This window comes from bacterium (assembly GCA_035559435.1).
Lineage (GTDB): Bacteria > Zixibacteria > MSB-5A5 > WJJR01 > WJJR01 > JACQFV01.
The window spans coordinates 1-43197 of sequence record DATMBC010000016.1; the positions used below are offsets into that span (position 1 = coordinate 1).

Annotated in this window: 34 protein-coding genes and 4 tRNA genes; 12 read left to right on the top strand and 26 right to left on the bottom strand. The window is 63.7% G+C overall.

What is annotated here, in order from left to right; genetic code table 11:
• Nucleotides 1-218 precede the first annotated feature (218 nt).
• Nucleotides 219-1211 carry a GNAT family N-acetyltransferase gene (locus VNN55_01040; GenBank protein HWO56131.1) on the top strand — a complete coding sequence of 331 codons (993 nt, stop codon included), beginning with the start codon at nt 219-221 and terminating at the stop codon, nt 1209-1211.
• A 289-nt stretch (nt 1212-1500) separates the two neighbouring features.
• Nucleotides 1501-1926, top strand: coding sequence for a prepilin-type N-terminal cleavage/methylation domain-containing protein (locus tag VNN55_01045; GenBank protein HWO56132.1), 426 nt, complete (start codon nt 1501-1503; stop codon nt 1924-1926).
• 594 nt (nt 1927-2520) lie between these two features.
• On the opposite strand, the gene leuS is transcribed toward VNN55_01045, so the two are convergent.
• The 4 genes from leuS to VNN55_01065 all read right to left on the bottom strand — a co-directional run bounded on the left by leuS (nt 2521) and on the right by VNN55_01065 (nt 7264).
• A complete protein-coding gene (gene leuS, locus VNN55_01050; protein ID HWO56133.1) occupies nt 2521-5025 on the bottom strand; it encodes a leucine--tRNA ligase in 2505 nt (834 codons plus the stop codon).
• A gap of 19 nt (nt 5026-5044) precedes the next feature.
• Entirely contained in the window at nt 5045-6346 is a 1302-nt protein-coding gene (asnS, locus tag VNN55_01055; GenBank protein ID HWO56134.1) for an asparagine--tRNA ligase, read from the bottom strand.
• Nucleotides 6347-6380: 34 nt separating this feature from the next.
• Nucleotides 6381-7136 (bottom strand): polysaccharide deacetylase family protein, encoded by a 756-nt coding sequence (locus VNN55_01060; GenBank protein HWO56135.1) that lies wholly within the window; start codon nt 7134-7136, stop codon nt 6381-6383.
• A 52-nt stretch (nt 7137-7188) separates the two neighbouring features.
• Nucleotides 7189-7264, bottom strand: a tRNA-Ala gene (locus tag VNN55_01065).
• A gap of 483 nt (nt 7265-7747) precedes the next feature.
• Here VNN55_01065 and VNN55_01070 point away from each other — a divergent pair.
• The 6 genes from VNN55_01070 (at nt 7748) to VNN55_01095 (ending at nt 19497) form a co-directional block, all read left to right on the top strand.
• Nucleotides 7748-10057, top strand: a complete 2310-nt coding sequence (locus VNN55_01070; protein HWO56136.1) for a tail fiber domain-containing protein — start codon at nt 7748-7750, stop codon at nt 10055-10057.
• 11 nt (nt 10058-10068) lie between these two features.
• Entirely contained in the window at nt 10069-10830 is a 762-nt protein-coding gene (locus VNN55_01075; GenBank protein HWO56137.1) for a hypothetical protein, read from the top strand.
• A gap of 79 nt (nt 10831-10909) precedes the next feature.
• Nucleotides 10910-12724, top strand: a complete 1815-nt coding sequence (locus VNN55_01080; protein HWO56138.1) for a hypothetical protein — start codon at nt 10910-10912, stop codon at nt 12722-12724.
• Nucleotides 12705-13928: a M23 family metallopeptidase gene (locus VNN55_01085; protein ID HWO56139.1), complete on the top strand. Its 1224-nt coding sequence runs from the start codon at nt 12705-12707 to the stop codon at nt 13926-13928. The genes VNN55_01080 and VNN55_01085 overlap by 20 nt, the downstream gene beginning before the upstream one ends.
• 104 nt (nt 13929-14032) lie before the next feature.
• Nucleotides 14033-14629, top strand: a complete 597-nt coding sequence (locus VNN55_01090) for a hypothetical protein (protein ID HWO56140.1) — start codon at nt 14033-14035, stop codon at nt 14627-14629.
• Between the two features lie 491 nt (nt 14630-15120).
• Nucleotides 15121-19497, top strand: coding sequence for a thrombospondin type 3 repeat-containing protein (locus tag VNN55_01095; protein HWO56141.1), 4377 nt, complete (start codon nt 15121-15123; stop codon nt 19495-19497).
• A 244-nt stretch (nt 19498-19741) separates the two neighbouring features.
• On the opposite strand, the gene VNN55_01100 is transcribed toward VNN55_01095, so the two are convergent.
• The 6 genes from VNN55_01100 to VNN55_01125 all read right to left on the bottom strand — a co-directional run bounded on the left by VNN55_01100 (nt 19742) and on the right by VNN55_01125 (nt 25677).
• Nucleotides 19742-20398 carry a hypothetical protein gene (locus VNN55_01100; GenBank protein HWO56142.1) on the bottom strand — a complete coding sequence of 219 codons (657 nt, stop codon included), beginning with the start codon at nt 20396-20398 and terminating at the stop codon, nt 19742-19744.
• A gap of 349 nt (nt 20399-20747) precedes the next feature.
• Entirely contained in the window at nt 20748-21566 is an 819-nt protein-coding gene (locus VNN55_01105) for a M48 family metallopeptidase (protein ID HWO56143.1), read from the bottom strand.
• Between the two features lie 134 nt (nt 21567-21700).
• A complete protein-coding gene (locus tag VNN55_01110; protein HWO56144.1) occupies nt 21701-22138 on the bottom strand; it encodes a hypothetical protein in 438 nt (145 codons plus the stop codon).
• 158 nt (nt 22139-22296) lie between these two features.
• A complete protein-coding gene (locus tag VNN55_01115; protein HWO56145.1) occupies nt 22297-22998 on the bottom strand; it encodes a tetratricopeptide repeat protein in 702 nt (233 codons plus the stop codon).
• A gap of 52 nt (nt 22999-23050) precedes the next feature.
• Entirely contained in the window at nt 23051-24136 is a 1086-nt protein-coding gene (locus VNN55_01120) for an aminoglycoside phosphotransferase family protein (protein ID HWO56146.1), read from the bottom strand.
• A gap of 8 nt (nt 24137-24144) precedes the next feature.
• Nucleotides 24145-25677 carry a hypothetical protein gene (locus tag VNN55_01125; protein HWO56147.1) on the bottom strand — a complete coding sequence of 511 codons (1533 nt, stop codon included), beginning with the start codon at nt 25675-25677 and terminating at the stop codon, nt 24145-24147.
• 368 nt (nt 25678-26045) lie between these two features.
• Here VNN55_01125 and VNN55_01130 point away from each other — a divergent pair, with 368 nt between their 5' ends.
• A complete protein-coding gene (locus VNN55_01130; GenBank protein ID HWO56148.1) occupies nt 26046-28067 on the top strand; it encodes a M6 family metalloprotease domain-containing protein in 2022 nt (673 codons plus the stop codon).
• Nucleotides 28068-28217: 150 nt separating this feature from the next.
• On the opposite strand, the gene VNN55_01135 is transcribed toward VNN55_01130, so the two are convergent.
• From VNN55_01135 to VNN55_01210, 16 genes are all read right to left on the bottom strand, one after another.
• Nucleotides 28218-28293 (bottom strand) — tRNA-Arg (locus VNN55_01135).
• A gap of 6 nt (nt 28294-28299) precedes the next feature.
• Entirely contained in the window at nt 28300-28830 is a 531-nt protein-coding gene (locus tag VNN55_01140; GenBank protein ID HWO56149.1) for an adenine phosphoribosyltransferase, read from the bottom strand.
• A gap of 15 nt (nt 28831-28845) precedes the next feature.
• Nucleotides 28846-29118: an acylphosphatase gene (locus tag VNN55_01145; GenBank protein ID HWO56150.1), complete on the bottom strand. Its 273-nt coding sequence runs from the start codon at nt 29116-29118 to the stop codon at nt 28846-28848.
• 11 nt (nt 29119-29129) lie between these two features.
• On the bottom strand, nt 29130-29579 hold the full coding sequence (locus VNN55_01150) for a TIGR00725 family protein (protein ID HWO56151.1): 450 nt from the start codon (nt 29577-29579) through the stop codon (nt 29130-29132).
• 156 nt (nt 29580-29735) lie between these two features.
• Nucleotides 29736-29812 (bottom strand) — tRNA-Pro (locus tag VNN55_01155).
• Between the two features lie 166 nt (nt 29813-29978).
• Entirely contained in the window at nt 29979-30572 is a 594-nt protein-coding gene (locus VNN55_01160; GenBank protein ID HWO56152.1) for a c-type cytochrome, read from the bottom strand.
• Between the two features lie 273 nt (nt 30573-30845).
• A complete protein-coding gene (locus VNN55_01165; GenBank protein ID HWO56153.1) occupies nt 30846-31409 on the bottom strand; it encodes a diheme cytochrome c-553 in 564 nt (187 codons plus the stop codon).
• A gap of 198 nt (nt 31410-31607) precedes the next feature.
• Complete coding sequence (surE, locus tag VNN55_01170) at nt 31608-32369, bottom strand: 5'/3'-nucleotidase SurE (protein HWO56154.1); 762 nt, start codon at nt 32367-32369, stop codon at nt 31608-31610.
• Between the two features lie 66 nt (nt 32370-32435).
• The gene (locus VNN55_01175; protein ID HWO56155.1) at nt 32436-33110 is read right to left on the bottom strand and encodes a glycosyltransferase family 2 protein; all 675 of its coding nucleotides are present in this window, start codon (nt 33108-33110) and stop codon (nt 32436-32438) included.
• An 80-nt stretch (nt 33111-33190) separates the two neighbouring features.
• Nucleotides 33191-33268, bottom strand: a tRNA-Pro gene (locus VNN55_01180).
• Between the two features lie 229 nt (nt 33269-33497).
• Complete coding sequence (locus VNN55_01185; protein ID HWO56156.1) at nt 33498-33893, bottom strand: MerR family transcriptional regulator; 396 nt, start codon at nt 33891-33893, stop codon at nt 33498-33500.
• A 90-nt stretch (nt 33894-33983) separates the two neighbouring features.
• Complete coding sequence (locus VNN55_01190) at nt 33984-34997, bottom strand: NAD(P)H-dependent glycerol-3-phosphate dehydrogenase (GenBank protein ID HWO56157.1); 1014 nt, start codon at nt 34995-34997, stop codon at nt 33984-33986.
• 32 nt (nt 34998-35029) lie between these two features.
• Nucleotides 35030-36172 (bottom strand): hypothetical protein, encoded by a 1143-nt coding sequence (locus tag VNN55_01195; GenBank protein HWO56158.1) that lies wholly within the window; start codon nt 36170-36172, stop codon nt 35030-35032.
• A gap of 116 nt (nt 36173-36288) precedes the next feature.
• Nucleotides 36289-37545: a hypothetical protein gene (locus tag VNN55_01200; GenBank protein ID HWO56159.1), complete on the bottom strand. Its 1257-nt coding sequence runs from the start codon at nt 37543-37545 to the stop codon at nt 36289-36291.
• Between the two features lie 75 nt (nt 37546-37620).
• Nucleotides 37621-38286 carry a glycerol-3-phosphate 1-O-acyltransferase PlsY gene (plsY, locus tag VNN55_01205; GenBank protein ID HWO56160.1) on the bottom strand — a complete coding sequence of 222 codons (666 nt, stop codon included), beginning with the start codon at nt 38284-38286 and terminating at the stop codon, nt 37621-37623.
• 273 nt (nt 38287-38559) lie between these two features.
• Nucleotides 38560-39009 (bottom strand): hypothetical protein, encoded by a 450-nt coding sequence (locus tag VNN55_01210; protein ID HWO56161.1) that lies wholly within the window; start codon nt 39007-39009, stop codon nt 38560-38562.
• Nucleotides 39010-39401: 392 nt separating this feature from the next.
• Here VNN55_01210 and VNN55_01215 point away from each other — a divergent pair, with 392 nt between their 5' ends.
• The 3 genes from VNN55_01215 to VNN55_01225 form a co-directional block, all read left to right on the top strand.
• Complete coding sequence (locus VNN55_01215) at nt 39402-40502, top strand: 4Fe-4S binding protein (protein ID HWO56162.1); 1101 nt, start codon at nt 39402-39404, stop codon at nt 40500-40502.
• A gap of 434 nt (nt 40503-40936) precedes the next feature.
• A complete protein-coding gene (locus VNN55_01220; GenBank protein ID HWO56163.1) occupies nt 40937-41842 on the top strand; it encodes an ABC transporter ATP-binding protein in 906 nt (301 codons plus the stop codon).
• Between the two features lie 5 nt (nt 41843-41847).
• On the top strand, nt 41848-43197 hold a 1350-nt coding region (locus tag VNN55_01225), incomplete at its 3' end, for a hypothetical protein (GenBank protein ID HWO56164.1).

A 43197-nucleotide genomic window follows, 5' to 3' on the forward strand; every position in this document is an offset into this window, starting at 1 on the left:
GTTGGTAATGACTAAGCGAGCCCGTATAGGCGCACCCGCCATGTGCGAATGTAGTTGACTTTCGGGGCGGGAGGCATTGAATTAGACATAGTCAGTTGCTCGGCCTGCAAGTGTCAGGGCAGACCCAACCAACGTCAATCAAGCTGTGTGACCGGGGCGTGACGGCAGTATTCTGTCACATGTGAAATCGGGAACAAGCAGGAGAAGAGTTCGATCCTATGGGACCAGTGGCTGAAAAGACCAGACGGCGCAAGACCACCGCCGAACCCAAAGCCAGACCGCAGAAGGCGCCGCGCGGCAGCGGCACCCCGCGGATCACCGCGTTGGCCGAAAGCGACCTGCTGACGGCCGCGCAACTCATGGCGCGCACCGTGGACTATGTCCGCGGCGAAGCCGGCCTGCCGCCGCTCGGATTGTCCTTCAAGACCACCCCTCCCCTGCTCCAGCACATCTACGAGCAGGAGCCGGATCTGTCCTGGGGGGCCTACGACGGCGACGAACTGGTCGGTTTTGCGGTGTCGCACATGCGCGACCGCCAGTGGCATTCGGCTTACCTGTTTGTCGACCCCGATTATCAGAACAAGGGGCTGGGGACGCAGTTGATGAAGACCGGCCTGGCCGAGGCGGAAAAGCGCGAGGCCTATATCACCTCCACCTGCACCTTCACTTACAACCCCAAGGCGATCGCGCTTTACACCCGTCTGGGGATGTTCCCGCGCAAGAACCTGATGCTGATGGAAGGCCCGCATTGCAAGGACATGGTCTGCCCGCCGCCTCCCGACACGGTCACGCCGAAGATCATTGCCTCGACCAGTCTGCTGGCCGACCTCAATCACATGGACCGCGAGATTCGCGGGATCAACCGTTCGGTCGACCACTGCTACTGGCTGGCCGATGACAGTTACACCGGCTATGTCTTCGAGGCGGGCGGCAATCTGGTCGGCTACGCCTACATCTCCCAGCAGGGATTCATCGCGCCGGTGCTGGCGGTGCGCGACACCTACCTGCCCGACATCATCGTCCATTGCATGCGGCTTTTGAAGGACAACTACGATGTCGCGCCGAAGCTGTGGCTGAACGGCAAAAACTTCGCTTCCCTGCAGCTGCTTTTGAATCACAACTTCCGGATCAAAGAGATCGGCCTGTTGATGACCAACCGGATGTTCTGCGACATGCGGCGCTATCTGCCTTCATCGCTGGCGGTCTTTTAGACCCGTCGACTTTTGCCTTGCCTGACGGGCGGACCTGTTGGTCCGCCCGTTTGCCTTTGCTCCGTTCGGGCGCTTGTAGACGTCCGCCCATAGTTTTGCCCGCCCTCCCTACTGTTGCGGCGGCGAGGCGTTGCTTGCCGTTTGGACAGACGCCTAACCGCCGGTCCCACTGCGATTAGCGTCACGGCGATTGATCTCTCATCGGGCATGGCGTTTGCACAGATACTATCCGCGCCGGCACGCAGGGCGTGACAGTCCGTTCAACTCAATCACAAAGGAGAAACCGCCGATGTTATCGAAACTCCATCGTTCGCAGAGGGGCTTCACCCTGATCGAGCTCATGATCGTGGTGGTCATCATCGGCATTCTGGCCGCGCTGGCGATCCCGCGCTTCATGGCCGCCTCGGCGAAGTCGAAGACCTCCGAGGCCAAGCAGATTCTCAAGCAGATCTATGTCATGCAACAGGCGTATCGCCAGGAGTATGACTCGTACTGGGGCAACGGCGTGACCGCGGACGCTGCCAACGGCAACAACTTCGCGCGCATCGGCGTCAACATCGGCTCGACCGCGCGCTACAGCTACGCGATGACCGCCGCCGCCAACACCTTCTCGTGCACCGCGACGGCCAACATCGACGACGATGCCACGGTCGATACCTGGACGATCGATCAGACCGGGACGTTGCTCAACACCGTGGACGACCCGACCTCGTAATTCGCGTTCAGGTTCCGCAATCAACGGCGCCCCGTGGCCACACGGGGCGCCGTTTGTGTCTTGCTCGCTGGGGTGACAAGGGACGGAAATCCCTCTCCTAGTTGGGGCAGGTCTCAGACCTGCCCCACAATTCCCAATTCTTCACCGCATCACCAAACACCAGACGGCCCAACACCGCCATCCCGAAACCCGGCGGGTCTCAGACTCGCCCCTACGGATTGGAAGTCGCTGAGGTCGAACGCGGGATACGTCCCAAATTGTCATGCCGAGCGCAGCGAAGCATCTGCTTTTGACCGCCTGAGAGAAAAGCTGACCCCCCTCCGCCTGTGGCGGATCGGGATGACAATGTTGGGCCTTGGAATAACGGAGAGGTGGCCGCTGTGAACGCACCCGCCACGGAGTGTCGTTCTCGCCGTAGTACCAGCCCCGGAGGGCCGACAGATCGTAGCCCAGGGCGCAAGCCCTGGGGTGGGACAGGCAAATGACACAAAGCCCCGGAGGGGCGACACAGACACGTTCCATAGCAACGGGGCGGTCCGATGGCCGGACCGCCCCGCGCACCCCAAGACAGCACTCCGTCGAAATCGTTGCGCCCTATCCGGGCTTGACCACGAAATTCAACAACTTCCCCGGCACGTAGATCTGTCGGACCCGCGTACCCGCCAAATGCCCGGCGATCCTGGGATCGGCTTCGGCGGCGCGAACCACATCGGCTTCCGCGGACCCGGTCGTGACCTCAATCTGTCCGCGCAGCTTGCCGTTGACTTGCACTGCAATTGACAGCGTGTCGGCCGGCAGCGCGCGCGGATCCAGCGCCGGCCAGCCGGCCTTGAAGATGCTCGGAGCGAATCCCAACGTTTCCCACCATTCCTCGGCCAGATGCGGCGCCAATGGCGCCAGCAACCGCACGATCGTCGAGGCGCAGGCAGCGCGCAACTCCGGACGCAATTGGTCCCCGGGCGCGGCGGCATTGGTCAACTCCATGACCGCCGAAACGCAGGTGTTCAATTGCATGATCTCAAAGTCGCGGTCATACCGTTGGATGGTCTCATGCAGTTTGCGGTACACGGCCCGCTCACCCTCGCCCAACGTGGCCGGGTCGAAGACCGCATCCACGGTGATCGGGCCGGCGACCGCGGCGCGGGTGTCGCGTACGAGCCGGTCGACTTTCATCAGGAACCGCTCTATGCCGACGATCCCCTCCCCCGACCAGAGCACTTCACGGTCGCCGGGAGTGGCGAAGAACATGGTCAGGCGCGTCGGATCGACCCCATGGCGCTCCATCACGTCGATCGGCGAGACCACATTTCCTTTCGACTTCGACATGACCTCGCCTTTGGCGTCAAGCACCATGCCGTGATTGAACATGATCGTGGCCGGCTCATCGACGGTCAGCCAGCCGATGTCCTTCAGGAATTTGGTGAAGAAGCGGAAGTAGATCAGGTGCCCGGTGGCGTGCGTGATCCCGCCCATGTAATAGTCGATCGGCAACCAGGCGGCCGCCTTGGCCTTGTCAAACGGCGCCTGATCGTTGTGCGGATCGATGTAGCGCAGGAAATACCACGACGAGCACATGAAGGTGTCCATCGTGTCGGGGTCGCGCTGCGCCGGGCGGCCGCACTTTGGGCATGTCACGTTCATAAAGGAAGGCACATCGGCCAGAGGCGAACGTCCCTTGGGCAGATAGTCAATGTCCCCCTGCGGCAACAGCACCGGCAGATCCGACTCCGGCACCGGCACAATGCCGTCCGTTTCGCAATGGATCATCGGGATCGGCGCGCCCCAGTAACGCTGGCGCGAGACCAGCCAGTCGGTCAGGTGGAACTGCACCTTGGCGCGGCCGATGCCTTCCGCTTCCAGCGTGGCGATGACCTTGGCGATCCCCGCCTCGCCGGCCAGGCCATCGAACCGTCCGGAATTGACCATGGTGCCGTAGCCCGGATCGGGCGCGGTCATGGAGGCGGGATCGGGGATCGAGTCCCCGGTGCGGATCACCGGTTTGATTGGCAGACCATAGCGGCGCGCGAAGGCGAAGTCGCGCTCGTCGTGGGCGGGCACACCCATCAGCGCGCCGGTGCCATAGCCGGCGAGCACATAATCGGCGACCCAGAGCGGGACTTGCTCGTGCGTCACCGGGTTGGTGATCTTCACGCCGGTGTCCACGCCCGACTTCTCCCCCGCCGCCATCCGGTCGACATTCAGCTGCGCCGACACCCGGCGGACAAACTCATCGACGGCGGCACGATGGCCGGACGGAATCGCCAGCGTCTTCAAAAGCGGCGCATCCGGCGCGATCGCCATGAAGGTCACGCCGCAGATCGTGTCCGGACGGGTGGTGAAGACCGTGAGCTTGGAGCCATCGGGCAGGCGGAAGTCGACCTCGGCGCCGGTGGACTTGCCGATCCAGTTGCGCTGGAGACTCTTCAGATGGTCCGGCCAGCCGGGCAGTTTATCGAGATCGGCCTGCAGGCGGTCAGCATAGTCGGTGATTTTGATGTACCATTGGGTCAGATCCTTCTTGGTGACCGGATTGCCGCAACGCCAGCAGACACCGCCCGCCGCCTGTTCATTGGCCAGCACGGTGTTGTCGTATTCGCAGTAGTTGACCTGCGAGGCCTTGCGGTAGACCAGGCCATGCTTGTGCAGTTGCAGGAACATCCACTGCGTCCACTTGTAGTAGTCGGGACGGCAGGAGAAGATTTCGCGCGACCAGTCGAAGGAGAGCCCGATTTTCTGCAAGGTCGCCTTCGACTGGGCGATGTTGCCGTAGGTCCACTTCTCCGGATGCAGCCCGCGCTTGATCGCCGCCTGCTCGGCGGGCAGACCGAAGGCGTCCCAGCCGATGGGGTGCAGGACATCGTATCCCTGCATCATGCGCCGGCGGGCGATCGCGTCGGTCATGGTGTAATTGCGGAAATGCCCCATGTGGATGTCGCCGGAGGGATAGGGCAACATCGGCATGACGAAGTATTTCTTGCCCGGACGCGGCAGTTCGGGGGCGCGGTATAGCGCCATCTCATCCCAGCGTTTCTGCCACTTGGCCGCCGGGTCGGCCAGACGGCGCACAGGGGAATCGGTGACGGGCTTGACGTCGCTCATATAGGTCCCATTGGTCCAATTACGGATACAGCCGTCCGAGCGTGCGCGCAAACGGAATGGTTTCGCGCACATGGTCCAGGCCGCAGATCCAGGCTACGGTGCGCTCGAGGCCCAGCCCAAATCCGGCATGCGGTACCGAACCATAGCGGCGCAAATCGAGGTACCACTCGTAGGACTCCTGTGGCAGCCCCTGCTCCTTGATGCGTTCCAGCAGGAGATTGAGGTCATCCTCGCGCTGGGAGCCGCCGATCAATTCGCCGTATCCTTCCGGCCCGAGCAGGTCGTCGCAGAGCACCACCTCGGGACGCTCGGGGTTGCGTTTCATGTAGAAGGCCTTGCACTCGGTCGGCCAGTTGTAGACAAACAGCGGCCGCTCGAAATCCTCCATCAGTTTCTCCTCGTCGGGCGCGCCGAAATCGTTGCCCCACTGGATGGTCATCCCGGCCGCCTGCAGCCGTGCAATCGCCTCGTCGTAGGAGATGCGCGGGAACGGCGCCTGGACTTTCTCCAGACGCGCCACATCGCGTCCCAGTGTTTTGAACTCCGCCTGGCACTTGTCCAGCACCCAGCGCACGATATGGCAGACCAGATCCTCTTGCAATTGCATGTTGGCGTTGGAGTCGTTGAAGGCGACCTCCGGCTCCAGCATCCAGAATTCGTTGAGGTGTTTGCGCGTCTTGGACTTTTCGGCGCGGAAGGTCGGGCCGAAGCAGTAGACCCGTCCGTGCGCCATCGCGGCCGCCTCGACGTACAACTGCCCGGTCTGCGCCAGGTAGGCCTTGCCGAGGTCGAAGTATTCGAGTTCGAACAACGACTGGGCGCTTTCCCCGATTGCGCCGGTCAGGATCGGCGTGTCGATGCAGATGAAACCGCGCTCGTAGAAGAACTGACGGATCGCCATGATAATCTCATTGCGCACGCGCATGATCGCATGCTGACGCGACGAGCGCAGCCAGAGGTGGCGGTTGTCCATCAGGAACGCGGGGCCATGCTCCTTGGGCGTGATCGGGTAGTCGGCGGCAATGGCGATTACCGACAGATCGGTCACGTTCATCTCGAAGCCGCCGGGGGCGCGTTTTTCCTCGCGGATGACGCCGGTCATGACAAACGAGGATTCCTGCGTCAGCTTTTCAAAGGCGGCAAACCCGCTCTCGGCGCATTCGCCCGCCACCAGCACCCCCTGGAGGTACCCGGTGCCGTCGCGCAGGATGGCGAATTTGATCTTGCCGCTGGAGCGTTTCTGGTAGAGCCAGCCGCGCACGGTGACCGTCTGGCCGACATAGTCCTTCAGATTGGCGATGTAGGTGATGGGTGTGGTCATATTCTCCGTCAAGAACGGCCGACACGGCCGCACGTTAGGGTGCCATGGACGGGACTGATGTTCCTCGCCAATTGCCCACCGTGGCCGCCCCGGCCGACAGCGACGCAAACAGACGGGTGCGCCACGACGGGGCGGCATCGGACATCAGGATACGGCGCAATTCGCGCATTGTCATCAGGGTGTGCACATTGACCCGCGGGATGGCGTACCGGTCCCCGGCCGGGCCATTGACCGCAAAGGCGGCGTCGTAGCCGGCCTCACGCGCGGCATCGCGGACCCGTTCATTGTGGCGGCCGAACGGATAGGCCAATTGACGCACCGGCGCGCCGCAGCGATCCTCGATCTCCGCGCGGGAATCGTGCAATTCGGCGCGCAACGCGCGTGGCGAAAGCATGGTCAAATCGCGGTGGCGGCATGTGTGCGAGCCCAGGGTCAACCCCGCCTCCGCCCAACGGCGGGCCTGCTCCCATGTCATCATTGGACGGCGTCGTCCGAGCAGGCGCACATCCCAATCGTCGCTTCGCCCCATCGCGCCGGAAATGATGAAGATGATGGCGTTCCAACCGCGCTCGCTCAACGCCGGGAGCGCCTCGTTACCAATGGAGGCATAGGCGTCGTCGAAGGTGAACAGCACTTCGGGCATCACCTGCAACGGGTCGCGTCCGGCGCGTCCGACAACCCGTCCGGTCTGCGCGACCAGATCGAGCACGCGCCGGAAACGCGCCGGCGAGAGCCGTGTGATCTCCAGCCCGGTGGGCGATTCGACGCGATGGAAATTGAGGACATTCATTGCCGGTGCCTAAGACGAAGCCCCGCTGGAATCAGCGGGGCCTGTCGAATCCTGGTGGAGCTGAGGGGAGTCGAACCCCTGACCTCTTGAATGCCATTCAAGCGCTCTCCCAACTGAGCTACAGCCCCGGGACGGCGCCGAATATAACCAATAACCCCAAGAAAGCAAACACGTTTGCACAAGCGACTTTGGACTTGTATACCGGAGCGTTTCGGTTATCTTTCCGGGCGAGGGCTTTATCCCGGCGAACGGGGCCGGATAATACCACAACTGCAATTCCTCGCCGCCTTCCATCCCGCTATTACCCCGCGCCCGTAGCGGCGAATACTTGATACCAACTGGGAGGGCGTCCGCGCGCTCGTGACCGAGGCCCTGCCTGCGCGTCGGCGCGCGCTTGAAGCGCTTTGTAGCTAGACCGTTGCTCCGCCCTTTCGAAGTCGGGCACGGCTTCCGTGTCGAGGCCATGATATGCACTCGGCAGTTATCGCCTCTGCACGTCCCGGCGCTGACGCAATCGGGCTCATGTCGCCGATCGGCGGGATCAGAGGCGGGGCGCCTCACGAGGTGCAACAATTACCATCCTCGAACACCACATCACCATGGAGGACTCCATGCTGAAACGCACGAACATCGTCATCGTCATGCTTCTGGGAATGTGGTCATCTGCCTTGGCGGCGACGCCCGCTTCGATAACGATTCAAGGGCAGCTGACCGATTCGAGCGGCGTGCCCCTCGCCGCGGGGCAGTACACTGTCGTGTTTCGGATCTTCGACTCGCAGGGCGGCAGCTCGCAAGTCTGGCCGGTCGGGCCAGGAGAAAGCCAGACAATCGTGGTTTTGGACGGCGGTCTGTGGACCGGGGCCCTCGGGGCCGTGTCGCCGTTGTCGGATGCCGTGTTTGCCGAGCCCATCCGTTGGCTGGAGGTGGAAATCGACGGGACGATTTTGCCACGGATTCCTCTCGTCACGGCGCCGTATGCCTTCCGCGTGGCGACCGTTGATGGAGCATCGGGCGGGACCATCACCTCGAAGTTGTCCGTCGGACCGGGGCATACAAACACCGGCGGACACGCGTTCACCGCCGGCGCCAACAACAACGTCTCTGGAATGTGGGCGACCGCTCCCGGAGGATCCGGTAATGATGCGACCGGCGAAGGGGCGGTTGTGGGAGGCGGAACCGACAACACGGCAAGCGCGACACGCGCAACGGTCGCCGGCGGCAGCCTCAACGAGGCGTCCGCCGATCAAAGTTTCATCGGCGGAGGCCAGGTCAATTTTGCCAGCGGCTACGGGGCGGTGGTCGCGGGCGGCATCGGGAATGTCGCCAGCGGCATCGGCGCATCCTCCGGCGGCGGGTCCTCCAACTTCTCCGCGGGGAATTACTCAACGGTCGCCGGCGGATTTGACAACGGGGCCGCCGACTCGGCCGCCATTGGCGGCGGCGCTCGCAACCTGGCCAACGGCATCGGATCGACGATCGGCGGCGGCGGCGGGCCGTTGCTTTCCGATTCCAACATTGCCATCGGAACGTGGGCGACGATCGGCGGCGGACGCGGACACATCGTCAACGGTGACGGTTCCACAATCGCCGGCGGAGAATACAATCAAGCCACCGATGAGGAAGTATTTGTCGGCGGTGGCGCCGATAACATCGCCGATGCCCCCAACGCGGCCATCGCGGGTGGGTCCCGGAACGTCGCGACCGGCACGTTGTCCTACGTCGGCGGCGGCGGATATAACAAAGCACGGGGGAGCCGATCGGTTGTCAGTGGCGGTGGCGGGACACAGCCGCTCGATTCCAATGCCGCCTCCGGGACTGTCGCGGTCATCTCCGGCGGTGCCCGCAACGCGGCGTCCGGAAATTTCAGTGTGATTGGAGGCGGATTCAATAACTCGGCGAATGGGAGCCAGTTTGCGACGATAGGCGGAGGATCCTCCAATGTCTCCGGTGGGCAGTACTCCACCGTCGGTGGCGGCGGTGACAATCGAGCAGTGGGCAGTCTGTCAACGGTTGGCGGTGGCGCATCCAATCGCGCCTATGGCGAAGGAGCGGTCGTGTCAGGGGGTGGAGGGTGGGCCTTTGCCGATTCCAACGTGGCCGGGGGAAATTTTGCCATGGTTCTCGGCGGCGTCCGCAACTACGCCATGGGAAATGGCTCGCTGGCCGCGGGGTACAATGCCCGCGCGCTCCATCATGGAAGTTTTGTCTGGGCGGACTCCAGCGACGGCGCAAGCTTCGCCTCGACCGACGACGACCAGTTCCTCATCCGCGCCGACGGTGGAGTCGGGATCGGCACCAATCAGCCGTATGCGGGGCTGACCATCGCGACCGACTTGGGATTCGAAAACGGCACTACGCCGATCATTTTCATGAATGAAACGGCCTCGGCGAACGCGCGGATGATCCTGTCGCACTCTCCCATCTTCTCTGGCTGGGGGCTGCAGTATCAGGACACGGACGACGAGTTCTTGTTCAAGAAGACAGATCTATTCGGCCAGATTACCACCGAAGTCTTCTCTGTCAACCTCGGAACTGAGCGCGTCGGCATCGGCGTGCAAAACCCGACCCATATACTGCAAGTGGAGCAGTCATCGCCGACCGATCCCATCGCCGATGCGTGGACCGTCTACTCCTCCCGCCGTTGGAAAACCGATGTCCATCCCCTGCCTCATCCGCTGGAAACCATAGCGAGACTCCGCGGAGTCGGTTATCGGTGGAAGACGACCGGGCAGAGCGACATTGGCCTGATTGCCGAGGAAGTCGGTGAAGTGATTCCCCAGATCGTGCAGTACGAAGCCAACGGCGTAGATGCGCAGTCGGTCGACTACGCGCGTCTCGTTGCGCTCCTGATTGAAGGCATCAAGGAGCAGCAGGCGCGAATCGACGCGCTCGAAGCCAAGCTGAACCAGTTGGCACCATAGCGGAGATCGCCGTGCGCCTCCTGATTGTTGCTTCTCTGATGTGGGCTGTCGCGGTGGTGGCCGGATCGGCCGCCGTTCCGGCCAGCATCACTGTGCAGGGTGTGTTGACCGATTCGCTCGGTTCTCCCCTGCCGCCGGGAGTCCGCGCCTTCACTTTTCGCATCTACGATGCGGCCGCAAATGGCAACGAGATCTGGCCGGGCGAGACCGGAGAAATCCAGAGTATCGCCAGCGATGCGAACGGCCGTTGGGTGGCCCTGGTCGGCGCCCTGTCGCCGTTGTCGGATACGGTCTTCGCTGATTCGACGCGCTGGCTCGATGTCACCGTGGACGGCGTCGTTCTTCCCCGTGTGCGCCTGACCACCGGCGCATATGCGTATCGTGTCGCCAGCATTGACGGCGCCCGCGGCGGCACGGTGCGTGGCTGGGTCGGCATCGAGCAGGTCAATCCGACCAGCATGCTTTCGGTCAATGGCTCGTTCGCCACGCGTGTGCGCCAGACGGCCACCAGCACGACGCTTGACGCGCAGGACCAATTCCTGATCGTCACCGCGGGCGGTATCACAATCACCCTCCCGCCGGCGGCCACCTGCCCCGGCCGTCACTACTACATCAAGAGCCGCGTCCCTGGCACCGGTTACCAGATTCCGATCGTGGTCTCGCCCGGGTCGGGGGACACGATTGACGGCGCGAGCGTGCTCAACCTGATCGGCGTCAATCATTCCTGGACGCTGGTCAGCGACGGCACATCGACCTGGCTGATCGTCGATTGAAGGCCCCGCAGGAGTTCAAATGTCGCCGCTCGCGTTGTTAGCGAGGGGAAGCAATCGGCATTCCAACGAGGAGGTTGCCATGCGCACTATGCCCGCACGTTTGGCCATGGCCTTGACGATGGCATTCGTCCTGGCTCAGCCCGCTTTGTCGGCGCCCCCGCAATTGGTGAATTACCAGGGCGAGGTGACCGATGGCGGTGTTCCCGTGGCGGACGGGAACTATTCCATGGAATTCCGCATCTATGCCCTCTCCGTCGGTGGCGTCGCCCTCTGGTCGGAGGCGGTGGCGAATGTGCCGGTGTCCAACGGGCGGTTCAATGTCCTGCTTGGCCAGGGGACCGCTCTTCCCGAAAACGTTTTTGACGGCACGGAGCGCTGGCTCGAGGCGGTCTTTAATGCCGAAGTGCTCGCGCCGCGGGTGCGGTTGGTGACTGTCCCCTACGCGCATCGCATCTCCACCGTCGATGGCGCGACCGGCGGGAGCATCACCGGCGGTGTCGAAATCACCTACACCGACATCGCCTGGGCGCTGGATGTCCAGAACAACGGAACCGGTGGCGGCGGGCATTTTGTCAACAACCTCCCTGCGAACAGCTCCGCCGCGGTCACCGGTGTGCACATCGGCGGCGCGCCGGGCGGATCGTTTGTCAGCGAAGGCGGCACCGGCGTGGAGGGCACCAGCAACGGCGGCGGCTACGGGGTCGCGGGCGTGAGTCTGTACGGCACCGGCGTCTATGGGCAAAGCATTGGCGCCGCTGACAGCGCCAGCGCCATCCATGGTGTCCTGACCAGCCCGACTCCGGGCACTTTCTCCGCCGCAGTCCGTGGCGAGAGCAACGGACTTTTCAGCACAGGCATCGGAGTCTGGGGATCGCATCCGGCGCTGGGGTGGGGTGTGTACGGGACTTCGAACACCGGGCGCGGTGTTTATGGCGAAGCGGTCAGCGGACAGGGGGTGCGCGGATTCAGCGCCTCTGGCACGGGTGTCCACGGCACGACCACGACGGGAACCGGCGTGGTCGGTGAGAACTTCAGTTCGGCAGGCGATGAGTACGGCGTCCATGGGATACTCAACAACGCCTCGGGCGGCGCGTTCTCGGCCGGGGTCCGCGGTGAAAACCGCAGCACCGGCGCGGGCGGGGTCGGTGTCTACGGCTCCCAGGATGGCTCCGGCTGGGGTGTCTACGGCTTCTCGGGCAGCAGCGGGCGCGGAGTCTACGGCAATTGCGCGTCGGGTACCGGGGTCTACGGGAACTCGTCAAGCGGCACTGGTGTCCGCGGTCACTCCGCCAATGGTGTGGCGGCACAATTCACCGGGACACGCGTGGAAGTGCTCGGGGGATCCGATGCCTCCAGCGCCAGCACCACCGACGGCTATTTAATCGTCGGCAACGGCGGCGGGATCAACATCGCCATCGACAACAACGAGATCATCGCGCGCGACAACGGGGCCACGTCGCTTCTGCATCTGCAGGCCGATGGAGGTCAGGTGGGGATCGGCCTGCAGGGGCTGACCGTGCCGGCGGGCTTCATCTTTGCCGTCGACGGCAAGGCGATGATGGAGGAGGTCGAAGTCCAATTGTCGGGGGATTGGCCCGATTACGTGTTCGAGCCGGACTACCACCTGATGCCGTTAGACGATCTGGCCGCACATGTGCGCGCGCTAAAACACCTGCCGGGGATTCCCCCGCAATCCGAAATGCAGTCCGCCCGTCTGCCTGTCGGCGAGATGCAGGTCAAGCTGCTCGAAAAGATCGAAGAACTGACGCTCTACATCCTGCAATTGAAGAATCGTCTCGATAACGCGGAAACTGAGAATATCGCGCTGCGCGAGCGAGTGGCGGCCATCGAGACCGGATACAAGGGAGGCGCCAATGACGACATCCGCCCTTAAGCGATGGTTTGTCGCTCTGACGGCGACGATCGTCGGTATGGCGGCCACCGTCGCGTTCGCCCAGGAGCCGCCGGACCTCGGCGACGATGAAGTTGTCGAGAACGTTATTGGTCGGATCAGCAAGAAACGGGCGCGACAGGGACAGACGCTGACCTTTGAAGTCGTCTCCCCGTCCGCGCCTGATCCCGGGATTCAGTTGATCGCCACGGACCTGCCGCCCGGCGCCTCGTTCACCGACCGCGGGAACGGCTATGGACTGTTCACGTGGACGCCGGTGACCGGTCAGGAGGGCGAGTATGCGCCGGTCATCAGCGAGCGTCCCGCCGGCAAAAGCATCCCGGCCGGAGGCGCGCCCGTCCCCGTCGTTGTCGGCGGTTACCCCCTCTCGCATGGCTGGTATCGCATTCCCTACGGCGACGGCGAACCGATCCGTGTCTCGCGCGACCATGTCACTCACTCGCCTCCCATCAAGGAGGACTGGGTCGCCGTGGGCGGCGGCCCCACGCAGCAGATACCCATCGTGGCCGCGGCCGATGGCCGCATCCGCAGCATCGTCGACGACAACACCAAATGCTGCGCCGACAATGCGAATGATATCAACTGCTCGGCCTGCAACAACTCCGTCTGGATCGAGCACAGCAACGGCGAGTGGACCAAGTATTCGCACTTCCAGACCGGCACCGTCACCAGCCCGTTCGTGGCCAACCTCGACACCAATGACTGCGTCGTGCAGGGGCAGTTGCTGGGTTACGAAGGGCAGATCGGCCACACCAGCGGCAACGACGCCCAGCAGACGATGTGCGCCGAGCCGCTGGTCGACACGACCAAACGCTGCGGCATCCACCTGCACTGGGAGGTGCGGTACAACCAGGATGAGAACTTTCTGCGGGTCCCGATTCTCTGCGGTGTGGATGGATGGATTGCCTTCGCCGGCGACACGATCCTGGCGGCGCAATGCAACGGTTTTGGTTGCGAGACCGACGTGGTGATCGGCAACGGCGTCATCGGCGGGAGCGCCATGACGGTCACCACCGCCGACAATTCGATTACCAGCGAGGGTATCTATACCGGATCGACGAGCACGGCCTATTTCGCAGGCAACCGGATCACCTTGCAGCCCGGGTTTGCGGTCCGGGCAGGGACATACTTTCACGCGATGATCAAGCCGTGCGAGAACAGCCCCAGTGGTTGCCCGCCGGAGTAGCTCAGATGATGGTCGTATTGCGGCCTTTCGCGCGCGTTACCGTGATTGCCAGATTGCGAAAATGAAGTAGATTGTCAGACCCTACCCATCTCGGAGGTGACCAAGTGAAGCGCATTGCAACGACTTTGGGTGTTTTGATCGTCGCGCTGACGGCCGCGACAGCCGCCGCACCAGGCCAGAAGGCCGTGGTCCACGCGCCGTCAACCACAGCCGCCACGACGGCGCAGTCTCCGGAAGAGGCACCTTCCGCGACCGTGGTCCAAGCTGCGGCGTTAAACGGGATGGCCGGCTACGCTATCGACTGGTCCTCAATCAATGGGGGCGGCGCGATCGATGCCGCTTCGCCGAACTACCGGCTGGGAAGTTCCGTCGGCCAATCGGTCGCCGGGGCGGCATCCTCGGCCAATCACCGGATGGGGATCGGATTCTGGTATGGCGCGAACGCCGGCGGCTGCGCCTGCGACTGCCATGGCGACCCGGTCTGCGATGCGGTGATCAGCAACGTGCAGGATGTCGTGGTCACGGTCAACGTCGCCTTCCGCGGCGCGGCTCCGGTGGTCGATCCCAATGGCGCCTGCCCGTATGAGACCACCGATCTGAACTGCGATGGGGCGACCAGCGTCATCGACGTGGTCAAGATCGTCAATGTGGCCTTCCGCGGCGCCAATCCGGCCACCGAGTATTGCAATCCCTGTGCCTGATGCCGTCGGCTGCACGGCCTGTGAGAGTCCCCCTCTCACAGGCCGTGCGACGAATGACTGCCTTGGGATTTCAATCCCGGCGCCAATGCCCGGAAATCACGTCTCTGCCGGGCTGGTTCCGACGGCAGATTTCATCCGGCGACCCTATTCCGGAGGTTGCCAATTCGGGGAGATGTGGTATCTTTAGCCTACTTACCCGCCTCGGAGGTAAGTCGATGAGTCGCAGTGTCCGTTGTCAGACCTCGCCGGTGGACCATGCCGTAACGCATGGGACCGCCGTCCCGGGTTGCACGCCCGGAGAGAAACGTTTGACACCCAGTCTTCCGTTCGCCGCCCGGCCCAGGCTTCCCGTTCCCGCAGGCCATGACAGGGCCCCGCGGCGCATACTGCACTCGTGAGTCTCGAGTGGTAAAGGCCGTGCCGGGCCCGTTACGGCCGGACGACCAGCGTACCGTACCCGTACTGACCATCGAGTTGGCCGGAGTCACCTGATGAGCCTGGCGAATCGGGTTCTTGTCGCAGTGGCGGTCGCTTTGCTTTCGGTGTCCAGCGTGTCGGCAAACACCTACGTGGTGACGCACACCCTCGACGCCGGGATTGGCTCATTGCGCAAGGCGCTCAGCGACGCGAACGCGGTCGCCGGGCCGGACACGATCACGTTCAACATTCCCGGCGCCGGGCCGCATGTGATCGTTCCCGCCACGGCCTATTCCTCGCTCATTGACCGTGTCTACATCAATGGATATTCCCAACCCGGCTCGGCGGTGAACACCCTGGCCGCCGGCAGCAACGCGGTGATCAAAATCGAGATCGACGGATCACTGCTTCCTTCATCCAGCGGGTTCGGGCTCGCGTTTACTTCCGGTTCACTGGGCAGCGATGTCAGAGGACTGGCCATTCACAGTTGCACCCGAAGCGGGATTTTCATTCTGACCGATTCGATCACGGTGCGCGGCTGCTTCATCGGTACTGATGCCACCGGCACAATCGACCGCGGCAACGCCAACTGCGGCGTGCGACTGCACGGCGCCCGCTATTGCACCATCGGCGGCGCCGCGCCGGCGGACCGAAATCTCCTGTCCGGAAACGACGAGGACGGGGTTTGCATGAACTCCGGCACATTCGTCAACCTGCCGACAGGCAACGTGGTGGCCGGCAACATCATCGGTCTGAATGCCGCGGGCAACGCTGCGCTGCCCAACACCCTGCACGGTGTGCGAATGGATTCGACCGTGGATTGCCACGTCGGCGGCGCCGCCGCCGGCGCGGGCAACACGATTTCCGGCAACACCCAGTATGGTGTCTATGTCATCCGCGGCGCATCGGGACTGGCCGGCGGCAACGCCATACGTGGCAACATCATTGGGCTCGATGTCGGCGGCGCCGTTGATCTGGGCAACGGCTCGGCGGGTGTCTACCTCAATGGCGCCGGCGACACCGTGGGCGGCGCGGTCGCCGGCGCGCGCAATGTCATCTCGGGGAACACCTTCGATGGCGTCGAGATTCAGGCCAGCAGCGGCAATGTGATCGAGGGCAACTACATCGGCACCGATATCACCGGGTCACTCGCCCTGGGCAACAGCTACGGGGTGCGTGTCCATGTCCTCTTCACCGGCTCCTCGACGTTAAACCGCATCGGCGGCACGTCGGCCGGTCAGCGCAATGTCATCTCCGGCAATGGCACTGGGATTTTCTTCTCGGCCTCGGGCACGCAGAACAACGACGTGCAGGGCAACTACATCGGCACCGACGCGACCGGAACCGTTGCCCTGCCCAACTCGTCCCATGGCGTGGATGTGCGCGCGCCGAACAACCGGGTCGGCGCCGCCGTCGCCGGCGCCGGTAATGTCATCTCCGGCAACGGCGGCAACGGCATCAATTGCCAGTCGGCATCATTCGGCGCGATTGTGACGATGGCGGGCAATATCATCGGATTGAACGCGGCCGGGAACGCCGCCGTCCCCAATAGCGGCGCCGGCATCCAGATCAGCAATGTGTTCAACTACCGCATCGGCGGCGCCACCGCCGCAGCGCGCAACGTCATCTCTGGAAACGGCTCCCACGGCATCTCGGTCAGCGGCTCGGGAGCCAGCACTACCTACATTCAGGGAAATTACGTTGGAACCGACATCACCGGCTCCGTGGCGATTCCGAACGGCGGCGCGGGAATCCGTGTCTTTGACGCCGGCGCGGTGGTCGGCGGCAGCCTGCCCGGCGAGGGGAATCTCGTGTCGGGGAACGCCGGTGACGGCGTGGTGATGACTACCTCTTCCCTCCCCTCCGTCGGCACCATCATCCGCGGCAACCGCATCGGCACCGACGCCGCCGGCACCGTCGATCTTGGTAATGGCGGCAATGGAGTCTTCATTGGAATCGCCGGGGTCCGGGTGGGCGACACATTGCCGAATGGGCGCAACCTGATTTCCGGCAATGGGCGTCATGGCGTCTACTTCGACTTCTCCGGCAGCGCTTCGACGGTGCTCAACGGCAATCTGATTGGCACCGACGCGTCCGGCCTCTCCGCCATCGCCAACGACAGTTCGGGTGTGTTCGTCGACGCCTCCGACAACATTCTGATCGGCGGCTACCAGACAGCCGACCGCAATCTGATTGCCGGACACCCGCAGTACGGCATCGTCGTTTATGGCGCCGGGGCCCAGAACAACACCATCGCCGGCAACTGGATCGGGCTGTCCGACGACGGCGGCGCATTGAGCAATGGGCTGGGCGGTATTCTGCTTCTGGGCGCGCAGAGCAACACCATCGGCGGAATCGCCTCCGGCGCCAATCGCATCGCTTACAACGGCGGGCCGGGGGTAATCGTCGACAACCTCGGCAGCGACGGGCTCGGGAATCTGATCGTCTACAATGAGATTCGCGATCATAGCCGTCTCGGCATCGATCTGAACTACGATGACGTGACCGCCAACGACTCGGCCGACGCCGACAGCGGGCCGAATCAGTTGCAGAACTACCCGGTCTGCACCCTGGCGACCTACTTCCCCGATGACGACGAACTGCGATTGCGCGGGTTCATCAACACCAACCCCGGCGCCAGTGTGCGGATCGACGTCTACGCCAACGACGCCTGTGACCCGCTCGGCCACGGCGAGGGGCAATACTACCTCGGCTCCTTCAACCTGATCACCGACGCGTCGGGGCTGGCCGACTTCGACACCGTGCTGGTGCCCGGCGCCGGATCGCTGGTCGGGCATGCGGTCACCGCGACCGCCACGCGCTCCTCGAACACCTCGGAGTTCTCGCAGTGTGTCGAGGTCTATGCCGATTCCGACGGCGACGGCTGGGACGACGCCGTCGACAACTGCCGCAAAATCGCCAATCCGCTGCAGGAGGATGCCGACAGCGACGGCAGCGGCGACTCCTGCGATGTCTGCCCATTTGACCCGCTCGATGATGTCGACGCCGACTCCATCTGCGGCGACGCCGACAACTGCCCGACGGTGTACAATCCGGGGCAGGACGACAGCGACAGCGATGGCCAGGGCGATGTCTGCGACCCGTGTCCGTTGGATGCGCTCAACGATGCCGACGCCGATGGGCTCTGCGCCAACGTCGACAACTGCCCGACGGTCTTCAATCCATTGCAGGAGGATTCCGACGCCGATGGCTCAGGCGACTCCTGCGATGTCTGTCCGTTGGATGCGCTCAACGATGCCGACACCGACGGCCACTGCGCCAACCTCGACAACTGTCCGACGGTCTTCAATCCGTTGCAGGAGGATGCGGACAGCGATGGCTCAGGCGACTCCTGCGATGTCTGCCCGCTGGATGCGCTTAACGACGCCGACGCCGACGGCCACTGCGCCAACATCGACAACTGTCCGACGGTCTTCAATCCGTTGCAGGAAGACACCGACAACGACGGCACAGGCGACTCCTGCGATGTCTGCCCGCTGGATGCGCTCAATGATGCCGACGCCGACGGGCGCTGCGCCAACCTCGACAATTGCCCGACGGTGTTCAATCCGTTGCAGGAGGATGCCGACGGCGACGGCCAGGGCGACGCCTGCGACGTCTGCCCGCTGGATCCGCTCAACGACGCCGACGCCGATGGGCGCTGCGCGGACGTCGACAATTGCCCGGCGGCGTTCAACCCCGTGCAGGAGGATGTCGACGGCGACGCGGTCGGCGACGCGTGCGATCTGTGCCCGCTGGATCCCAACAACGATCAGGACGGCGACGGTATCTGCGCCAACCTCGACAACTGTCCGACTGCCGCCAACCCCTTGCAGGACGATGCGGATGGCGACGGGCTCGGCGATCCGTGCGACCCCTGCCCGCTGGATCCGCTCAATGATGCCGACGGCGACGGCATCTGCGGCAATGTCGACAACTGCCCGGCGATCGCCAACAGCCCGCAGACCGACGCCGACAACGACGGCATCGGCGATGTCTGCGATCAATGTCCGATGGATGCGCAGAATGACATCGACGGCGACGGGGTCTGCGGCGATTTCGACAACTGCCCCACCACGCCCAACTCGATGCAAGCGGATGTCGACACCGACGGAATCGGCGATCTCTGCGACAACTGCCCGACGGTGGCCAATCCCTCGCAGCAAGACTCAAACGGCAACGGCGTCGGCGACGCCTGCGAGTGCGCCTGCAATTGCCATGGCGACCCGGGCGGCTGCGACGGGGTCTACAGTATTCTGGATGTGGTGCACACGGCCAATGTCGCCTTCCGCGGTGGCGCGGCGATGCCGGACCCGAATCCGAGTTGCCCCTATGAAATGACCGACTACGATTGCAGCGGCACGACCACGGTGCTGGACGTGGTGCGAATTGTCAATGTCGCCTTCCGGGGCGGCAGTCCAGCAAGCGAGATCTGCGACCCCTGCCCGTAGGCGGCGCGACCGCGTGGGGCAAAAAAACGGCCGCGAGCAAGTCGCGGCCGTTTCGGTTCCCGTCCTCCGTGACGGAGCGACGGTCGGTGTTGTGAAGGGGCGCCTTCTGCGAGGCGCGTGTCCCTTCCCGGGTGGTGGAAGGGATTCGGGTTTCCGACGGCGTTGCCTCACCGTGACGGGGATGAGGCCCGTCACCAACGCCGCCGTCGACCGTTCACATCACCAAGCTCCTCCTGCGCAAAGTCTAGCGTTGCGCGTCGTCGTCATCGACGACCGGCGCGCTCACTTCCTCATGAATGCTGGCCGCAACCAAAAGCCAGTTCGTTGGTCCGGCGATGGTGATCGCCTCCCAGCGCACCGGTCCGACGCCGCGGGCAAAATCGGCGGTCCAGCCGAAATCGGTGCAGTCGATCCAGCCGCCGCCAATCTCGCGCGCGCCGTCGAAACGGCCCGCCGGGGTGTTGACCACGGCGTAGTCGTCGAGCAGTTGCAGTGACTGCAGGCAGTCGCTGAATTCCTCCGGCAGCGGCCAGCGCTGGCCGACGGCCGCGTCAAAGTGCAGGTACAGGTTGCCCGGACCGCCGGGAAACGCCGACCAGAACAGATTGCCTTCCGTGTCGCGCCGCACCCAGCCGCCGTCGCCGGAAAATCCCGGCCAGGTGGTGCGCACGTGGTAGTAGGTGCGTCCCGCAACCTTGGTGCGCGCGTCGATCAAGACCGTGTCGCGTCCCAGCGGCTGTGTCGATTCGTTGTAGGCGGCAGTGTAACGATCGAAAAACCAGCGATTGCCAACCGACAGCGGGAAGTAAGACTCCCCGGCCGGCACCACATCGACTGCATGCTGGTTGCATCCGGCGAGGAGGAGTGTCAGCGCGAGATAGAAGTAACGTTTCAACGACATGTTCTGCCTCTCCCTGCTGCGTTTACCGATGAGAGGCGGGGTTTATTCCCCTGTCCCGGAGGGCGATTTGGCGAAGGGCCGTAACGTATTTGTGCACAATGCGTTGCAGCCCCCCAACCGTCATTCCAAGGTCGGTGACCTTCGGCGCAGCCGAGGGACGCTGACCGTGGAATCTTTGTTCCCCCCGACCGCGACAACAAAGATTCCAGGCCCGCAGAGAGCGCGGGCCTGGAATGACGGGTACTTGCCGAAAACGACGGCGGCGGGCCTCGGACCCGCCACTACACTTCGTCGCGACCCAATGTAGGGGCGGGTGAGACCTGCCCTTGCCCGCTTTCAGCCCTTGGCGCTACTGCTTCGGGGTAGGCAGGCGTTTGCGCATGCTCTGGTAACGATCCTGATACTTGGGCAGATTGTCGACGGAGCGCGGCATCGCGGCAATCTGCGCATCGATCCTCGCCAGACGCTCCTGCGTGTCCGGATGAGTGGACGTCAGCGATTCGAACACGCTGCGCTGCCCGTCATCGCCGGAGAGTGCGGCCAGTTTCTTGAACATGGTGCGCGCGCCATCGGGGTTGTAGCCGGCTTCCTTCATGTAATGGACGCCATATTCATCGGCTTCGAGTTCATGCCCACGGCCGTAGCCGGTCAGCCCCAGTCCGAGCACAATCCCCGCCACCTGTCCCCAGGCGCCCTCGGAGCGCTCGCCAAGGACGATCTGCAAAAGGACCGATGCGCCCAGCGCGGTCTGCAGGTGCTTGACCGAGTGACGTCCCACCACATGCGAGATTTCATGCGCCATCACCGCGGCCAGCTCGGCCTCATCCTCCATCATGTTGAGGATACCGGTGTAGAAGTAGACATACCCGCCGGGGGTAGCAAAGGCGTTGATCTGATCCGACTCGATCACCGCGAAGTGGTATTCGATCTCCTGACGGTCGCAGACCTTCACGATCCGTTGGCCGACGTCGGCCAGGTAGCGTTGCCAGGCGGAATCGGGGAGCAGCTTTTCGGTCGAGCGGACTTCCGCGTCGACCTGCTGACCGATCTCCACTTCCTGCGCATCGGAGATGAGGATCAATGATTGTTTCCCCCCGGGACCGGTCGTGACGCAGGTGGCGGTCAGGGAGGTGGCCAGGAGTCCCGCGATGAGCAGCAGACGTTTCATGGATGGAATATGATACACGCTCGGGGTATCGGCGCCACGGAATAATCGTCGATGACGGCGGTTGGAGCGAGCCCTACGGCAGCATTCTTACGCGGGGATGCGACGGCGGCAGCGCTTTGTGGGCTGCACAAAGCTCACGTCTCGATGCGCTTGTCGAACCACTCGCCGATCATCGGAATGTGGAATTCCTTGCCCTGCACGGCGTGGTAGATGCCGCCGATCAGCGAAGCCAGACAGAAGAAGACGACCGTCACCCAGAAGTACTCGGAGAGTTTCGGAATCAGAAACAGCCCGGCCAGAAGCTCCAGAAAAGTGAGCACCAGCCCCTGCTTGCCATGCTTGACGGCGAAGGCGTTGTCGCGGTAACGGACCAGCGCGACAAAGCAGCCGAAGGGCACATAGGCGAGGATGGCCGCGCCCTTCCCCTCATCTATTTCCTGCTCGCGCTCGTAGCGCTCCTCGAACGCCTCGAAGGTGTCCTTCTCGGGATCGAGGGGTTCGACGGCGGGCGGACGGTCATCGCCGAAGAGGTTTAGATTCAAGCGCAGCGGGCGGGATTCCTGGTCGTCCATGGCGTTGGCCCCCGGGATTGGTGGCAATAATACCCTGCGTCGCCGATGACGGCAATCACTGTTTATGTCGGCAAATGCGGCCGGCGGTGCACCGCCGTGACGCAAGCAAAACGGGCGGGCCCCCGCAAGGCCCGCCCGCTTAAGATCGGTGTCGCCACTTAGAGTTTGGCCGGATCGAGCATGCCGCGCTCCAGCAGCATCTGCTTGGCGGTGTTGATGCTGGCGGCGTCCTTGGGATAGTCCTTCGTCAGGCGGTCATACAGCTCCTGCGCCTTGGCGGTGTCGCTGCCGGCGATGGCGCAGCGGATGGCGCGGCGCAGATAGTCGGTGGCGGCGAAGCCATCCTTGTCGGCATCGACGGCGCGCAGGAATTTTTCCAGCGCCTCGGCGTAGAATCCCGCCTGCTCATCGACCGCCGCCATCCCCGCGTACGCGGCGGCCACCAGCATCGGGTCGTCGCCGTAGTCGTCGATGTAGCGCTGATAATTGACACGCGCGTCATCGAAGGCCCGCTGGCGGAACTGGAGCTGGGCCAATTGGAAGCAGCCGGCCCCGGCGACATCGGCGCCGGAGTGCTCGGCGAGGAGTTTCTGCAGTTGCGCGATCGCGGCGGTCGGGTTGCCCGAGCGCATCTCCACGCCGGCCTGGCCGAAGAGTTTGCGCGCCTCAAGCCGCTCCGAGGACTGCCACGCGAAAAAGCCCCAGATGGCGGCCACGACGACAACCAGGCCGCCGACCACCAGGAGGGCCATGCGCATGTTGTTTTCCAGCCACTCGCGCGCGGAAAACATCGCCGTGGTGAACGCGTCCTGCTTCAGTTCGTGTTTGGTCAGCCGTCGTTGGGCGTGCGTCGTCGCCATTTCCCTGAGCCTTTCTCCAGAACGGGCCGCAAACCCGCCCAGACTAACAAATTTAACCCTTTTTGCGCCGAACGCGCAAACTGAAATCGGGCTCCCCTAATGCTGCATCGTCGCCTGTGGCCCCGGGCTTGAATCCGGCCAGGAGGGCCCCGATGGCCTCGCATTCTGCCAGCGCCCGCGTCTGGAAGCTGGCCCGGCGGGTGTGCGGCCGACTCGGGGCATCAACGGCCAGCCAGAGGGCGATGACCACATTGTACGGCACCCAGTACGCCAGCCCTTCGTTAATGAGCTGTCGCACCCGGTCTTCCCCTCTACCCGCCGCATAGGCCGTCAGAAAGGCCCGCACAGACCGTGGGCTGAGGAAACGGGGACGGTCCCCCCAACTGCGCACAAAGGGCGAAAGGAAGCAGAACAAATCCACTGTCGGCTGGCTGATCAGCGCCCAGTCCCAGTCGATCAGCCAGGCCCGTTGCGGCCCGACCAGGACATTGGCAGCGACCAGATCATTGTGCACCAACGCCGGTCGTGCGCGCAAAGGGCCTGCCTCATGCAGGCGCGCGCGCGCGGTATCGGCGGCTTGACGCAGGACGGCAGAGAGCCGTCCGGATGCCGTGTGGAGTGAGTAGTAATCCAAGCGCTGACGGAGCAGTTCCGGCAGATCGACACGCGGCGCGGCAATCGGCTTCGTCGGCAGGGGCAGGGCATGGAGACGCGCCAGGCACTCGGCCACGGCGACCGTATCGCGCGATGGATTCAGGTGCCGCCCCGGCAACCAGCCGAAGGCCTCCAGCCAGCCATCGAAATGGGGATCCTTGATGCGGAGACTGCCATGGAATCCCGGCCCGATTCCCCCCTGCGCCACATGCCGCCAGAGGGCTTCGCGTCGGCGACGGACTGCGGCGGTCTGCCGGGATGTCGCCGCCGCGGCGCGGAACGCGTAAACGCCGGACCTCGTGGTGACCCGCCAGACCAGATGGTGAGTGCCATACTCAACCGGGCGGATCCCGACGGGACCGCCCAGCGACAGCGATCGGCAGGCTGCGCCGATGTGGGGTGTCAGGCGGGCTCTCAAAGCACGACGGCTCCGGGCCGGAAACGGCCCGGAGCCATGCGCGATCATCGGCTCGAATGCGCTCACACGGCAAATCAGAAATAGCCGGTGAAATTCACAAAGAGGCGTACCCGCGTCTGGTCCTGATTGCGCGTATAGCCGCCCCAGGCGAAGGTCTTCCGCTTGTCCCAGCGGTCCACCGTGACATTCGGATCAGTGCTCAGGCAATTGGGACAGCGCTGGACCGAGAAGAGTTGGCCCGACTCCTCGTAGGAGAAGGTCGTGAATTCCATCGCGGCATCCAGACGCACCTGCGACCAGTGCAGACCCGAACCGATCGAGAAGGTCCAGGCATTGATCTGGCTGCCGGTGCCGCGCGAGAAGCTGTTGGTTGAGTAGTACGGGAATTCGACCGACTTGCCCGAATCGAGGCGCTGGTCAAAGTAGATGTCGGTGCCGGTCGGATCGCCCAGGAGCATGGGGTCGTTGCGCACACCCAGCCGGACGGGCACCACACCCCATGGCGTCTCCCTCTTGTACTCGATGCCGACACGGACCTGATGCAGATTGTACCAGGCCACCGGCACCTCCTCGAAGGCGGAGTTTGGTTCCGACGGGCTTTCCTGGAAACGGTAGTTCGAGACCCCGTCCTTTTCGTACTCGTCATCGGCGTTAAAACCGCGATACTGGTAGTCGGCGGCCAAAAGCAGGTTGTCCTTCAGTTTGTAGGAGCCGCCAAGGCCGACCGCCAACGGCATGTCGACTTCGCGCTCGGTGCCGTGCAGCGGGCCATACACCTGGCGCGAGAACTCCGGGATCTGGTTGTGCTCGCTGCGACGCACCCCGAAGTAGTCGACCGACTGCGTGAGCGTGAAGGCCGGAGTGACGACGATGCCGGCGCTCCATTTCTCGGCGCGGTAGAGCGCGCTGATCGTCGCCTGCAGACCGGAGTAGTCGAGGTCGGCGGAGTTGATCCAGCTAGTGCGCTGGTTGTAGGCAGCGGTGTCGCGGGTCGAGTCGATGTCGGTGACCAGGAATTCATGGCCGTCGCCGGTCATGATCGTCAGCGACGCGCCGATCGAGAGGCGCCGGTAGATGGTGGTGCCAAAAGCGGCGCCGGCGGCGGCCAGATTGCCGCTCATCCCATAGTCGGCAAAAAACGGCGACCCGAGGACCGTGTCGACGTCGGCGGCGAAAAACCCGCGCGCATAGACATCCTGCACGCGGTTGTAGAAGACGCTGACGACAAACTCCTTTTCCATGACGGACAGAGGGGAGATAAATGACGCCGCGGTCATGTTGGAGAGGTTGTCCTTGGCGTCACTGGCGAACCTGGACTGGTTGGCCGGTCCATACTCCAGATCGAGCGCCGTGTGCGCGTAGGAATAGTTGAGGGCCAAAAGCACGCCCTCGTTGTAGACCAACCCGGCGGGGTTCCACGAGCCGGCGTAGGCATCGTCGGAAACGCCCAGATAGGCGCCGCCCATGCCGCGTGCGCGCGCGCCGCCGCCGAGGAAGTTCCAATTTTGGAAGGAGTTGCCGTTGACGCCCTGCGCCCCGGCGGGTGCGGTGAACAACACTATTAATCCGACGGCCACGAGGGCCGCAAAACCCGTTCGCCACGTCATCGTCTCGTGTCCTTCCCTACGGCTTCATCCTGTTGGCCGTGCCTCGAAATGAAAGTCCCCTCCCCGGGACCATCGGGACGCCGGTTTAGGGCGCAAGGTGCGCCAAGTTATTCTCGCGCAAACTGATTGTCAACCGTCTAATCGAATACCGCCCGCAACCGCCGCGATTCCCGTCCGGCCACGGACAGTGCATTTACCGCCGAGCTTCTCCCTTATTCCATACCGACTTGCACAAAACCGGCCGCGGCCGCGATCGGGGTGTGTTGTCAAAATCGGCCGCAACAAAGTTGCCGGCGCCCTGGGATTGTTCCGTGGCAAACCCCCAAGACGGGTCTATATTCGGATCGGAATCGTTTCGGGAGGTTGTCATGAATCAGGTTGTGCGTCTTACCGGCACGGGGATCGCCCGCGCGCTTTTCACCGCCATGTTTCTGCTCGTCGCCGTGAGGGCCCAGGCCGCCACGGTCGAATCGCGCTATGGCGGGAAACTCACGGTCAATCCGGAGACCTTCCGTCTCTTTGACATCCCCGCCGACCGTTTCGAGGCGGTGGCCGGATTTTCACCGGCTGCGATGGCGCCGCTGAAGCCTCTCGGGCAGACCAAGGCCGCGCGCGCCGGAGCGACCGGACGCGTGCTCACGCTGCTGGTCGAATGGGAAAACCACCCGGCCGACCAGTTCTGGCATCCGCGTGAATCCTATGACTCCCTGCTTTACTCCGACAATGTCTACCCCACCGGCAGCGTCAATGACTATTACCAGGAAGTCTCCTACGGCGTCTTCAATGTGACCGGCGCGGTGGTTGGCTGGCTGTACATGCCGACGATGTACAACGGCTGGTACAACATTTTCGATATTCTCAATGCCGCCGATCCCTTGGTGGACTTCTCCGACTACGATGGCGACGGCGACGGGTATGTCGATGCCCTCTGGATTGTCCATGCCGGGCCGGGCCAGGAAGAAACGCACGATCCCAACGACATCTGGTCGCATGCCTACATCGGCGTCGACATCCCCACCAACGACGGGGTGCGGATCGATCGCTGGTCGGTCCAGCCGGAGGAGCACGCCAACGGACAGGTGCAATCGATCCGCGTCTTCTGCCACGAATACGGCCACATTCTCAACCTGCCCGATTTGTACGATTACGATCAGAAACTCGACACGGTGACCTACTTCACCCCCAATGACGGCAACGACCATCCGCTGGTCGACTGGGATGTCATGGGCTACGGCGGTTACAGCATCATGCACTACGGCAACCGTTCGTGCCCGTCGCATTTCTGCGCCTGGTCGCGCATCCAGCTTGGCTGGGCGCAGGCGGTGGAGCCCCCCTGCCTGCAGGGCGCCTATCAACTCTACAACATCGAGGAGCACAACACGCAGAGCGTCTTCAAGGTGCCGATCAATGAAAGCGGGACCGAGTACTTCCTGCTGGAGTACCGCAATCCGCGCTCCGCGGCGCAATTCGACCATCTCGCCTCCGACTTCTCGGCCTACTGCCCGTGGTTTACGCCCGGACGCGACACCATGGACCAGGGGTTGTTGGTCACCCATATCGACGAGACTGTCCCGCCGAACGATGGCCGTCCGAGTTTTCCGAACTATGCGGTTGCGGTGGTCGATGCCGGCATGGATCCGGCGCGTCCCTGGGATGGCTCGCAGCACACCGAGTGGTGGTATCCGTATGAATTCCGCATCGGCGCGCTGTTCTCGCCCGATGACCCCGGCCAGACGCAATTGAACGCGGCCACCACGCCCAGCAGTGACGGCTATGATGGCCCCAGCGGTGTTTCGATCATCGTCACCGCCCAGAATCCCGACTATCTGACCGTGGTCATCGACAAGGCACTCCCGCCGGTCCTACAGATGGTGCCGCCGGTGACCGTGGCGCCAGAGGATTCCATCAACGTCGGCCTTTTCGCGACCGATCCCAACTGCACCACACCCGGGCTTTCTCCCAACGGCCCCCTGCCGCCGTTTGTGGCGCTCTGGGACTCCGGCGGTGGACGTGGTTCGCTCATCATCGAACCCGCCCCGGCCGACGCGGGAGTCTGGTATGCCAAAGTGTTGGCCACCGATGGCGCCAACTATGACTCCATCACCGTGCAGATCACCGTCACGCCGCCCGCGTGCGATTGCCACTGCCATGCCGATGTCGATTGCGATGGCAGCGTCGGCGTGGTCGACGTGGTGGGCGTCATCAATTGCGCCTTCCGCGGCGCGGCGCCCTTGATCGACGCCGGCTGCCCGCCGCATGGGACAACCGTCGCCGGACGCACCGATGTCAATTGCACCGGCGCCACCGATGTGGTCGATGTGGTCAAGATCAGCAACGTCGCCTTCCGCGGCGCATCTGCGGCCACCGAATTCTGCGATCCCTGCCAATGAAGTCGAAGGTCCCGCGGGTCTGGCCTTGTCAGACATGCGGGCCGGATGCCATCGCCAATCGCGGGCCCCAAAAGCGGCCCGCGATTGGCGACGGCAGGTCAGACAGGAATGTCCGACCTCCTGTCGTGTGTGAATTCCCCGCGTGAGAAGTACCCCCGGGCGGAGTCGAACCGCCGACACGCGGTTTAGGAAACCGCTGCTCTATCCGTTACTGAGCTACGGGGGCGATGCGTCACTCCGAATCATACGAGATCACCGAATACACGTCGTAATCGCGCAACCGGTGACGCCCGTCGAGGAAGGCCAGCTCGATCACCACACCGATGCCGCTGACTATCCCGCCGGCCTGTTCCACCAATTTGGCCGCGGCCGCCAGCGTGCCGCCGGTGGCCAGCAGGTCATCGATGAGCACGACGCGCTGGCCAGTGAGCACGGCGTCGTTGTGCATGTGCAGACTGTCGGTGCCGTACTCGAGCGCGTAGGATTCCGACAATGTCGCCCAGGGCAGTTTGCCCGGCTTGCGCATCGGCACAAACCCGCACCCCAGCGCAAGCGCCAGCGCCCCGCCAAAGATGAAACCGCGCGCCTCGATCGCCGCCACCAGGTCTGGCGGCTGGCCGCGGAAGCGGTCCACCAGCGCCTGCTGTGCCATGGCGAAGGCCCGCTTATCCTTCAGAAGCGTGGTAATGTCCTTGAAGACTATCCCCGGCTTGGGGTAATCGGGAATGTCGCGGATGCTGGCCTTGAGGAAGTCGAATGTCACACGCTCTCCTTTGCGTCAGAAGCGGACATCGAAAGTGTTGTAGGCGGGCTCATCGTCGGCCCAGCGCACATCGGCATGGGCGACGTTGGCGGCGGGCGGTCCGACCCGGACATAATGCAGGAATTCCTCCAGCGACGGGCGCGGTCCGACCGCTTCGATTTCGACGGTGCCATCGGAGCGGTTCTTGACCCAGCCGCGCAGATTGTGCTCCAACGCGCGCTTTTGCACAAAATACCGGTACCCCACTCCCTGGACCCGTCCGTCAATACGCACCGTCAGCCGTGGCATAGCGATTCCTCTCAAGCGGGCTGGAGCGCCTCCAGCGCCATGTGCACCGCGGATTTCGCGTCGGCGGCCACCCGCACCCGATCATCCGGACGCCAACTGCGCACCGAGACCACGGGCTTGCCCATGACCAGGGCGAGGGCGACTTCGGATAATGTGCCATAGGACCCCGGCAAGGCAATGACCGCATCGGCGGTGTGCACGAGAATGACATTGCGACCATGCGTCATGCCGCTGGCGATGGCGTAATCGACATGGCGATTGGCAACGCGGGTATCGATGCCGGGAACCACCGCCACCGTAGTCCCGCCTGCCGCCTTGCCTCCCCGGGAGGCGGCTTCCATGACACCTCCGAGGCCGCCGGTCAGGATGACCGCCCCGGCCGCGGCCAGCTCCCGGCCTACCTCCTCCGCCAGCGCCAGCGCGGCCGAATCGGCCTCGCCGCCGCCGGAGACAAGGATCATGGGCGGCCGTGTCGACACGGGGGAAAGCAACCGGAGCATGGCGGATTCGGCAAGCGTTTTGGGAGGCGCAATCCCGCGGCGCGCGGGACTGGCGTGCGGTTCTCAGAAACTGATACAACGCAAAAAGGCCGGCGGGCGCCGGCCTCGACGAAAAAGTGGTCGGGGAGATGCGATTTGAACGCACGACCCCTTGGTCCCGAACCAAGTGCGCTACCAGGCTGCGCTACTCCCCGACTCCGCGTACGTGCAATAAAGTCCCGGCCGGACGGGACCCGGCCGAGACATCAAACATCACAGATTATCGGCGCAAAAACAACGGGTTTTCGCTGTGCCCGGACGTAGCCCACAGCGAAAAGGAGCATCGGAGATGCTCCTTTTCGCTCACGGTGAAAGGATCGGCTATTTGCCGGCCGTGACCTCTGCCGGCGGCTCGTATTCGGGAACTTCGTTAAAGATCGGCGGGATGGTGCGCAGGTAGGCGTAGACCGCCTTGATGTCCTCGTCGGTCAGGTGACGGTAGTTCTGCCAGGGCATCGGCGGCATGATCGGCCGCGCCACGCCCCAGTGGCGTCCGGTGCGGATCGCGTTGACGAAGATCTCCTCGGTCCAGATGCCGATTCCGGTGAGCGAATCAGGTGTCAGATTCTTCGTGTATGTGGTGCCCCACGGTCCGGACCACGCGGTGAAAGTCGGCGCCACGGCGATGGCCCACGCGTCCGTCGGCGCGGAGCGCTTCGGCATCTTCAGGTCCGACGGATGCCCCGACAGCATGCGGCTCGTGTCCGGCTCGGGGCCATTGGGTCCGACCTTCCATGGCGTGTGACAGTCGTTGCAGCCGCCGATGGTGACCAGATACTTCCCGCGCGCGATGACGTCGGCTTTGGCGCCGTCGGCCGCGTTGCTGGCGGTCCCGACGATCGCCATCACCGCCGCCAGGGCCACAATCAATCCCGCCATTGCGCCGAAGACGCGCCGTGTCGGGGTGGGTCTCATCTCCGCTTGCTCACCGGCTCTGTGATCTTGTGCCATGGGGCACCTCCTTCTGACCATCCGAGTGAATCTCCTTCACTCGCTGTCAAGTCTTGGATACGGGACCACCCTGATCCAGTTACAAAAAAAGAGAGCGTCGTTATCCTATTTCTGCGTAGGGCAAAATTCCGGCAACTTTTGGTCCGCCATTCCCGTCATGGAGAGGTTCACATCAAGGAATAACGGGCGCATCCCGCATGGGATGGCGCCCGTTGGTGCGTCTATCGATTTCGTTGTCTAATGGTGTCCGCCGCCGGCCGGCGCGTCCGCCGGGGGTTCATAGTCGGGCACGACATTGTGAAACGGCGGGATGGTCCGCAGGTAGGCGTACATCGCCTTGAGGTCGGCATCGGGCAGTTTTGCGATATTCTCCCAGGGCATCGGCGGCATGATCGGCCGCGACACGCCCCAGTGCTTGCCGGTTCGCAGCGCCTGGATAAACATCTCTTCGGTCCAGATACCCAGGCCGGAGGAATCCGGCGTGAGATTGGCGGAGTATGAGATCCCCCACGGTCCGGCCCAGGCGGTGAAGGTCGCGGTGGTGGCGGCCAGCCACGGCATCTCCAATTTGGGCATGGTGACTTTCAAGTCGGCCGGGTGACCCGAGAGGAACCGCGTGGAATCGGATCGCGGCCCGTTGGCGGTCATGATCCACGGCGTGTGGCAGTCGTTGCAGCCGCCGATGTTGATCAGGTACTTGCCCCGTTCGACCATTGCCTTGGTTTCCTCGGGGCTGCGGTCGGCCTGCGCGGCCACCAGGCCCGCGGCCAGCATGACGGCGGCGCCAAAGGTCAGGGTCAAGCCTGCTCGGATGCCCCAACGATGCCCTCTCGCCTTGATGTGAGCTGTCTGCATCACTGATCTCTCCTCTCCACAGTTGATTGAGGACTGCGCCCACGGGCGCGTTAGCAGGCGTGAATGCTAGTGGCGGCCCAGGCATCCCGCAAGCAGAAAAGCGGACTATTTCCGCCCCGCATGCATGGGGTATTTAAGGGGAATCTAATGCAGCCGCCAGCCGGCCATTGCCCGCAGCAGTTCGAGGTCGGTCATGTCGAAGTTTAACGGGGTGATCGAGACTTTCCCCGCCTTGATGGCGTCGGCGTCGGTGCCGGCGCGACGATCCCAGGTGGGCTCGCCGCCGATCCAGTAGTAGGACCGCCCGGAAAGATCGCGGCGCGCCGAGATGATGTCGGAATAGGTGCGCCGTCCGAGACGGGTCACCTCATAGGCCCGGTATCCTCCGCGCGGCATCCGCGGAAAATTCACATTGAGCAGGGTCGAGGGCGGCATACGCCCGATGATGTTGGCCACCAGCCGCCGGATGAACTTGGCGGCGGAGACAAACGATTTCCCCTCCGGGTCGGCGGCGGTCATCGACGCGGCCACCGCCGGGAGGCCCATGATCGATCCCTCCAGCGCCGCGGCGACGGTGCCGGAGTAGGTCACATCCTCCCCCATGTTGGCGCCGTGGTTGAGCCCGGAGACGATTACATCGGGCCAGCGTGACTTGAGGATCTCGTGAAAGGCGAGCGTGATGCAGTCGGTGGGCGTGCCATCGACGGAATAGACATTGGTGTCGATCTTGCGGATGCGCAGCGGCCGATTCATGGTCAGCGCATGACTGACCGCCGACTGATTCGAGTCGGGCGCGACCACGATCACTTCGCCGAGCGCGCGCATCTCGCGCGCCAGCGTCCGGATGCCGGGCGCATGGACGCCGTCGTCGTTGGAGATGAGTATCCGGGGTTTGCGTTTGGACATGGGTTCTTTGCCATCGGGACGGCGCCGTTGTGCTTCGGCGAATCTCGGGACAAGACCAATACGCCGCTACGGCCGGCTGCGCCAGTACTTTCGCACCAGCCGCAGGAAGCGTTTGGTGTCGGTCCACTTGCGGATCGAGGACTTCTGGCCCGCGTAGATGGTCGTGATCGGGACCTCCCCGATCGTCATCCCGGCGCGTCCGGCCAGAATCAGATACTCCGATTCATAATCGTAGTTGGAGGAGGGCGCCGTCACCGTCTGGAGGGCGCGGCGCGAAATCAAACGGTACCCCGATTGCGAGTCGCGCACCGGCACACCGCCCATCTTCGTGATCGCATAGGAAGTCAGCCAGTTGGTCAGATGTCGGTCCCACGGCATCCCGCCGACGTTGAAATCGCGCGTGCCGATGATGATGTCGGTCCGGTCCTGCTCGAACCTGGCGACAAAGTCCGGCAGGAAGGCCGGGTCGTGCTGCAGGTCGGCATCGAGTTGAATTACGGCGTCGACGCCGCGCCGCAGCGCCTCGGCGAAGGCGGTTTTGAGCGCCTCTCCCTTGCCGCGGTTGGCCGGATGGACAATCACCTCGGCCCCTGCCGCGCGGGCCAGGTCCGCGGTGCCATCGGTTGAGCCGTCATCAATGACCAGCGCCGGCGTGCCCGGCAGGATTGCGCGGATGCGCCGGACCAATTCGGCAATGGTGCCGGCGGCGTTGAACGCGGGAGTGACCACCAGGTAGCGCATCGGGGACAGAAAAACGCGGACCGTTGTCCGCCGAAACAATCGGGGCGACCCATGGGGTCGCCCTGTCAGGATCAGATCGTTGGTCGGGGCGAGCCGATTCGAACGGCCGACCTCTTGCACCCCAAGCAAGTGCGCTAACCAGGCTGCGCTACGCCCCGAACTGAAAACGTGTGCGGCATTGCGACTCAGTGAGCCGGCATCTGAAATCTCGCATTGCAGGTAGGGGCGTATTGCATACGCCAGCCGCCTTGCGGCCGGCGCGCGACCAGGGCGTATGCAACACGCCCTGCGCGACCGCCAATCGTCCCTTCAAGATGCCCTCTGTCGGCAGCAGGTTTTGCGACATACGCCGAAACCTGCTGGTCTAACCCCTTTCCCAGGATGCCGCTATGGCATCAACGAAACGATCGCTTCCAGTTCGCGCCGGAGATCACCGAGGAATTTCTTCGTCTTGATCACATCCGGCGGCGTCTCCTCGCCCTGCACTTCGGCTTTGAGCCGCTGGCGCGCCCCTTCGATGGTGTACCCTTCCGCGTAGAGCAGATGCTTGATTCGCATCACCAGGTCGATGTCCTTGCGCTGGTAGGTCCGGTTGCCCGCCCGATTTTTCTTTGGACGCAGCATCGGGAATTCCCGCTCCCAGAAGCGCAGGACATAGGGCTTCAGCTCGGCCTCCTCCGCCACATCGGAGATCGAGTAGTACTTCCGTTCCGGGAGCCGTTTGAGTTTCAGCCGCGGCACACCCGGTATCGGGGCATCGCTGTCACTGGTCACGTCGTTCATCGGACGGTCCTCAAAAAGGTTTGCGCCCCCCGGCGGCAGGATGACAACATACTAAACAATCGCTTCAAGCCCAAGCGGCAAGTTGCGGCCCTATCGGCGTATCTCCGGCTGGGCGGGACGTGTCATCAGTTGCGCCAGCGCCGCGGCCGGGGGCATCCCAGCGAAGAGCACCGCGCCGACCGCCCGCGCAATCGGCATGTCGACATTGTGTTGCGCCGCCAGTCGCAGCGCCGCGCGGGTGGTGGTTACGCCCTCGGCGACCATCGTCATTCCGGCCAGCACGTCATCTAACCGTTTACCGCGTCCGATCTCTTCGCCGACGTGGCGGTTGCGCGAGTGACGCGACAGGCAGGTGGTCACCAGATCGCCGACGCCGGAGAGTCCGGCGAAGGTCTCGGGGCGCGCGCCCATGCGGACTCCCAGACGCGTGATCTCCGCCAAACCGCGCGTCAACAGCGCGCCCTTGATGTTGTCGGTTGATTCAAAACCGAGGCCGTCGACAATGCCGGCGGCGATCGCAACAATGTTCTTCAAAGCCGCGCCTAGCTCGACGCCGATCGGATCATCGCTGGTGTAGACGCGCAGAAACTCGGAATTGAACAGCGTCTGCGTCGCCACCGCCTTTTCGGAATCGGCGCAGGCGGCCACCAGCGCGGTCGGCACATCGCGCGCCACCTCTTCGGCGTGCGAGGGGCCCACCAAGGCCACCGCATCCCGGCGCCCCAGCTCGTCGGCGAGGATCTCCGTCATCCGCTCGCCGGTCTGCACGTCGATTCCCTTGGCCAGACTGACGATGAGCACGTCGCCGCTCCCTCTCTCCGCCACACGCGCCGCGGTGGCGCGCAGCGCGGTGGAGGGGGTCACGAAGACAATCGCATCGACGCCGGTGACCGCCGCGGGCAGATCGCTGGTGACCGCGACCGCCTCCGGCAAGCGGATCCCGGGCAGTTTCGTCGGCAGAAGACGCGTCGCCGCCAATGCCGCGGCCGCCCGGGGGTCGAATTCCCAGAGACGCACCGCATGCCCCTGCCGGTCGAGATGGCGGGCGATGGCCATGCCCCAACTGCCCGCGCCCAGCACGGCGATCGTGCGACGATCACTCATGGCGGGAGAATAGACAGCGCGACCGCCCGGAATCAACCCGAAGTTGGCGGCAGGGACTTTTGGTAGACGCGGTAGCGCTTGTAGACCTGGCCGCCGGCGTGCTCCATTTCGGCGCGCACGCGGAAATTGGTTTCCAGTTCGTGATGGCTGTCCATGTGGGTGTAGCCGGCATCGCGCGCCGAACGGATCATCGCCTCGCCGAGGAGGACATCGACGCCGCGGGCGCGGAAATCCTCGCGGATGCCGCCGAGGAGCAAATCAAGCTGGCGGGCGCGTTTCATCGCGCGCAGGATGTGGAACCAGCCGAACGGCAGCAATCGTCCCCCCGACTTGCGCAATCCCTCGTTGACATTGGGCATGCCGATGATAAAGCCGACCACCTCGCCGTTGTGCAGCGCGACGATCTTGACGAAGCGCGGGTCGATCACCGGCAGGAACCGCTTGGCAAGATCCTCGCGTTCCCGTTCATCCAGCGGCGCAAAGCCGGTGATGTCGCGGTAGGTGTCATTGAGCAGGTTGAGGACCGGATGGATGTAGGCCTTCAATTCCGCGCGCCGGGTGAACTCGACCAGTTTGACGGCGGCGCGTTGCTGGATGCGCGCGGCGATCTTTTCATAGGAGCCCGGCGACGTGGCCGGGACGGGGATCATGTAGACGACGTAATCGACGTCCTTGGCGTAGCCCGCCTGCTCCATAAAGGCGTTCATGAAGGGGAAGTTGTAGTTGCTTTCCAGCGCGGGCTCATGCTCGAACCCCTCGATCAGGAATCCCTCCGGGTCCTGATCGGTGAATCCCATCGGACCGATGATCCGATTCATGCCGTTTTGGCGCGCCCAGGTTTCGGCGTAGTCGAGCAGCGCGGCGCAGACGGCGAACTCATCGGTGCACTCCAGGTGGGTGAAGCGGGCGGTCTTTTCGCCGCGCAGTTCGTTGTAGCGACGGTTGATCAGCCCGACGATCCGTCCGACCGCCCGGCCGTCGCGATAGGCCAGCGCCATGGTCATATCGCAGTAGGCCAGCGCGCGGTTTGCCTTCGGGTCCAGACGACGCCGTTCGTCCATGTGCAAGGGCGGCACCCAGCGCGGATGATCCCGGTGCAGGCGCATCGGCAGATGGAAGAACTCCCGACGGGCTCCGGCGCTGGTCACTTCGCGGATGTCAATGGGCGCGCTCACGTGCGTCTTTCAGTCCCCCCTGCGGCGGCCGGAAGCCCCGCCGGGAGGCACTATGATACTGGTCAAATCGGGACATTCGTACAACGGAATCTTCACGCCCGGCGCTTTCTGTCGGGCTACGGGCAAGGGTCGCAAAACAACGCGGCCGGATTGCCGCCACGGAAGGCGACATTGACCAGCGACGCCACATCGAGCACAGTCACCACCCCGTCACAGGTGACATCGGCGGGCTGCCACGGGCAGGCCGGATGCGGATCGGCCACGCTGGCCGCGCCGCGGAATGCAATATTGACTGCCAGAGTGACATCAAAAACGTTGGTCACGCCATCACAGCCGGGATCATGGGCGCAATCGCAGGCGCAGACGTACTCCAGACGGCAGGCGTATTCCCAGGGGCCGTCGGCGCAATCCAGACCGGCGTACTGCTCCCGTGTGGTCACCACAAAGGCATAGAGCCCGGTGGATGGCGCTTCGAAGAGCGCGTCGGCGCTGTCACAGGCATGGGCATCATAGCGGAGGCCGACAAGACCAGTGCAGCCATTGGTGATGTTGTAAATCAAGGTCGACGCCGGAAACGCGGCGGCCACCGTCCAGCGCACCTGTGCGCCGGTCTTGAGCGAAGCTGTGTACCAATCGAGGTCGCGCACGCCGGCGCTGGCCCGGAGTTGCCCGCAGATGGTGGTGTCCGGGCCGATCGGGCGGTACCGGGGCTGCGCCGCGCCGCATCCGCCATTGATCGTGTCCGGGGCGGTGGTGCAGGGCTCGCCTTCCGGCAACGCGCCTTCGGGGCAGCCCGCCCAGAGACAGGGTGCGGCGCCATCGACATGGAGGATGTACTCGCCGGAGGCGGCGCTGTAGCCATCGATGATGATGTAGTAGGTCACCCCCGCGGACAGCAGAAGCGGTCCGAGGCGCGACTGCAGGTAGAACGGCCCGCAGTAATCGTCGCCGCAGGCCAGCGGCGCGCCCGGCGTGACGCTGGCGGCGTAGACATAGGTCTTTGTGTCATAGGCCGAGCCGCACAGATCGATGATGACCGTGGTGTCGGTCGCCGGTGTGAAGGCATAGACGGCATCCGGCGCCCCGGTCCCCGGAAACGGGCAGATTTCATAGTAGTCGTCGCCGAATCCGACCGTGGTGGCGGTATCGTCATACGGGAGCGCGCCGATGATAAACGGATTGGCAACATTGTCGCCAATCGCGGCGATCCCTTTGTTCCCCGTCGATTCCCACGGTCCCGCCGGCTTGAGGCCCTGCGCGGACGGGATTCCGTACACCACCACTGGCTCCCTCGACGCGGCGTTGGACTGCGCGCAGAGCATGATCGAGGCGCAGACTGCCCCGAGACGGTGCATGAGAGGCAGAGATGGCATGGACGACTCCCGGACAGCGGTGGGTTCTGATCCGAACGCCGGAGGGAAGATACAGCATGTCAGACGTTTTCGAAACTAACGGGGGGCGCCGAATTTCTTCTCTTCCCCGCGCAGGAGGCGGACGATGTTTGACCGGTGCATGTAGATCACCAGGGCCGTCACGAGCAGGACCGCGACGACCACGGTGGTCGGATGCGGCGCATCGAATAGATACCGTCGGCTCAGGACCGCCGCGACAAACGCGAGGCAGGCGACAATCGAACCCAGCGAGACAATCCGTGTTGTCGCAAAGACGATCACCCAGACCAAGGCGCCCAGGCCGGCTTCCAACGGCAGGAGCGCGCCGAAGACGCCGAGCGCGGTCAGCACGCCCTTGCCGCCCTTGAATCCGGCAAAAAGCGGAAACATGTGGCCGAGAATCGCGGCGATTCCGATCAGCAGTCCGGCGTTGGCGGCGCTGATGCCGAATCCGGCGCCGGCCGCGCCGCTCAAAAGCAGGACTGGCAGGAAACCCTTGAGGATGTCGATGACACCGACCAGGATGCCCCAATGCACCCCGACCACACGGGCGACATTGGTCGCGCCGGCGTTGCCGGAGCCCCGTTTGCGGATGTCAAAGCCGCCGACACGACGTGTCACCCAGACGGCGGTCGGGATGGATCCGCACACATAGCCGATCAGTACACTGGCAAGGAAGACATCCATCGCCGCCAGAATGGTGGAATGCGCCCGGCCGGGCAATGACGGAAATCAGAACGGCCCTCCGATTCCTCGGAGGGCCGTCTCCCCCATCTCGCCTTGACCCGTGCCTATCCATAGGCCGAGCCCCGGGTTGTGGTGTCTCGCTTGCTTCCTGCAAACAGGCCTGGCAGCTTGTTTGGTCTCCCTGCACTGCGGCGATCTGGGAGGTGTCTCGGCTACTCCCTCATTCTCGCCTGCACAACTAATTACATGCTACGAAAGTCTTTATTCCCGGTTTCCCTTCCCTTTCATTCACGCCTTTCGACAATCTTTCTAACCGCCTGTGTTTTCAACAGGTTCCGGCTCTGGACGGAGTTTTTTCGCCTGCCGGCGGTGGAAAAGCAGCACGGGCACGGCGACCGCCAGAGTGGCCAAAGACTCCAGCAGATTCCAAAGTCCCTGCCGCTTCTGGCCCTCGACGGCCAGGCGTTTGTGTTCCTCCCAGGCCTGACGCAATTCCTCGTCCGTCACCGGGGCGGATGTGGCCGAATTCGGACGTTCGGGTCCGGGACGGGCCAGATTCAGGACGCCGTCGCCGTACTGGCGTTTGAAGGCCGTGAACGACTCCACCGATTCCCATTCGTAGCTCTGCATCGACAAGGCCGGAAAAAGCATCCGCAGGAGCCCGTGGCCCCCGGAAACCGCCGCGAACAGGAAGAAGATCACCGCCACCAGACTGACGAGATGAAAGTATGCCGCCTTCCAGTCGAACCGGCCCTTCATGCTGCCCCCTGTAAACGTTATAGTGACCGTTCACGATTACCTGTTACCGGATTTCGCGCAAGGGCGATTTTTGCGGAACACGTCTGAGGCGCTGCCCACTGAGTCCTCGTCTCTTCGGACAAGGGAGCCCTTCTCCCCCGGAGATGTTGAGTCCATCCCACTCTGTCATGCCGAGCCCGCGGGGCGAGGCATCTGCTTTTTCGTGGCCGCCAAAAGCAGACCCCTCGCCCTCCGGGCTCGGGGTGACAATGTTAGGCACGGACGGGCTGACAGCGTCAGGTGAGTCCCGGCATTGTCAAAAACTCCTTGCGGCCCTAGCCTTTGACAGCGGGCCGCGCCGAATTCGACGAGATTAAACGTAACAACTTTCGTCGCGATTCGGCGAGGGGACCATGGCCACGATGACACAGCAACCGACAACCCTGACCACCAAGAACGGCAAGAGCTGGATCCGCCGTCCGACCAAGGGGCAGACCGACTGGCGCTTTTGGGTGCAATCGTTCTGGGTGGCCGTCACCATCTGGATCGGCTGGGAGTTCTACCAGTTTGTGAAATACTACGAGACCGGCGCGACCGGCCCAGCGCCGACACGCCCCCCCGGTGTCGAGGCGTTTCTGCCAATCTCCGGGTTGCTCGGTCTGCGCGATTGGTTCTTTAACGGCGTGCTCAACAATATCCATCCGGCCGCCACCATCATCCTCGGGCTGGCGCTGATCAGTTCGGCATTGTGGAAGAAATCGTTCTGCGGCTGGGTCTGTCCGGTCGGGTTCATCTCCGAAGCGGTGGCCGGCGCCGGCCGGGCGATGCATGGCTGGAAGGGAAAACTGCCGAAGTTTGTCGACTGGCCGTTGCGGTCGGTGAAGTACCTGCTTTTGCTGTTCTTTGTCTGGGCGATTTTCTTCCAAATGACGCGCGAGTCGCTGGCGCAATTCATCCAGTCACCCTACAATCGCGTTGCCGATATCAAGATGCTGCGGTTCTTCACGCACATCGATCCCTCTTCGCTTTACATCCTCCTCTCCCTGGTCGTCCTCGGCTTTCTGGTCAGCGGCTTCTGGTGCCGTTATCTGTGCCCGTATGGGGCGCTGGCGGGGCTGGCCAGTTTCGTCGCACCGTGGAAGATCACCCGGCAGGCATCGACCTGCATAGACTGCAACAAGTGCAACATTGCCTGCCCGGCGCACATTCCGGTGGCGCAACTGACACGGGTGCGCTCGGATGAATGCAACGCCTGCATGCAGTGTGTGGCGGTCTGCCCGAGCGTGAGCGCGCTGGAACTGTCGCTGCCCAAGGGACGCGCGCGCATGTCGAAGCAGGCGACCGCGGTGGCGGTGGTCGGGCTGTTCTGCATCGGCATCGGCGCGGCAATGGTCACCGGCAACTGGCAAAACAGCATCAGCAGCGAAGAGTACCGCCGTCGAATCCTGGAAATCGACTCACCCAAATACCAGCACAACCGCGGCGAAGTCCCGGCTTACACGCCACAGGATTAACGCAATCGCACCAAGGGGCTGAAAGCTCCTTGTCCGGCGTGTGGGCTTCAGAGGCATTTCGGGAGGGCGAGGCCCGTAGGGGCCGAGCCGCCATGGATCGTGGGCGCTTTGCTGGCGATTCGCGAATCTGTATGGGGGAAGATTTGGGCATTTATGCTGTTGGTCAATCACGCTACGGCGGCTCGCCGGGAGGCTCGCCCTCCCATGTGCGACCTCAGCGGCTATGGAACCAAGGGGATGAAACCCTATTTGTCCTGCGTGCGAGTCACCACAGCACAAATCATCCACGTCTGGAAAATGGGCTTTCTCGCGAAAATACGCCGTAGACGTTCCACAAGGACGAGGCGCCACGGCGGAGAGCGAGCTCAGCATGGGGGTGAAACATCCTGGTGCGTGGACCGTATCTGCGAGACATTCCACGCGGAGGTGGACCGATGCACCTGGAGATTGCGCAAGTCAGCAAACGCTACAAGGGGAATGTCTGGGGACTGCGCGACTTTTCGCTCGAGTTGGGGCCGGGGATCCTCGGCCTGCTGGGTCCCAACGGGGCGGGCAAGTCGACCCTGATGCGCATCCTGGCGACGATCACCCGTCCGACCGCCGGCCGCGCCACCTGGAATGGGACCGACATCGTGCGCCAGCCCGATGCGGTACGTCAGGTGCTGGGCTACCTGCCGCAGGATTTCGGCGTCTATCCCAACCTCAACGCCCTCGAATTCCTCGAATACATCGCCGCGGTCAAGGGCCTATCGGCCGCGGATGCGCGCCGTCGAATCGATGAACTCCTGCAACTGGTCAATCTCGGCGATGCCCGCAAACGCCCCCTCGGCGGATACTCCGGGGGAATGAAGCAACGGGTCGGGATTGCGCAGGCGTTGCTCAATGACCCGCAACTCCTGATCGTCGATGAGCCGACCGCCGGGCTGGACCCCGAAGAACGGGTGCGGTTTCGCAACCTGCTGGCCGAGCTGTCGGGCGAACGGATCATCATCCTCTCGACGCACATCGTCTCCGATGTCGAGGCGGCGGCCACGCATATCGCGCTCATCAGCCGCGGACGGCTGGTGGCCAGCGGTGACCCGGAGGCGATCGCGCGCATGGTCGAAGGGCGGGTTTGGGAGTGGCTGGTGCCCGGTGAACGACTGAGCGCGATCAAGGATAAGTACCTCATTTCCGCGACGGTTCGTAAAGCCAACGGCGTGTTGATCCGTATTGTGGCCGATGACCGTCCGGCGGCGGACGCGTCACCGGCGCCGCCGACCCTGGAGGATGCCTATCTGTATGCCATTGCGGCGGACCGTAACCAGAGCGCCCCGCTTGCCGCGGCGGCACAGGCGTAATCGTCATGCGCCTCCTTTACCACATCGTCAAGGCGGACTTCCTGGAGCGGGTACGGCGGTACTCGTTTCTGGTGACGCTGGCGGTGGCGGTGTATGCCGCCTGGGGGTTTATCCCACCCAATAATGCCGCCTGGTCCACGCTCAGCATCGGCGGGACACGCGGAATCTACAACTCGGCGTGGATCGGCGCGCAGGTTGCCATGCTGACGTCGACCTTCCTGACCCTGGTCGGCTTCTATTTGATCAAGAATTCCATCGAGCGCGATTACCAGATACGGGTCGGGCAGATCCTGGCCGCCACCCCCCTGTCGAAATGGAAGTACACCATCGGCAAGATGCTCAGCAACGCGGCGGTGCTCGCGGCCATCGTGTCGGTCATGATCGTCGTGGCCGGGATCATGCAGTATGTGCGCGCCGAGGACCGTCACCTTGATCCGCTCCTGCTTGTCGCTCCGTTCCTCTACACGATGATCCCGCTCGTGCTTCTGATCGGCGCGGTGGCGGTGCTCTTCGAGTGCATCCCCCGTCTGCGCGGCGGCCTGGGCAACGTGGTCTATTTCTTTCTCACAATTATGCTGATGTCCTCGCAGGTGTTCGCGGTGACCGACCTGTTCGGCCTGTCGGAGTATCACGCGTCGATGAAAGCGGCGGCGATGGCGGCGTACCCGGACGCGGTCGGCGCGGATGTCGTCGTGAACATCGGCATCCACATCCGTGACTCCGGCGAGATCTTCCAGCTGCGAAGGTTTGTCTGGGAGGGTCTGGCCTACACACCGGCGATGCTGATCGGTCGTCTGGCCATCATTCTGCTGGCCTTTGCGGTAGCCGGCGTGGCGGCGCTCCCCTTCGACCGCTTCGATTCGGCGCGGGCGGCGGGGACGGTGGCGCGGAAACCATCGCGGCTCAGCCGCCTGGCCGCCTGGATTGAGGATCGCCTCTCGCCGCAGGCTGCCCCCCTGCCGGCCGGAAGCGTCACGCATCTGACCCCGCTGGCCTCCCGCGCGACGCAGCCGCGTCTGCGGAAAACCGTGGCGGCGGAATTGCGTCTGTTACTGAAGGGCCATCACGGCCTCTGGTATCTCGGCGTGTTGGTTCTGATCATCGTCGGGCTCTCGTTGCCGCTTGCGCAGGGGCAGGCGATTGTGCTGCCGATTGCTTGGATCTGGCCGACGCTGCTCTGGTCGCAATTGGGTTGCCGCGAGGCCCGCCAGGGGACCAATCAATACCTGTTCGCCTGCGCCCGGCCGGTGGCGCGTCAACTGCCCGGCAGTTGGCTGGCCGGGGTGATCGTGGCGCTGGTGGTCGGCGCGGGAGTGGGGGTGCGGCTGGCGATGGCTGGAGATATCAATGGCATG

Coding starts and splice junctions, on each gene's coding strand:
- VNN55_01040 (HWO56131.1), top strand. CDS start 219: ATGGGACCAGTGGCTGAAAAGACCAGACGGCGCAAGACCACCGCCGAA.
- VNN55_01045 (HWO56132.1), top strand. CDS start 1,501: ATGTTATCGAAACTCCATCGTTCGCAGAGGGGCTTCACCCTGATCGAG.
- leuS (HWO56133.1), bottom strand. CDS start 5,025: ATGAGCGACGTCAAGCCCGTCACCGATTCCCCTGTGCGCCGTCTGGCC.
- asnS (HWO56134.1), bottom strand. CDS start 6,346: ATGACCACACCCATCACCTACATCGCCAATCTGAAGGACTATGTCGGC.
- VNN55_01060 (HWO56135.1), bottom strand. CDS start 7,136: ATGAATGTCCTCAATTTCCATCGCGTCGAATCGCCCACCGGGCTGGAG.
- VNN55_01070 (HWO56136.1), top strand. CDS start 7,748: ATGCTGAAACGCACGAACATCGTCATCGTCATGCTTCTGGGAATGTGG.
- VNN55_01080 (HWO56138.1), top strand. CDS start 10,910: ATGCGCACTATGCCCGCACGTTTGGCCATGGCCTTGACGATGGCATTC.
- VNN55_01085 (HWO56139.1), top strand. CDS start 12,705: ATGACGACATCCGCCCTTAAGCGATGGTTTGTCGCTCTGACGGCGACG.
- VNN55_01095 (HWO56141.1), top strand. CDS start 15,121: ATGAGCCTGGCGAATCGGGTTCTTGTCGCAGTGGCGGTCGCTTTGCTT.
- VNN55_01100 (HWO56142.1), bottom strand. CDS start 20,398: ATGTCGTTGAAACGTTACTTCTATCTCGCGCTGACACTCCTCCTCGCC.
- VNN55_01105 (HWO56143.1), bottom strand. CDS start 21,566: ATGAAACGTCTGCTGCTCATCGCGGGACTCCTGGCCACCTCCCTGACC.
- VNN55_01110 (HWO56144.1), bottom strand. CDS start 22,138: ATGGACGACCAGGAATCCCGCCCGCTGCGCTTGAATCTAAACCTCTTC.
- VNN55_01115 (HWO56145.1), bottom strand. CDS start 22,998: ATGGCGACGACGCACGCCCAACGACGGCTGACCAAACACGAACTGAAG.
- VNN55_01125 (HWO56147.1), bottom strand. CDS start 25,677: ATGACGTGGCGAACGGGTTTTGCGGCCCTCGTGGCCGTCGGATTAATA.
- VNN55_01130 (HWO56148.1), top strand. CDS start 26,046: ATGAATCAGGTTGTGCGTCTTACCGGCACGGGGATCGCCCGCGCGCTT.
- VNN55_01145 (HWO56150.1), bottom strand. CDS start 29,118: ATGCCACGGCTGACGGTGCGTATTGACGGACGGGTCCAGGGAGTGGGG.
- VNN55_01150 (HWO56151.1), bottom strand. CDS start 29,579: ATGATCCTTGTCTCCGGCGGCGGCGAGGCCGATTCGGCCGCGCTGGCG.
- VNN55_01160 (HWO56152.1), bottom strand. CDS start 30,572: ATGAGACCCACCCCGACACGGCGCGTCTTCGGCGCAATGGCGGGATTG.
- surE (HWO56154.1), bottom strand. CDS start 32,369: ATGTCCAAACGCAAACCCCGGATACTCATCTCCAACGACGACGGCGTC.
- VNN55_01175 (HWO56155.1), bottom strand. CDS start 33,110: ATGCGCTACCTGGTGGTCACTCCCGCGTTCAACGCCGCCGGCACCATT.
- VNN55_01185 (HWO56156.1), bottom strand. CDS start 33,893: ATGAACGACGTGACCAGTGACAGCGATGCCCCGATACCGGGTGTGCCG.
- VNN55_01190 (HWO56157.1), bottom strand. CDS start 34,997: ATGAGTGATCGTCGCACGATCGCCGTGCTGGGCGCGGGCAGTTGGGGC.
- VNN55_01200 (HWO56159.1), bottom strand. CDS start 37,545: ATGCCATCTCTGCCTCTCATGCACCGTCTCGGGGCAGTCTGCGCCTCG.
- VNN55_01210 (HWO56161.1), bottom strand. CDS start 39,009: ATGAAGGGCCGGTTCGACTGGAAGGCGGCATACTTTCATCTCGTCAGT.
- VNN55_01215 (HWO56162.1), top strand. CDS start 39,402: ATGGCCACGATGACACAGCAACCGACAACCCTGACCACCAAGAACGGC.
- VNN55_01220 (HWO56163.1), top strand. CDS start 40,937: ATGCACCTGGAGATTGCGCAAGTCAGCAAACGCTACAAGGGGAATGTC.